Origin of the sequence: Mesorhizobium sp. L103C131B0, from assembly GCF_000502275.1 — a bacterium.
Lineage (GTDB): Bacteria > Pseudomonadota > Alphaproteobacteria > Rhizobiales > Rhizobiaceae > Mesorhizobium.
On sequence record NZ_AYXC01000021.1, the window covers coordinates 112,675 to 163,612 of the forward strand.

Genomic DNA, 50,938 nt, shown 5'->3' on the forward strand with positions numbered 1-50,938 from the left:
GCCTACGCTGCTCCATATCGTCATCGGCGCCGATTGCCACGGTTTCGAAATTGTCTTGTGGCCCCACGACATGTTCCACGGCATGGCGGAACTCGGCGGCCAGTTGACCGTGCGTTACAAGCACGAGTCCGATCATTCTATGGTGGCTCCCGTCATCGCCGCTTCACAGGCGCTTTTTATGCTCGCCGGCCATCCCAGGCGGCGGGAGCGCTATCTTGTCGACGCGCGGCGCGTTGACAAGCCCAAAATTGCGTCGGCCATGGCCAATTTGACGCATTGCAGCAAAAAACCGGCGGCGGATCATACGAAAGGCGCAATCGCCAGCCGCGCCATTACCGCCGGCAAAGCCGCAGTGACGTTGCGCTGAACGAGGTCGATGCGCGGCACCACACAGCCGGCAATGGTCGCGCTCGCCTCTTCCTGGAAACGCTCCACAGCGTTTGCGGCAACCAGCTGGATCGTAAGGTCGATGACCCCCACGGGTTCGAACAAAAGCGGCTTCGGACCAAGCCCGGGCACCTCTGCGAGGCCGGCAATGCTGGCGGGCGCATGGCAGACCAGCCGCCCGAAACGCGCCGCGACAAACAGCTGGTCGTCGCCGATCAGCCGCGCAAACAGCCCGAGCCGGCTGAAATGGTCGATGAGCGCCAGCGCCAGCGTTGTCTTGCCCGAGCCGGACGGCCCGGTGATCAGGACGCCCCGCTCGCCAATCAGGACTGCGGTGGCATGGATGTTCTCGGGTTCCGCGGTGGGATCGGGCATGCGCAGCCGCGATCAGCCTTCGGCCGGCAGCGTGACGACGAAGCGCGCGCCCTTGATGTCGCCGGGCTTGGTGCCGGGGATGTTCTCGGCGGTCAGCGTGCCGCCATGGGCTTCGACGATCTGCCTGGATATCGACAGGCCAAGCCCCGAATTCTGGCCGAACGCCTCGCCCGCCGGGCGGTCGGTGTAGAAGCGCTCGAAGATGCGGTCGATGGCGTCCGGGCGGATGCCGGGGCCGTTGTCGTCGACGGTGACGATGTTGACCTTGCCCGCGCGTGCCAGCGAAATGGCGATATGGCCGTGGTCCTCCGGCACGAAGGAGCGGGCATTCTCGATCAGATTGGTGATGACCTGGCCGATCCTCAGATCATGGCCGGTGACGAAATAACCTTTGACGCCTTGCGGCAGCTTGGCGGCCTTGAACTCGATCTCGACAGCCTTTTTGTTGCGCGTCGCCTCGCGCGACACGGCGACGAGGTCGGTGATGAATTTCTTCAAATCGACCGTGGCGGCATCCTCACGCGCCAGTTCGGCGTCGAGGCGCGAGGCATCGGAAATGTCGGTGATCAGCCGGTCGAGACGCCGGACATCGTGCTGGATGATCTCCATCAGCCTGCCGCGTGAATTGTCGTTCTTGGCAAGCGGCAAGGTCTCCACCGCGCTGCGCAGCGAGGTCAGCGGGTTCTTCAGCTCGTGCGAGACATCGGCGGCGAAGCTTTCGATCGCCTCGATGCGGGCATAGAGCGCATTGGTCATGTCGCGCACCGCGACCGACAAATTGCCGATCTCGTCCTGGCGGTCGGAAAAGTCGGGGATCTCCTCGCGGCTCTTGACGCCGCGCCGCACCCGCACTGCCGCCGCCGATAGCCGGCGCAGCGGATTGGCGATGGTGGATGCGAGCAGCATCGACAGGATTGCGGTGACCAGGGCGGCGATGCCGAACACGCGCAAAATAGCCTTGCGCTCGGCGGCGACGATCTTGTCGATGTCGCCGCCTTCCGTCGACAGCATCAGCACGCCGAGAACGGCGCGGAAGCGCTGGATCGGCACCGCCACCGAAACGATCTGCTCGCCCTGTTCGCTCACCCGCACGATCGTCGACGGACTGCCGGTCAGCGCCTTGACCACTTCCGGGAAGGCCGCACCGTTGCCGCCGGGCTGCTCATGGTAGACGGGCAGGTCCTTGTTGCGGAAGAAGTCGAAGACGAATTTCTGCACGCGCTCCAGCATATCCGGCTGCTCGTCCTCGACCGGAGGCAGGTCGTAGCGCAGGATCTGGCCGCGCGAGTAGAGATGGCGCGAATCGAGCAGCAGATTGGCGTCGCGGTCATAGATGCGGGCCCGGGTGCGCGTCGGCGAAATCAGCCGCCGCAGCACCGGCGCGACGCGCTCGGGGTTGATCGGGAAATCCAGATTGTCGAGCTGGTCTGAGCCCGGCCCGAGGCTTTCACCGGCCTGCAGTTCGAGCAGTTTTTCCGGATCGATGCTGATCGAATCGGTTTCGACCGTCGCCGACGCGGCAATGGCGCCGGCGATGATCTCGCCCTGCGTCATCAGGCTTTCGACGCGGGCATCGATCAGCCCGTCACGGAAGGTGTTAAGATAGAGGATGCCGGTGACCAGCACGGCGAGGCCGGCCAGGTTGAGGAACAGGATGCGCCGGGTCAGGCTGGAAAAGATGTGGTGGCCGAGGAAGCGGCGCATCGGCACCGTCAACCTCGACAGGAATGCGGGCAGAATCCGCGACCGCCTGACAGCGCTCGTTCGTCTGCTCCGCTGTACATCCACTGCCATCGAATAGCAGCTCCCGCCTAGTCTTTGGTTTTATGCATGTCGTCGTCCCAAAAACGCGACCACTTTTGGGCGACATGCATCAACTCAAGCTTCGCGGAACCGGTATCCGACTCCGTAAAGGGTTTCGATCATTTCGAAGTCGTCATCGACGGCCTTGAACTTCTTGCGCAGCCGCTTGATGTGGCTATCGATGGTGCGGTCGTCGACATAGACCTGCTCATCATAGGCGGAATCCATCAGCGCATCACGGCTTTTTACCACGCCGGGGCGCTGCGCCAACGAGTGCAGGATGAGAAATTCGGTGACCGTCAGCGTCACCGGCTCGCCCTTCCAGGTGCAGGTATGGCGTTCCTGGTCCATGACGAGCTGGCCGCGTTCCAGCGAACGGGCCTGCTGGCTGGGCGCCTTTGCCGCAGCTTCGCGGGCGCTGGCGCGGCGCAGCACGGCGCGCACCCGCTCGACCAGCAGGCGCTGCGAGAACGGTTTGCGGATGAAATCGTCGGCGCCCATCTTGAGGCCGAAAAGCTCATCGATCTCATCATCCTTCGAGGTCAGGAAGATCACCGGCAGGTCGGACTTCTGCCGCATCCGGCGCAACAGCTCCATGCCGTCCATGCGCGGCATCTTGATGTCGAGGATGGCGAGATTCGGCGGCCGCGCCGCCAGGCCTTCCAGCGCCGACGCACCATCCGTGTAGGTCTCGACGCGATACCCCTCGGACTCGAGGGCGATCGACACCGATGTCAGAATGTTGCGGTCGTCATCGACAAGCGCGATTGTTGCCATTTCAAGCGGCTCCCTCATGAGCTGTCCCTTCTGTCTTAAAGAAGGGGCTTTTGCAGGACAAATTAGGTACAAAATGTGGCACAGGCTCCACCCGCTGTCGCGGACGGCTTGCCGGCGGCCCCATCGGAACCTCTACACGGGTTGGACGAACACTGTGTGCCAATCCTTTGGGCAACCACCGTGATTTTTTGCACATATAAACGATTTAAACAACTTTCAAAATTTTTAAATCGATTAATGATTTGATATCATTCGAGTTTTCTGGTTCTCACCGTCTCAGCCCCTAACGCGGGCTCGCCGGAAACGCGCCGGCAAAGTGCGGCGAATCCAGAAGAAGGGACCCTTGATGTCGGAAGTCGGCAAACGCAATTCTGCTTGCGCGATCGATCGTATCGGCCTGAAAACCACCGGCACGGTGCATTATAATTTTGGTGCGGCCGCCCTTTATGAGGCAGCGATCCGTCGTGGCGAGGCCCGGTTGACCGCCGGCGGCGCGCTGCTTGCCGAGACCGGCCAGCACACTGGCCGCTCGCCCAAGGACAAGTTTGTCGTCCGCGATGGCGCCACCGAGCCCCATGTCTGGTGGGACAACAACAAGGCGATTTCGGCGGGCCAGTTCGAAATGCTGCTCGCCGATTTCCTTGTCTACGCCGCGAATAGCGATCTCTATGTGCAGGACCTCGTCGGCGGCGCCGATGCCGAGCTGAAGCTGCCGACGCGGGTCATCACCGAATTCGCCTGGCACTCGCTGTTCATCCGCAATCTTTTGATCCGCCCGCAGGCCGCCGAGCTTGAGGATTTCGTGCCGGAGATGACGATCATCGACCTGCCGTCCTTCCGCGCCGATCCGGCCCGCCACGGCAGCCGCACCGAAACGGTGATTGCGGTCGATCTCACCCGCAAGATCGTGCTCATCGGCGGCACTTCCTATGCCGGCGAGATGAAGAAATCGGTGTTCACCATGCTCAACTATCTGCTGCCGGAAAAGGGCGTCATGCCGATGCACTGCTCGGCCAATGAGGGCCCGGCCGGCGACGCGGCGATCTTCTTCGGGCTTTCCGGGACGGGCAAGACGACGCTGTCGGCCGATCCGTCACGTACGCTCATCGGCGACGACGAGCACGGCTGGGGACCGCACGGCATCTTCAACTTCGAAGGCGGCTGCTACGCCAAGACGATCCGGCTGTCGGCCGAGGCCGAGCCGGAGATTTTCGCCACCACGCAGCGCTTCGGCACGGTGCTGGAAAATGTCGTGCTCGACGCCGACCGCGTGCCGGACTTCAACGACGGCCGGCTCACCGAAAACACGCGCTGCGCCTATCCGCTGGATTTCATCCCCAATGCCTCGAAGAGCGGACGGGCCAGCCACCCGAAAAACATCATCATGCTGACCGCCGATGCCTTCGGCATCATGCCGCCGATCGCACGGCTGACCCCGGCGCAGGCGATGTATCACTTCCTCTCCGGCTACACCGCCAAGGTGGCCGGCACCGAGAAGGGCGTTACCGAGCCGGAAGCGACCTTCTCGACCTGCTTCGGCGCCCCGTTCATGCCGCGCCACCCCAAGGAATACGGCAATCTGCTGCGCGAGCTGATCGCCCGCCACGGCGCCGATTGCTGGCTGGTCAACACCGGCTGGACCGGCGGCGCCTACGGCACCGGCAAGCGCATGCCGATCAAGGCGACGCGCGCCTTGCTGGCCGCAGCGCTTGACGGTTCGCTGAAGGCGTCCGGTTTCCGCACTGACGCCAATTTCGGCTTCGAGGTGCCGGTTGCTGTGCCTGGCGTCGAGAGCGCCATTCTCGACCCGCGTTCGACCTGGGCCGACAAGGCAGCCTATGACCGGCAGGCAGCGCGATTGGTCGGCATGTTCGCCGTCAACTTCGAGAAATTCGAGAGCCATGTCGATGCCGTCGTGCTAGGCGCAGCACCCCGCCTGCAGGAAGCTGCGGAATAGTCCAGGCATCTTCACCGAAGCATCCTTGAAAGGCGCGGTCTCGATCGGGCCTTTTCTTTTTTGGTCCGCCGCGCCATGACTGCGGCATGCCTATCGACGACATCATCATATCAGACGAAGCCGTAATCCATCCGGGCGACCTGCACGAGGATTTCATCCGTTCGTCGGGTCCCGGCGGCCAGAACGTCAACAAGGTGGCGACCGCCGTCCAATTGCGCTTCGACGCCGCCAATGCGGCTGGCCTGTCCGAACGCGTGCGCGCGCGCACGATCAAGCTCGCCGGCCAGCGCGCCACCAAGGACGGCGTCATCGTCATCGAGGCCGGCCGCTTCCGCACCCAGGAGCAGAACCGGGCCGATGCCCGGGCAAGGCTGACGGCGCTGGTCGCCAAGGCCGCGGAACCGCCGCCGCCGCCGCGCAAGAAGACCAGGCCGTCGAAAGGCTCGGTGGAGCGGCGGCTGCAAAGCAAGGCAGGGCGCGGCACGATCAAAAAGCTGCGCGGCCGGGTAGAGAACGACTAAGGACCGCGCCGACTGCGTGCATAAAGCGGCTTCCCCTTCGGAGCCGCAGCCGCAAGGTTTCACCATTGCCACAGAAAGGGAGGCCAACAACCGTGGCTTTCGGGTCGCTGTTTCTGATTGGCGGTGGCATGGTTTCAGTATCAACCGGAGGCGAAGTCATGCTCGTTCTGCCCAAAGGCGTCCGCCACATGCCTGGTTATCTGTCCCGCGCGGCGCAGGAAGCGCTGGTCGAAGAGGTGAGGACCATTGTACAGCGGGCGCCGCTGTACGTGCCGGCGATGCCGCGGACCGGCAAGGAGATGAGCGTGCGCATGACCAATTGCGGCACGCTCGGCTGGGTCACTGACAAGGAGTTGGGTTATCGCTACCAGCCAACGCACCCACTCACCGGAGAGCCATGGCCGCCGATCCCGGACGCGCTGATGCAATTGTGGCGGGAGGTCGCCGCCTATCCGAATCCGCCAGAGGCCTGCCTGGTCAATTTCTATACGCAGGACGCCAAAATGGGCCTGCACCAGGATCGCGACGAAGCCGATTTTTCGGCGCCTGTGGTCTCGGTGTCACTTGGCGACGATTGCCTGTTCCGGGTCGGCCAAGTGACGGGCAGGGGGGCCACACGCGACGGCGGTACCAAATCGTTCCGCCTGAAAAGCGGCGACGTCGTCGTGCTCGGCGGCGAAGGCCGGCTCTGCTTCCACGGCGTCGACCGCATCTATCCGTCGACCTCGGCGCTGCTGAAAAATGGCGGCCGGATCAATCTGACGCTGCGGCGGGTCAACCGTACCCTGGAGCAGTAGAGGTATTCTTCGACTTACTGTTTGTTAAAGTATAGGTGCGACACAAAGGAATGTTCTCAAAAAGATTGGGGCCGTTCCTATGGCTTCCTCTGAAATCGTGCAAAGTCCTTCGCATGTGGACCGGTTTCCCGCATGGCTCGCGCGTGAGGGCCGCCGCAGTGCAATGATCTTCGCATTTGTCGTGTTGACCTTTCTCATCGCGACAATCAGGGGCGATTCGATCCTGCCCCATATTGTTGAATATACCGGTCGAATTGTGCGCTTTTTGCCTTTGCTGGGCTCTATCCTTGTTGCCGTGGTTGGTTCCTGCGCGCTCGTTCAGGGTCGCCATGGGTCACCAGTCAGCATCGCGGTCGCTTCCCTCGGAGGCATGTCGAATACCCTTGCGCGGGGTTTCTGCGCTAGCGTCGTGTTGGCTCTCTTCATGGCGGCATTCCTCTACAACAAAATGATGATTCCGATTGTCGCCCCCTTCCAGTGGGACGAAACTTTCTCCCACTGGGATGCAAATCTCCTGGGTGGGAATCAGGCGTGGCAAATCATTCAGCCGGTCGTCGGCATGCCTTGGGTAACTCGCCTGTTGGACATAGTGTACACTCTGTGGATGCTGCTGGTGTTCTTGTTCTGGGTGGGGTTGCTTGTCAGTCCGCGCGTGCCTGAGCGGATCCGCCTTCGCTACTGGCGGGCGACGGTCATTTCGTGGATCCTGATCGGCCTGGTCATAGCAACGTTGTTCTCCTCGGCAGGACCTTGTTACTTTGCGGAAATGGTGCCGGGCGCACCCTCGCCATATGCCGATCTGATGCGCTATCTCGACGAGGTTGCCTCGATCTATCCGCTGTCGTCATCCTTGACACAGGATTTTCTTTGGGAGGTCTATACTGGCCGTGTCGATTTGCCCGGTGGCATTTCGGCCATGCCCAGCATGCACAACGCGCAGGCGGCGCTGTTTGTGGCTGTCGCGTACTCAATTGATCGCAGGTTCGGTCACGCCATGCTGGCCTTTGGCGTCTTGTTGTTCTTCGGCTCGATTCACCTCGGGTGGCACTATGCCGTGGACGGAATTGTCGGCATTGCCGCGGCGCTCGCCATCTGGTGGGGCTGTGGCAAATTGGGGCTGGCGAATGACGACACTTTCTTGAGCGAGCGCGTCCTCGCACAGCACTAACCGATTCTACAGATTTTCCTTATAAAGTGCCCGGGCATTGCAACGTCGGCTCGGGACAATGACAAAGAGCAGTGTGGTTTTCCGTCAGTTGTGGGCAGTCATCAAACAAGCGATCCCGCTGATTCGCCGGGATTCAGGCGTTTATCTGTTCATCGTCGTCTACACATTGGCCGGACTGGTTTTTCTGTATGCAATAGGCGCGGCCGACCGCAGCGCGTATTCGATATATTTCGGGCGGTGGATATTGTTGAACGGCCTGATGCTGCCGACCTTCGCCATTATTGTTGACATAAGCCTGCTTATACATCGCACCGACATCAGGCGCCGTCTGGCGGCGAAATATGTGTTCTCGACATCGCGGCTGGCATATTCGCTCTCGGGTCTATGCCTCCTCATGGCGCTCATGATCTTTCAAGGCACATTCACCTCGGTGAAGAACGGACTGCCGGTCTGGCAGGACGGCTTTCCATTTGACGTGCTGCATGCCGACATCGATGCGTTCCTGCATTTCGGCGCCGATCCGTGGCGCTGGCTCTATCTGGTGGCCAAAAACGATTTCGTGCGGGCTGCCATCGAGTGGAATTACAACGTATTCTGGTTTGTCCTCAATTTTGGCGCCTTGTTCTTCGTCGCGACATCGCCCCGGACGGCGTCGGTTCGAACGCGCTATGTCATCTGCTTCATGGTGGTTTGGATCGTCGTCGGCAACATATTGGCTGGACTGTTCCTGTCGGCTGGTCCGGCGTTTTACGGGATGGTCACGGGCGACACGGCGCGGTTTGGCGAACAGCTCGCATTCCTGGCCCGCGGCGCCGAATCCTCCAATTCCGCTGTTTCCTACCAGCAATATTTGTGGAGGCTTCATGAGGCCAGGCAGACCGGTTTCGCGTCAGGCATTTCGGCCTTTCCCAGCGTGCATGTCGGCTTGGCGATGCTCAACGCACTTTTTGCATGGGAGTACAATCGCTGTCTCGGCGCTGTAGCGTTTGTCTATGTGGCCTTTGTTGCCGTCAGCTCGGTTTATCTGGCGTGGCACTATGCAATCGACGGCTATGCCGCAGCTGCTGTCTCGGTGATTGTCTATGTCGCGGCGCGCAAACTCGTCCCGGCCGACCGGCGCTATGTCCGGCGACCGGCGCAGGATACGCAATCGGCCGATATCGCGACCAGCCCGGAGGCGGCGGTCACAGTTTCCTGAGCGCCACTTCCTCGACCAGATGATTGGCGCCCTTGCGCAGGATGAGGTTGGCCCGCGCCCGTGTCGGCACGATGTTCTCGCGCAGGTTTTTCAGGTTGATGTTGGCCCACAAGCCTTCCGCAATGGCGCGCGCGGCGTCTTCCGAAAGCTGCGAATAGCGGTGGAAGAAGGAGTCCGGATTGCGGAAGGCCGTCTCGCGCAGGCGCATGAAGCGGGCGATGTACCATTGGTGGATCAGCTTCTCGTCGGCATCTATATAAATGGCGAAATCGAAGAAATCCGACAGGAACGGCACGATCTTGCCGTCCTTCGGCAATTTGCCGGGTTGCAGAACGTTGATGCCTTCGAAGATCAGAATGTCTGGCCGGTCGATGGTGACGAACTCGCCGGGAATGACGTCATAGGTCAAATGCGAATAGACGGGCGCGCGGACATTGCGCTGCGCCGACTTGATGCCCGAGAGGAAACGCAGCAGCGCACCGACATCGTAGCTGTCGGGAAAGCCCTTGCGCTCCATCAGATTGTCGCGTCGCAACACCTTGTTGGGTAAGAGAAAACCGTCGGTGGTGATGAGATCGACCTTGGGGCTCGACGGCCAGCGCGCCAGAAGCTCCTTCAGCACGCGCGCCGTGGTCGATTTGCCGACCGCAACCGAACCGGCAATGCCGATGATGAACGGTGTCTTGACCACATCCAGCGCGTTGAAGAAGGCCTGGCGCTGGCGAAACAGCAACTGGCTGGCCTCGACATGCGCCGAAAGCAGCCGCGAGAGCGACAGATAGATGCGCTTGACTTCTTCCAGGTCGACCGGATCGTTCAGTGAGCGCAGACGGTTGATCTCGTCTTCGCCCAGCGTCATCGGCGTGTCGGCGCGGAAGTTCGACCATTGCTCGGCCGAGAAGAAACGATAGGGGGAATATTTCTCGGTCGGAGCGAGCTGGTCCATCGAGTTTCCTGCCCTCTAGAGCATGAGGCCGAAAAGTGTGAAGCGGTTTTCGGGCGACATCATGCTCCCTCTATCAATTTAGAGACGGATTCAGATTTAAGGCCTCGGCCCGAAATCATCCGGCTCTAGCGGTCAGCCTTTCGGCCGGGATGCCTTTTCAGTGACGCCCGAACGGCCGGTGCGGCCCTCAAGCTCCTTCAGCACCTCGCCCAGCGAAACGCCGGCCATGCCAAGCACGACGAGCCAATGATATATGAGATCGGCACTTTCGGAAACGAGGGCTTTCTCGTCGCCCTTGACGGCGGCAATGACGGTCTCGACTGCCTCTTCACCAAGCTTCTGCGCCGCCTTGTCGATGCCTTTGGCGAACAGTTTTGCCGTCCACGAGTCCGGGTCGCCGGAACGGGCGCGTTCGCCAATGATCGTTTCCAGATCGGACAGCGAAAATTCAGCCATGGCGCAGCCTACAGCCTTTGTGGAGTGGATTGAACCGGATAGTCCAGCCGCATCGGCAGCCCGGCCTCGGCCATATGCGCCTTGGCTTCCGTAATCGTGTAAGTGCCGAAATGGAAGATCGAGGCGGCGAGCACGGCGCCGGCATGGCCGTCGCGAATGCCCTCGACCAGATGATCGAGCGTGCCGACGCCGCCCGACGCGATCACCGGCGCGCGCACCGCATCCGCTATCGCGCGGGTCAGCGCAATGTCGTAACCGGCCTTGGTGCCGTCACGGTCCATCGAGGTCAAAAGAATCTCGCCGGCGCCGCGATCGACCATTTTTCGCGCAAACTCGACCGCATCGATGCCGGTCTTTTCACGGCCGCCATGGGTGAAGATCTCCCAGCGGTCGGCTTCATTGGGTGCCGACACCTTCTTGGCGTCGATGGCGACGACAATGCACTGGTTGCCGAACTTGTCGGCGGCTTCCGCGACGAAATCGGGGTTCTTCACCGCCGCAGTGTTGATCGACACCTTGTCGGCGCCGGCCAGCAACAGTTTGCGAATATCGGCCACCTGGCGCACGCCGCCGCCGACGGTCAGCGGCATGAAGCATTGTTCGGCGGTGCGGGCGACGACGTCGAAGATGGTTTCACGGTTGTCGGACGACGCGGTGATATCGAGAAAGCAAAGCTCGTCTGCGCCGGCCGCGTCATAGGCTTTGGCCGCCTCGACCGGATCACCGGCATCGATGAGGTCGACGAAATTGACCCCCTTGACGACGCGGCCGTTCTTGACGTCGAGGCAAGGGATGACTCGGGCCTTCAGCATCAGCCCTTCTCCATCGTCGCCAGCAACTCGCTGAGCAGTTCGCCGACCAGCGGCGGAACCTCGGCCTGCGCATCGAACGCCGGATCGTAGGCGGAAATGGTGATGCCGGAAATCGGCAGCAGGCCGGCCATGCCGCAGACAGCCTGGCGCAGCTGTTTCGGCTCCGGGCCGCCGGGCGTGGTGTAGCGGTTGGCCTGCAGCGCCCCGGGGTCGTGCACGTCGAGATCGAGATGCAGGTGCACCCGCTTCGCGTCCGGCGCCTTCAGCCTGGTGCTCGCCGTCGCCCAGTCCGGGCATTCGGTGCGGATGACCGGCAAAGTCTTCAACAGCTCTGTTTCGGCCGGATCGAGATCGCGCGCGTTGACCAGCACGCAGCGCGCAGGATCGATCGGCTTGAAGCCGGGGATGGCCGAGGCCATCGGCTTCCAGCACAGGCCGAGAACCGTGGCCAGCGCCATGCCGTCGAGAAAGCCGAAGATGGACGTCTCCGGCGTGTTGAGATCGCCATGCTGGTCGGCCCAGATGATAGCATCGGCATCCTCGCCGGCAACCGCACCGGCCGATGTCAGACAATTGCCGGCCAGCACGATGGGAAGCCGGCCGCGGTCTATGGCGATGCGGACCTCGCCGGAGACGGCGCCGCACACGGCAAAGCCGGTGGCGATCTCGCGCTGCTGTTCGTCGCCAACCCTGCCGATATCGGTGACGACGACGTCATGCCCGGAGAGCGTCAGCGCGTCGACCAGCCCGCCGGCGACGAGTGCATCCGGGCCTCGGCCCATGCCGCCGTGATAGTGGCCGCTGTCATAGGAGGCCAGGATGATGGAGATCTTCAAGATCGGGCCTCCATCGCCTTGCCCTGCAGCACCGCAAGCGCCTCGGCCGGATCGATGCGCCCGTCATAGAGCGCGCGGCCGGAGATGGCGCCTTCGAGTTTCTTTGCGTCGGGCATGGTCATGCGCACGATGTCGGCGATCGAGGCCAGCCCGCCCGAGGCGATGACCGGGATCGACACCGCGTCGGCGAGATCGATCGTGGCATCCCAGTTGATGCCGGTCAGAACGCCGTCGCGGTCGATATCGGTGTAGATAATGGCGGCAACGCCGGCGCCTTCGAATTTCCGCGCCAGTTCGATGACGCCGAGGCTGGAGGCCTCGGCCCAGCCTTCGACCGCCACCTTGCCGTCCTTGGCGTCGATGCCCACGGCGATCTTTCCAGGAAATTCCTTGCAGGCTTCCCGGACCAGGTCGGGATCGCGCACCGCCACCGTGCCGAGGATGACGCGGGCCAGCCCGCGGTCGAGCCAGTCCTCGATCTGCGCCAGCGTGCGGATGCCGCCGCCGAGCTGCACCGGGTTTTTCGTCACCTTGAGGATGGCGCCGACCGCCGCGCTGTTGACGCTTTGGCCTTTGAAGGCGCCGTTGAGGTCGACGACATGCAGCCATTCAAACCCTTGCTCTTCGAAGGCCTTGGCCTGGGCCGCAGGGTCGTCATTGTAGATGGTCGCGGTCGCCATATCGCCGTGCTTCAGCCGCACGCACTTGCCGTCCTTGAGGTCGATGGCCGGAAACAGGATCACCGTTCAGACCCCTTCCACAATGGCGAAATGCGAGGTCGAATAAGCGCGCCGGAATTTCAGCGCTGCCTGGTATTCGGGGGAATGGAAGCAAGCCAGCGCGACCTCGTAGCTTTCGAACTCGACGATCACATGGCGATTGCCGGATGGCCCTTCCGGGCTTGACGACTGACCGCCTCGCGTCAGGAATTTCGCGCCGTATTTGTCGAACGCCGCTTTGTTGGCGGCGATGTATTTCGGATAGTTTTCCGGATCGGTCACATCGACCATCGCCATCCAGTAGCCCTTCTTGCTCATCTCAAGGCCTCCAGCGCAGGAAGTTGGTGATCAGTGCCAGGCCGAGCGCCTGGCTCTTTTCCGGATGGAATTGCATGCCGGCAAGGTTACCGCGCGCGACCGCCGCCGTTACCGGGCCGCCATAATCGGCGACGGCCAGCACTTCGTCCGGCCTTGTCGCGTCGAGATGGTAGGAATGAACGAAATAGGCGTGCAGACCCTTGGGCCCGGTCGCAATACCCGAAAACAGCGGGTGCTTGCGCTCCAGATCGATGGTGTTCCAGCCGATTTGCGGGATCTTCAGTGCCGGATCGGCGGGCGTGATCTCCTTGACGTCGCCGGCAATCCAGCCGAAGCCCTTGGTCACGGTCTTTTCCAGGCCGCGCTCCGACATCAGCTGCATGCCGACGCAGATGCCGAGGAACGGCCGCGCCTTGGCGATCGCTACCTCTTCCACCGCTTCCCACATGCCGGCGACGCCGCGCAGGCCCGCCGCGCAATCGGCATAGGCGCCGACGCCGGGCAAAACGATGCGGTCGGCGCTGCGCACCCGCTCGGCGTCGGCGGTCAGCTCGATGGCAGCGGCAATGCCGGCTTCATGCGCGGCGCGCTCGAAGGCCTTGGTGGCCGAGCGCAGATTGCCCGACCCGTAATCGATGATGGCAACCCGCATCTCAGGCTTTTCCCGGCGTATGGCTCAGGCCCAGCGTCAGCCCGGTCTGCGTCGGCCGGGCCAGGCTGGCGTCCGGCACGATGCGCGGCAGCGGCGCCGGCTCGTCGGCAAGCGCCTCGGCGTCCAGTGACTGGCGGATGTCGGCATCGTCAGGATTGTCGGCTTCGACGACGCCCCATTCATGCCAGCCGCCGCGGCGCAGCGCTGCGATCCGCAGCCCTTGGCCTTCCAGCCCGATATAGAGCGAGACCAGTAAAGACAGTGCGGAGCCGGCCCAATCCAGCCCCAGTCTTTCGCCAAGCAGCGAAAGCAGGCCCATGGCGACGAAAGCGAGCGCCGCCTCGATCCACAGCCTGTGCCAGGCGAGCCACAGCGGCGCCACCAGGAAAGCCAGCCAGGAAAAACCGTCGCGGACAAAAATGGGTGCGTCGGCCGCCTCGGTGCGGCCTGGCGGTTCCATCACGACATAGATGGCCATCAGCCTACCCTTTCAGAGATCCCTTGGTGGAGGGAACCGCTTCCGGCTGGCGCGGGTCGCGCTCCAGTGCGAAACGCAGCGCGCGCGCCACCGCCTTGAAGCAGGTCTCGGCAATATGGTGATTGTTGGCGCCATAATGGTTGGTGACATGCAGCGTGATACCGGCATTCTGCGCCAGCGCCTGGAAGAATTCACGCACCAGTTCGGTGTCGAACGTGCCGATCTTCGGGGACGAGAAGGCGACATTCCAGACCAGGAACGGACGGCCCGACACGTCGATCGCGGCCCGCGTCAGCGTCTCGTCCATGGCAAGGTCGACAGAGGCATAGCGCATGATGCCGCGCCGCTCGCCCAGCGCCTTGGCCAGCGCCTGGCCGATCGCAATGCCGGTGTCCTCGACCGTGTGGTGGTCGTCAATGTGCAGGTCGCCCTTGGCCTTCACCGTCATGTCGATCAGCGAGTGGCGCGACAGCTGGTCCAGCATATGGTCGAAGAAGCCGACGCCGCTCGACATGTCGGATTTTCCGGTGCCGTCGACATGGACCGAGACACTGATCTCGGTTTCCTTGGTCTTGCGGCTGACTTCGGCGGAACGGGACGCCATGACCTTGTCCTTGGCTGAGGGGTTCGAAACTCAAGACGGGGTTCCAAGCTGTCATTTGCTTGAAAACGAAAGCCTTCTAGCAGCATGATCCGGCGATTGCCAGTTGCGATGCGGACAGCCACCGGCCATGGCGGACGCCGTTTGCAATCACCCGCCCCATGCATACATATGGCCGATCGAAATCACTCGTACCGCGCGCCAATCGCCTTATCGGGATCGCGCGAATCGGAGCTAAAAATGTCGAATGAACTGAGTATGCACGCCACGACCATCGTGACGGTGCGCAAGGGCAACAAGGTGGTGATCGCCGGCGACGGCCAGGTCAGCCTTGGCCAGACCATCATGAAAGGCAACGCCAAAAAGGTGCGCCGCATCGGCAAAGGCGGCAATGTCATTGCGGGTTTCGCCGGCGCCACGGCGGATGCTTTCACCCTTCTGGAGCGGCTGGAAGCCAAGCTCGAACAATATCCCGACCAGTTGACGCGCGCCTGCGTCGAGCTCGCCAAGGACTGGCGCACCGACCGTTATCTGCGCCGGCTGGAAGCGATGATGCTGGTGGCCGACAAGTCGGTTTCGCTGGCGCTCACCGGCACCGGCGACGTGCTGGAGCCCGAATTCGGCGTCATGGCCATCGGTTCCGGCGGCAATTATGCGCTGGCCGCTGCCCGCGCGCTGATGGACAGCGACAAGGATGCCGAGGAGATCGCCCGCAAGGCGATGCAGATCGCCTCCGACATTTGCGTCTACACCAACAACAACTTTGTTGTCGAAACGCTCGATGCCGGCTAACCCGCCGGTGCTCTATGATTTTCGACCGGTTACCGAAAAAGACCTGCCGATGATCGCCGGCTGGCTGGCCGAGCCGCATGTCGCCGAATGGTGGGACGATCCGGAGACGGAAATCGCCGAAATCCGGGAGCACATTGACTCTATTTCTGTAGAGCCGCTGATCGTCGAGCTCGACGGCAGGCCGATCGCCTATCTGCAGAGCTACGATCCGCATCTGGATGACGGCCATCCCTATGCCGACCAGCCGTTTGGCACGCTCGGCATCGACCTGTCGATCGGCGTGCCGGACCTTGTCGGCAAAGGTCATGGCTCGGCGATCGTCAGGCAATTCGTCGAGCAACTGTTCGAGGAAGGCGCGCCGCGCATCATAATCGATCCGCATCCCGACAATGGCCGCGCCATCCGCGCCTATGAAAAGGCGGGCTTCAGGGCTATCGATCGCAGACACTCTAGATATGGGGACGTCGTGCTGATGGCCGTCGATGCCGAAGAGAGCGACGCGGAAGAAGGGGAATGAGTTGATGGCGACACCGGGCACTGCCAAAAATTACTCGGCCTATGAAGACAGCTGGCGGATGGGGCTTCTGCTCGTGCTCGCTCTGCTCATCTTCCAGGCCGGCGCGCTTTACGGCATGGGCCGCACGCCGATCTGCACCTGCGGTTACGTCAAACTCTGGCACGGTGTGGTGAACAGTTCGGAGAATTCCCAGCATATTTCCGACTGGTACACGTTCTCGCACATCATCCACGGCTTCCTGTTCTACGCCTTGGCCTGGGTCCTCTTCCCGCGCTCGCCAATCGGTCTGCGCCTGGCTTTCGCCGTCGTCATCGAGGGCGGCTGGGAACTCCTGGAAAACAGCCCGTTCATCATCGAGCGCTACCGCGCCGGCACCATTTCGCTGGATTACTATGGCGACTCGATCATCAATTCGGTGTCCGACACGCTGGCCATGGTGCTGGGGTTTGTGATGGCCAGAAAGCTACCTATATGGAGCATCGTCGGCCTCGCCCTCATCTTCGAACTGGGTGTCGGCTACCTCATCCGGGACAATCTGACGCTCAACGTGATCATGCTGCTGCATCCGTTCGAGTCCATCAAGCAGTGGCAAAGTGGAATTCAGTGATATGACCACCTTCTCTCCCCGTGAAATCGTTTCGGAACTCGACCGCTTCATCATCGGCCAGAAGGACGCCAAGCGCGCCGTGGCCATTGCCTTGCGCAACCGCTGGCGCCGCCAGCAGCTGGAAGGCCAGATGCGCGAAGAAGTGATGCCGAAGAACATCCTGATGATCGGCCCGACCGGCGTCGGCAAGACCGAGATCTCGCGCCGCCTGGCGCGACTCGCCGGTGCGCCTTTCGTCAAGGTCGAGGCCACCAAGTTCACCGAAGTCGGCTATGTCGGCCGCGATGTCGAGCAGATCATCCGCGATCTGGTCGAGATCGCCATCGGCTTGGTGCGCGAGAAGATGCGCGAGGACGTGAAGGCGCGCGCGCACCTCAATGCCGAGGAGCGCGTGCTGGAAGCCCTGGTCGGCAAGACGGCGAGCCCGGCGACCCGCGATTCCTTCCGCAAGAAGCTGCGCGACGGCGAGCTCGACGACAAGGAGATCGAGATCGAAGTTGCCGACACCGGCACCGGCGGCATGCCCGGCTTCGAGATCCCCGGCATGCCGGGCGCTAATATCGGCGTGCTCAACATCAACGACATGCTGTCGAAGGCGATGGGTGGCAAGAAGACCAAGGCGCGCAAGACGACGGTCAAGGAGTCCTACGCGCTGTTGGTCAACGACGAGTCCGACAAGCTGCTCGACCAGGACGAGGTGGTGCGCCGGGCGCTCGACGCGACCGAAAATGACGGCATCGTCTTCCTCGACGAGATCGACAAGATCGCCTCGCGCGAAGGCGGCATGGGCGCCGGCGTCTCGCGCGAAGGCGTGCAGCGCGACCTGCTGCCGCTGATCGAAGGCACGACGGTGGCGACCAAATACGGACCGTTGAAGACCGACCACATACTGTTCATCGCCTCGGGCGCCTTCCATGTCTCCAAGCCGTCCGACCTGTTGCCGGAATTGCAGGGCCGCCTGCCGATCCGTGTCGAGTTGCGGGCGCTGGAGAAGGACGATTTCATTCGCATCCTCACCGAGACCGAGGCCAGCCTCATCAAGCAGTATATCGCGCTGATGAAGACCGAAGGCGTCGACCTCACCTTCACCGACGATGCCATCGATTCGCTGGCCGGCATCGCTGTCGACCTCAACGCTAGCGTCGAAAACATCGGAGCGAGACGCCTGCAGACGGTGATGGAGCGCGTGCTGGACGAGATCTCCTACGACGCGCCCGACCGCAACGGCACCAGCGTCGCCATCGATGCCGCCTATGTGGAAAAGCATGTCGGCGACCTCTCGCGAAACACAGATTTGTCGCGATTCATCCTTTAAACGAGGGCGCCGGTTCATCCGGCGCCGGTATTAGAGCGCCGCGCGTCCTTTGGACGCGCAAAGGTCGCTCTAACAGTATTGAATCGACGCATCGGACTTTCCAAAAATCGGTTTCGATTTTTGGGCCGATGCTTAGGCAACAGTTTCCGGCAAACATCATCGTGTGTGGCCGGATGGTATCATGCGGCCATCTTTCGTCTTGCCGGCTGCAAGGGCGCTCTCGACTCGACCGGGAGCTTTACCTAGTTTGCGCGGCAATTCTCTAGGCGGCGGCGCATGAAAAAACTGATCCTGCTCATTCTCGGCTTGACGCTGGTGGCGACGCTGTTCGCGGCTGACGCGGCGACATTGGTGCCGGCGGGCAACCGCAATGTCGTGCAGCCTGACATACCGGGCGCCTCCAGCCGCCGCACCCAGGCCACCAACACCACCTTCCAGGCCAAATACCGCAAGGTCTACGCTCTGTTGCAGAACGACGCCGAATTGCGCGCCAAGATCAGGAAGGCGGCTGCCGGTTACGGCATCAACCCCTTGCACATCGTCGGCGCCATCGTCGGCGAGCACACCTACAATGTCGATGCCTACGACCGGCTGCAGACCTACTACGTCAAGGCGATCTCCTACCTCTCCAGCAAGCTGTCCTTCGCCTATGACGGCGAGGACATCACCGATTTCGTGCAGCGGCCGGAATTCAAGAAGTGCACAATGTCGGACAGCTACGACCTGTGGGAATGCCGCGAGCAGGTGTGGAACCGCTCCTTCCGCGGCAAGACCGTCGACGGCACCAGCTTTCCCAACGACCGCTTCGGCGCCACCTTCTTCCAGCCCTATTATGCCGGCCAGACCTTTGGCCTCGGCCAGCTCAACCCGCTGACCGCGCTGCAGATGAGCGATCTGGTGCACAAGGTGTCGGGGCTGCCCGAACTCGATGTCGGCGATCCCAATGGGGTCTACAAGACCATCATGGATCCGGATCTGACATTGCCCTACGTCGCAGCGACGATCAGGAAGTCGATCGACGCCTACAAAAACATTGCCGGCTTCGACATCTCAGGCAATCCGGGGCTGACCGCGACGCTCTACAATGTCGGCAATCCCGAGCAGCGCGCCTATGCGCTGAAAGCAGAGAACGACAAGCGCCGCGCGGCGGGTGAGACGGTCAAACTGCCGGAAGAGAATTATTACGGCTGGCTGGTCAACGACAAGCTGGACGAGCTGAAGGCGCTGTTTTAGCGGGCTTAGCTCAGCCGTCTACCTCCCCCTTTGTGGGGAGGTCGGACCGCAGGTCGGGGTGGGGGCCGGTGCCGCACCCCACTGCTTCGCAGCGACCCTCCCCACAAGGGGAGGGTAAGTCAGTCCTTCACGCTGCCAGCAACGACTTCAGCTTCACATCCGGCGACCCCAACGCCTCCGGCGCCGGCCTAGCCCGCTTGGCGATCAGCATCTCGGCCAGCCTGATGTCGCGCGCCACGGCATTGCCCGTACCGAGGCCGCTCGCCGCCACCAGCCTGCCATCCTCGGCCAGATGAAACAGAATAAAAGCACCGTCGCCGAGATCGCGGCGGACCGTGCTTTTGCCCTCGTCCGAAAGGCCGGCGATCTGCAGCGACAAACCATACTGATCCGACCAGAACCATGGCACCGCGGCATGCGCTTCGCGGGCGCCCAGCATGTTCTTCGCGGCCAGCGCACCCTGTTCCTGCGCATTGCGCCAGGCTTCCAGCCGCACCCGCCGGCCAGCATAGACAGCGAGCGGAAACGAGCAGCAATCGCCGGCGGCGAAGATGTCGGGATCGATTGTTTGGAGTTCGCCATTGACGGCGATGCCGTTATCGACGGTCAGGCCCGCTTCCGCGGCAAGCCCGGTCACCGGCACGGCGCCGATGCCGATGACGGCGAGATCGGCGACGATGTCCTGCCCATCGGCGAGCATGATGTGCACCTCAGCGCCGTCGTCGGCGATATCAGCGATGCCCTGACCGGTGAGCACGGTCACGCCTTCGGCCTCATGCGCCTGATGGATGATTTCAGCGATCTCCGCCGGCACCCCGCGCATGAGGATGCGCGGCTGCGCCTCAATGACCGTGACGCTGGCCCCGAGCTTGCGCGCCGAAGCGGCGAGCTCCAGGCCAATAAAGCCACCACCAATGATGGCGATGCGGTTTGCCGGGCTGAGGTGGGCGCGAATGGCCAGCGCGTCGGCAAAGGTGCGGAGGTAGACGCAGCGCGACCCCAATCCCGGCATCGGCAGCTTGCGCGGTGTCGAGCCGGTCGCCAGCAGCAGCTTGTCGTAGGGCAGGGCCGAACCGTCCGACAGCCGCACCATATGCGCCGGGCGGTCGATCGCCACCGCTTGAACGGAATGGATATGCCGGATCGATTTCTCGGCCAGAATTTCGTCGCTGGCGATCGTCTTGATCTCGGCCGCGTCGCTCGTCATTGCGTCCTTGGACAGGGGCGGCCGCTCATAGGGCAGATGGGGTTCGTCACCCACCAGCGTCACCGGCCCGTCATAGCCCAGCTCGCGCAGTGTCAGCGCTGCCCGCCCGCCGCACTCGCCGGCGCCAATGATGACCATTCCCGCCTGCATGGTCTATCCGATCTGGATCAGCACTTTGCCGGCCTCGACCTTTACCGGATAGGTGGCGAGATTGACGCAAACCGGCGCGCCCCGTGCCGCCCCCGTCTTGTAATTGAAGCGGCCATTGTGCTTGGGGCACTCGATGATGTCGTCCATCACCAGCCCGTCGGCCAGATGCACCTTTTCGTGCGTGCACAGGCCATCGGTGGCGAAATAATCGTCGTCAGGGCTGCGATAGATGGCGAAGGTGCGGCCGCCATGGTCGAAGCGCATCACATCTTCTTCGTCGATGTCGCCGGCGGCGCAGGCCTCGATCCAGTCGCTCATGTGCTCCTCCCAAAAGCAATTCCAGGAAAAGTGCGTTGCGGTTTTCCGTTCGGAGTTGCGTCAAAACAAAAGCTTAATCGCGCGATCATTCCGCCGCGGCGGCGACGGCGTCGTTGTGGAGTTCCTCGCGATAGGGCCGCGCCGTCGGCGGCAGTTCGCGCTTGAGGAAATAGTCCTCGTTGCGCAGCTGGCGCAAAAAGGCCGGGATCATCTCACGATAGCCCGCCAGGATCGACGGCGTCGGCGCCGGCAGATCGTGCTTGATCAGCGCATGCAGTTTAGGCAGCGCATGATAGGGCACCATCGGGAACATGTGGTGTTCGACGTGATAGTTCATGTTCCAGTAGATGAAGCGGCTGACCGGGTTCATGTAGACGGTGCGGCTGTTCAGCCGATGGTCGACGACATTTTCCGCCAGCCCGCCATGCTGCAGCAGGCCGACCATGACATGATGCCAGGCGCCGTAGAGCCGGGGCAGCCCGACCAGCATCAGCGGCAGCCATGAACCGAAATACAGTGCGATCGCGATGGTGACGGCATAGATCGCCGTCCAGATTCGGGCGATGCGAATGGCTTTAGGCTGCTCCTGTTCGGGGATAAAAGTCTTTTCCGCCGCGCTGATATTGCCGGCGGCGTTGCGCAGCATGTCCGACATCGCATGCCAGGCATCCAGCACGCCGATAAAGCCAAGCGCAACGCGGAACAGATCCGGCGGCCGCATCACCGAGATTTCCGGGTCGCGGCCGACGATGATGGTGTCGGTGTGGTGGCGGGTGTGGCTCCAGCGCCAGGTCACCGGATTGCGCATGATCATGAAGCAGGCGATCTGGTAAACCGCGTCGTTCATCCACTGGGTGCGGAAGGCGGTGCCGTGGCCGCATTCGTGCCAGCGTGAATCGGTGGAGGAGCCGTAGAGCACGCCATAGACGAAGAAGAACGGCACGCACCACCAGCTGCCCCAGAACCAGGCGCCGCCGGCGGCGCTCAGGATCAGCGCGGCCAGCCAGATCGTGGTGTCGCGGATCGCCGGCCCATCGGAGCGCTGCATCAGCTCCTTCATCTGCTTGCGCGGAATATCGGTGTGATACCACTCGGCCGCCGACAGGCCGGTCTCGACGGCGAGCTTGGCGTCGCGGCCGATCAGGCTGTAGTCGCGCCGGGACGGTGGTGTGGATAGTGTCGCTTCCATAGGGGCTGGCTCCGTCGGCCACAGCATCCGTCAGGACGGATATGTCCATTACAGGGCGCTTGTGTCCGAGCGCAAAATAGCGCCATGCGGTGATAGTCTCAATATCACAAAGATAGTTTCTATCATTTTCCATCAGAACGATGTAAGCAGTTGCAGGCACTCATGCGGGACAGTCATGGCAAAACGGCCAACCATCACCGATCTGGCGCGCATCTCCGGCGTTAGCGTCGCCACTGTCGACAGGGTGCTGAACAACCGGCTGCCGGTGCGCGAGGAAACCGCGCGCCGCGTCTATGAGGCGGCGACCGGCATCGGTTACCACGCCGCCGGGCTGATCAAGCGGCGCATGCGCCAGGAATTGCCGGAATACCGCCTCGGCTTTCTGCTGCTGCGGGGCAATGATGTTTTTTACGGCGATTTCGCGAGGGAGCTAGAAATGGCGGTCTCGCAATCGCAGCGCTTCCGCGGCGTCGCCACCATCGATTTCGCCAGCTCGCTAGCCGCCGACGAGATCGCCGCCCAGATGCGCAAGCTGGCAGCGAAATCCAGAGCAATCGCCGTTGTCGGTCCGGACCATCCGACGCTGACGGCGGTCGTGGAGTCGCTGAAAGCGAGGGGGCAACCTGTCTTCTCGCTGCTGTCCGACTTTGCCGCTGGCATCCGTGAGGGATATGTCGGCCTCGACAATCGCAAGGTCGGTCGTACCGCGGCCTGGATGATCGCCAGGGCGGCAAAGAACCCCGGCAAGGTCGCCCTTTTCGTCGGCAGTCATCGCTTCCACGGCCATGAACTGCGCGAGATCGGATTTCGCTCCTTCTTCCGCGAACATGCGCCGGACTTCACGGTGATGGAAACGCTGGTCAATCTGGAAGCCAACCAGGTCACCCACGATGCGATGATCGATCTCCTGGTGCGGTATCCGGATCTTGCCGGCTGCTATGTCGCCGGCGGCGGCATGGAAGGCGCGGTCTCGGCGCTGCGCGCAGCGAAGCCCGCAAACATGCCGGTGGTCGTCTGCAACGAGATCAACGCCGAATCGCGCGCGGCACTCGCCGACAACATCCTGACAATGGTGATCTCGACGCCGCTCGCCGCCTTGTGCCGCGAGCTTGTCGACCTGATGGCGCATTCCATCGAGGCCGGCGCCGCCAACGCGCCGGGCCAGACCTTTCTGCCCTTCGACATCTATCTGCCGGAAAATATCTAACGCGTTGCCGCGCTGACCCGTTCGGCGTGGGCTCTCCGGCGATGATAGAATCTATCAATTCTGCCTTCAGACTCGGCCTGGGCCGCTGTCGGCCTTGATTCGACGTGAAATTGCGGCGCGGCGACCGAAAATCCGCTTTCCGACTTAGGAATCGCTCTTGACGTCTCGCGAAAAAATGGAATAAATATTTCATCAGATTGGTATTTTGGTTCTTTCGTTCCGGAACATCTGTTTCAAACTGGGAGCCTGGCGTTCCATCCCTTGGACAAAACGCCATACGGAACAGGAAGGCATCAGGGAGAGATTCCTCGGGCTATCGGGGATTCCGGGTAGATCGGTGCAGCCGGACACCAATGTGGAGGAGAAACACAATGAAGAAACTGATTTTGGGCGTCGCCATTGCGGCGCTGATGAGTTCGTCCGCTTTTGCCGCCAAGGTCGGCGTGTCGATGGCCAAGTTCGACGACAACTTCCTCACCGTGCTGCGCAACGGCATGATCGAGCAGGCCAAGGGCATGAGCGGCGTGGAACTGCAGGTCGAGGACGCGCAGAACGACGTCGCCAAGCAGCTCGACCAGATCAAGAACTTCGCCGCCTCGGGCGTCGACGCCATCATCGTCAACCCGGTCGATACCTCGGCCACGCAGGCGATGTCGGACGCCGCCGCAGCCGCCAAGATCCCGTTGGTCTATGTCAACCGCCAGCCGGTCAATGTCGACACGCTGCCTGACAACCAGGCCTTCGTCGCGTCGAACGAGGCCGATTCCGGCACGCTCGAGACCAAGGAAGTCTGCCGCCTGTTCACCGAGGCCGGCAAGAAGGAAGCCAATGTCTATGTCATCATGGGCGAGCTTTCCAACCAGGCCGCCGTGCAGCGCACCAAGGACATCGAAGAGGTGATCGCCACGCCGGAGTGCAGCTTCATCAAGATCATCGACAAGCAGACTTCGAACTGGAACCGGGACGAAGCGCAGAACCTGATGACCAACTGGCTGTCGACCGGCAAGCCGTTCGACGGCGTCATCGCCAACAATGACGAAAGCGCCATCGGCGCCATCCAGGCGATGAAGGCCGCCAACATCGATATGAAGACGGTCGTCGTCGGCGGTGTCGACGCCACGCAGGACGCGCTTGCCGCCATGCAGGCCGGCGACCTCGATGCCACCGTGTTCCAGGATGCGGCCGGCCAGGGCGCCGGCGCTCTGGACGCAGCGCTGAAGCTCGCCAAGGGCGAGAAGGTCGAGCACAAGGTCTACGTGCCCTTCCAACTCGTGACGCCAGCCAACATCGACAAGTTCCTGAAGAAGAACTGAGCCGGCGACTCGTTCGACTAACGGAGCGGCGCATCAATCGCGCCGCTCCCGTTTCCCTCACCGCCCTTACGTGCGGGAGGGCAAATGCCGCCTCACGGAGGACAGACATGTCACAGACATCTCATGGCGTCGGCGGGGTCAGCTATGACGCGAAGAGGCGGACATGGCCGGCCGAATTCAACGTCTTCCTGGCGCTGGTCATTCTGGTCGTCATCTTCGAAATGATCGGCCGCATCTTTCTTGGCGACAGCTTCCTGTTCAACACGCGCGACAACGTCGCCGGGATCTTCAATGAGGCCCGCCTGCAGATCATCATCCTGCAGGTGTCGATCGTCGGCATCATCGCCATCGGCGTCACGCAGGTGATCATTTGCGGCGGCATCGACTTGTCCTCGGGCTCGATCGTCGGCGCCACCGCCATGATCGCCATGAGTTTTGCCCAGGTGGCGACGGTCAACGGTAACCCCAACCCCAAGGCGATGTTCCTGGCGCAAGGCTGGACCGACCTGCCGGTCATCGTGCCGGTACTAGTCGCCATCGGCTGCGGTCTGCTCGCCGGTCTCGTCAACGGCTCCTTGATTGCATACACGCGCATTCCGCCGTTCATCGCCACGCTCGGCATGATGGTGACCGCGCGCGGCATTGCCAAATGGTGGTCCAAGGGTCAGCCGATCTCGTTTCCGACCGAAAGTTTCGCTGGTATCGGCAAGGGCCTGATGCCGGTCATCATCTTCCTGTCGCTGGCGGTGCTGTTCCAGCTGATCATGACCTACACACGCTACGGCAAGCACTGCTACGCCATCGGCTCCAACGAGGATGCCGCGCGCATGTCGGGCATCAAGATCGCCAACCACAAGATCCTCGTCTATGTCATTGCCGGCATCCTCGCCGCGCTGGCCGCCGTCGTGCTCTCCTCCAAGAACCTGACAGCACAGTCCGGCATGGGCGTCATGTACGAGCTCGACGCCATCGCCATGGCGGTCATCGGCGGCGTCTCTTTGTCGGGCGGCCGCGGCTCGATCGTCGGCACCGTGATCGGCTCGCTGATCTTCGGCGTCATCATTTCCGGCTTCACCTTCCTGCGCCTCGACGCCTACTATCAGGAGATGGTCAAGGGCGTGATCATCGTCGGCGCGGTCGTTCTCGACCAATGGCGCCAGCGCATGCGGGCATTGAGGGCTTGACCATGCCAGATATCTCCACGACAGACATCGTCCTGAAGACCGAAAACCTGACCAAACGCTATGGCGGCGTCCATGCGCTGGAAGGCGCGAATTTCGAGCTGCGCAAGGGCGAGCATGTCGCCATCATGGGCGACAATGGCGCCGGCAAATCCACCTTCGTGCGCCAGATCACCGCCGTCGAGCAGCGCACCAGCGGCCAGATCTGGTTCGACGGCAGGGAAGTGAATTTTGCCGGGCCGATCGAAGCGCGCACGGCGGGCATCGAGACCGTGTTCCAGAATCTGGCGCTGGCCGACGATCTCGACGTGCCGTCGAACCTGTTCCTCGGCCGCGAAAAGGTGCTGTTCAATCTCGGGCCGTTCTCGATCCTCGACCGCAAATACATGCGCAAGGCGACCGAGGCGGCGCTGATCCGCACGGCAGTGAAAATCCCCAACCTCTCCAACACCATCCGCCACATGTCGGGCGGCCAGCGCCAGTGCGTTGCCATCGCCCGGACCGCGACCTTCGCCTCCAAGCTGATCATCATGGACGAGCCGACGGCAGCCCTTGGCGTGCAGGAGACGGCGCAGGTCGAGAACATCATCCGCACGCTGAAGGACAATGGCGAGCCGCTGATCCTGATCAGCCACAACATGCGCCAGGTGTTCGACCTGTGCGACCGCATCGTCGTCTTCCGGCGCGGCCGCATCGTCGCCAATCTGCGCAAGGAAAACACCGACGGCAACGACATCGTCTCCTACATCACCGGCGCCAAGACCGGGGAGGCGGAACTCGCGGCCTGAACAGGGTGGTCACCCTGTTTTCTGGTGCGCTCGAAAAGTACCCTTGCCCCTTTCCCTCACGGGAAGGTGCCGACACAACTCTCTCGAACCCATCCCCTAGAGGAAATACCCATGACTGTTCGTTTCGCTCTCCTCGGCGCCGGCCGCATCGGCAAGGTCCATGCCCGCGCCGTCGGCTCCAACCCGCAGGCCAGACTGGTGGCCGTTGCCGATGCCTTTGAGAAGGCGGCGACCGAACTGGCAACCGCCTATGGCGCCGAAGTGCGCACCATCGACGCGATCGAGAAGGCCAAGGACATCGACGCCGTGGTCATCTGCACGCCGACCGACACCCATGCCGATCTGATCGAGCGTTTCGCCAAGGCCGGCAAGGCGATCTTCTGCGAGAAGCCCATCGATCTCAACGTCAAGCGTGTCGAGAAATGCCTGGCCGTGGTCGACAAGGCCAAGGCGACGCTGATGGTCGGTTTCAACCGCCGCTTCGATCCGCACTTCGCCGCCGTACGCAAGGCGATCGACGACGGCGCCATCGGCAAGGTGGAGATGGTCACCATCACTTCGCGCGATCCAGGTGCGCCGCCGGTCGACTACATCAAGCGTTCGGGCGGCATCTTTCGCGACATGACCATCCACGATTTCGACATGGCGCGCTTCCTGCTCGGCGAAGAGGTGGTCGCGGTCAGCGCCCATGCCTCGGTTCTGGTCGACAAGAAGATCGGTGAGGCCGGCGATTTCGATTCGGTCAGCGTCATCCTCGAAACCGCATCCGGCAAGCAGGCCGTCATCTCCAATTCGCGCCGCGCCACCTATGGCTACGACCAACGCATAGAGGTGCATGGTTCCAAGGGCATGGTCGCCGCCGAAAACCAGCGGCCGGTGTCGATAGAGGTCGCCAACGAGAAGGGCTATACCCGCCCGCCGCTGCACGATTTCTTCATGACCCGCTATCTCGACGCCTACGCCATCGAGATTGCCGCCTTCATCACTGCTGCAACCTCGGGCAAGAAGGCATCGCCGAGCGGCGCCGACGGCCTCGTGGCGCTGCAGCTGGCCGATGCCGCGCTGAAGTCGGCGACATCGGGCAAGACCGTCCGTCTCGACAAGTAAGAACCGGAACCAAGGCACAGGAGCAGAGCGATGAGCACATCCGCCGATCGCAATTCGAACACGCGCGCTATCGTCACCGGCGGCGCGCAAGGCATCGGCTTTGCCGTCGCCGAAGCGCTGGCCGACGAGGGCTGCAAGGCGCTGGCGCTCATCGGCCGTTCGCAGGAGAAGGGCGACAAGGCTGTCGCCCACTTCAAGAAGGCAGGCGTCGATGCGATCTTCATCAGCGCCGACGTCTCGAAAGTGGCGGACTGCAAGCGCGCGGTGGCAACCGCGATCTCGCATTTCGGCACCGTCAACGCGCTGGTCAACGCCGCCGCCACCTCCGCGCGCGGGTCGCTGGTCGAAACCTCCGAGGAGACCTTCGACCAGATTTTCCAGACCAATGTGCGCGGCCCGTTCTTCCTGATGCAGGGCGTGGTGGCCCATCTCCTGGACAAGAAGGCGCCGGGCTCGATCGTCAACGTGCTGTCGATGTCGGCACATTGCGGCCAGTCGTTCCTTGCGCCCTATTCCTCGAGCAAGGGCGCGCTGGCGACGCTGACCAAGAACGTCGCCAACGCCTATCGTTTCAGCCGCGTCCGCTGCAACGCCGTGCTGCCGGGCTGGATGGACACGGAGGGCGAGGACATCGTGCAGAAGAAATGGCACGGCGCCTCCGACGACTGGCTGGCAAAGGCAGAGGCCGGCCAGCCGATGGGCCAACTGGTCAAGCCCGACCAACTGGCGCGGCTGATCAGCTACATGGCCAGCCCGCAATCCGGCGTCATGACCGGCTCGCTGGTCGACTATGACCAGAACGTCGCGGGGACCTCGCCGGAGTAGCTTCAAACCCTGTTGCAGCAACATCGCCATTCCCAGATAGTCATGATAGTCATGATAGTCACGAGGGATGCGATATAGTCACGAGGGATGCGATGCTAACGTCATCCAAAGGCACCAACTGGACGGTTGCCGGGGCAAAAGCCCGGCTCTCCGAGGTCATCGAGCGCGCGCAGTCCTCGCCGCAGACGATCACCAAGAACGGCAAACCAAGCGTGGTTGTCGTCTCGGCCGAGGAATGGCAGCGCAAGATCGCACGCAAGGGTACGCTTGCCGAGTTCCTGCTGGACTCGCCGCTGCGCGGCGCCGATCTCGACCTTGAACGTCAGCGCGACGAACCGCGTGACCTGCCGCGGTGAGACTGCTGCTCGACACGAATGTCCTGTCCGAGGTGACGAGGCCAGCGCCTGTCGCACGTGTCCTGGGCTGGCTGGACGAGCTAGATGAGGACCGCTCCTTCATCAGCGTAGTGTCGATCGCGAGATCCGGCGCGGCGTCTCTCTGATGGATGAGGGCCGCAAACGCGAGGCGCTGGCCGAATGGCTCGCCCAGGACCTGCCCCAGCGCTTCGAACAGCGGGTTTTGCCGGTGGACGATGCGGTTGCCTTGGCCTGGGGCGACCTGATGGGTTTTGGCAAGCGCCGCGGTCGTGGTCTATCGTCGATGGACGGCCTGATCGCAGCCACTGCGATTGCGCACGAGCTCACCTTGGCAAGGCGCAATACGAAACATTTCGAAGGCTTAGGGCTTGAACTCTTCGATCCCTGGACCGCATGAGCCGCTCCGCGTTATACGTGTTGGCGATTGGCGAACCGCCGGCACTTCGTCATCCACGGGCGGAGCAAGGAGCGTGGCGACGCAGCGCAGACCCGAGGATCCATGCCGCGACTTCAGAGCGCTGCTACGGTCCAGAATTCTGCTCCGCCGCACTCCACGGCCCAGGTCACGGAATGAATCCCAGGGTCTCCGCGACGGAGCTTCGCTCCTGCTCCGCCCTGGGATGACGAAATCGCGAGGATTCGGCCCATCCCGAATTGTCTCCGCATACCCCACGTGACAAGCGCCTCGGCATCGACTATATGAGCCTCATGATCAACCTGACCGCCTCGTATTGGTACTTTAGCAGCTCGCTGGCGGCGGGAGGATTGCGCTCGATCTGAAGATTGCAGCAACAAGTCCGAACAGCCGCCAGACCTGGCGGCTTTTTTGTATCAGCCGGCAGGTCTCCTAAAAACAGGAGCAGAAAGCCGTGTTGACCACCACAGACGATCTTCGGGTCAAGGAAATCCGAGAATTGAGTACGCCGGACGAGGTGATGCGGGAGATCCCGCGCACGCTGACGGCAACGCGCACCGTGAGCGCATCACGCAACGCCACCCATGCCATCTTGAACGGCACCGACGACCGGCTGCTTGTCATCGTCGGCCCGTGTTCGATCCACGACCCGGTCGCGGCCGTTGACTATGCCAGCCGGCTAGTGGCGCTGCGCGAGACCCTGTCCGACCGGTTGGAGATCGTCATGCGGGTCTATTTCGAAAAGCCGCGCACGACTGTCGGCTGGAAGGGCCTTATCAACGATCCCGATCTCGACGGCAGCTTCAACATCGACAAGGGGCTGCGGATGGCGCGCAACGTGCTGTCGGCGGTCAACAATCTCGGCCTGCCCTCGGCCACCGAATTTCTCGACATGACGACGCCGCAATACATTGCCGACCTCGTCGCCTGGGGCGCCATCGGCGCGCGCACCACCGAGAGCCAGATCCACCGCGAACTGGCTTCCGGCCTGTCCTGCCCGGTCGGCTTCAAGAACGGCACCGACGGCAATCTCAGGATCGCCGCCGAGGCGGTGAAATCCGCCGCCCAGCCGCATCATTTCATGGCGGTGACCAAGGGCGGACGCAGCGGCATTGCGACTACTACCGGCAATGAGGACTGCCACGTCATCCTGCGCGGCGGCGTTCAGCCGAATTACGATGCGGCGAGCGTCGAGGCGGCCTCGGTCGAACTTGCCCGCATCGGCGTCGCCCCCCGTCTGATGATCGATGTCAGCCACGCCAACTCGAGCAAGAAGCCGGAGAACCAGCCGAAGGTGGCGGCCGATGTCGCCGGCCAGGTGGCAGCAGGGGACGAGCGTATCATCGGCGTCATGATCGAGAGCAATCTCGTCGCCGGCCGGCAGGACGTGGTATCAGGCAAGCCGCTCGTCTATGGCCAGAGCATCACAGATGGCTGCATCGATTGGGCGACCACAGAGACGGTGCTGCACGGCCTCGCCGGCGCCGTAGAATGGCGCCGCTCAGCCCGCCGCGCCATGATGGAGAACCGGTCGGGCGCCGCCTGATACGAGGCGATGCGCGGGAAGGACGCTGCGGCTCCCCTTGCACCCCGGCAACCGGTCTGCTAAATACTGAACCATATGGTTCAGTATACCGACTTGGATTCCTCGTTCGCCGCGCTCTCGGACGCCACCCGGCGTGGCGTTCTGGAGCAGCTCGGACGCGCAGACGCTTCGATCACCGAGCTTGCCGGAAAGTTCCACATGACCCTCACGGGCATGAAGAAGCACGTCGGCGTCCTGGAGCAGGCGGGGCTCGTCACCACGCAGAAGGTTGGCCGCGTGAGGACCTGCAAGCTCGGCCTGCGCGGACTGGAGGAAGAGGCGGCCTGGATCGAGCGGCACCGCCTGCTCTGGGACGCACGCTTCAACGAGTTGGACAAGGTTGTCGAGGAATTGAAACGGAAGGAGAAAGCCGATGCGCCAAAGAACCGAGAGTGAGCCCACGAACAGCCGCACCACGGTCGAACGGAAGTCCGAACGCGAGCTGGTCGTCACGCGAACAGTCAACGGTCCGGCGCGCATCGTCTTCGAGGCGTGGACCAAGCCCGAGCTGTTCAAGCAGTGGTGGGTGCCGAAGTCGATGGGCATGTTCCTGCGTTCCTGCGAGATGGATGCTCGTACCGGAGGCACGTACCGCCTGGTGTTCGGCCACGACGCCTCCGACCTTCACGAATTCTTCGGCAGGTATATCGAAGTGACACCCCACTCACGCCTCGTCTGGACCAATGAGGAAGGTGGTGACGGTGGACCCGTCACCACGCTGACCTTCGAGGAAAAGGGTGGCAAGACGCTGCTGGTCATGCACGAACTCTATCCCTCGAAGGAGGCTCTCGACGCGGCCGGTACCGGGGCGGCGGATGCGATGGGCGAGACGTTCGAGCAATTGGACGAGCTTCTCGTCGTCTTGGGCGAGGGCGTGAGGCGGTCATGACGTCATCGGTCTCGCGGACGGGGTAGCTGCCGCCCTCGACGACGAAAAGACCGGGACAGTGATCCGCAAGCGCCGCGCCGAGGCGAAGAAACGCGGCGTCATCGCTTGATCGGGATCACGCTGCCCTCAACCCTTCCCATGCTGTAAACACCGAGACCGCAAACAGCAGCAGTCCGGCCGCCCGGCCCGCAAAAGCGGTCGCCCGCGGATTGGCCACCAGCAGATTGCGGCTGCGGCCGGCGGTGATGGCGAGCCCGCCATAGATGGCGGCCTGCGTCAGCATCGTCAGCAAGCCCATGACCGTCGCCTGCATCCAGATCGGGCCGTAATCCGGCTTCAGGAACTGCGGATAGACGGCAAATATGAAGAGATAGGCCTTCGGGTTGATCAGGCAGGTCACCAGTCCCTGGCGAAAGGCCTTCCAGGCCGTACGGCTGCCGGCGGGCCCGTCGTGGCCGACGGTGATGGAACTGCGCATCAGCGAGATGCCGATGAAGGCCATGTAGGCGGCGCCGGCTATCAGCAGCGGCTTGTACAGGATCGGTACGAAATGCATCAGCAGGCCGACGCCGATGGCGCCGTTCAGCGTGTGCACGATGCCGCCGACCATGATGCCGCCCGTGGCGGCGAGGCCCCGGTCGCGGCCGCCGGTGAGCGCATTGGCCAGCACGAACAGCATGTCCATGCCGGGCACGATGATGATGCCGGACAGCAGGATAAAGAACAGCCAGAGATTTTCCGCGTAGCTCATGTCAGTTGCTTGTCGCTTCCTGCTGGGGTGCCGTGGAGGAATTTGTTGATTTTCAACCCGATAGGCAGTCCAATAAATCATCCCAACTGACGGGGATGTGTCAGTAGCGTTCATCAGGGAGAGGAAATGCGCAAGGCGTCGCGGCTGTTCGAGATCATCCAGATCCTGCGGCTGGCGCGGCAGCCGGTGACGGCAGCCATGATCGCCGGGCAGCTGGAAGTCACGATGCGTTCGATCTATCGCGACATCGCCGCACTGCAGGCAATGCGCGTGCCGATCGAAGGCGGGCGCGGTATCGGCTACATATTGCGTCCCGGCTTCGACCTGCCGCCGCTGATGTTTTCGATCGAGGAGATGAAAGCGATCGTCCTGTCGCTCGCCCTGCTGGAGCGCACGGGAGACAGCGAACTCAAGCAGGCGGCCAAGCGCGTCAGCGCCAAGATCGCCGGCGCCGTGCCGCCGCCGTTGCGCCAGGCGTTCGACGCCAACGCACTGCATGTCTGGGGGTTCGCAGCACCGGCAATCGGCACCATCGATCTGGCGCTTGTGCGCCGCGCCATCCGCGACGAGGAAAAGCTCGACCTGTCCTATCGCGACGAAATCGGCCGCGCCTCCGAGCGGCTGATCCGTCCGATCGCGCTGATCTACTATTCAGAAACCGCCAACATCGTGGCCTGGTGTGAATTGCGCCAGGCGATCCGCAATTTCCGCAGCGACCGCATCGCCGATTGCCGAGCGACCGGGCTGCGCTTCAAAGGCGAAGGCGATCGCCTGCGCCAGGTCTGGGTCAGTGGCTGGGAGGCGAACGCTGTCGCTGGCGGCTGAAGCGAGCGGGTTTACCGCACATCCACCCAGCGCTTTTCCTCGAACGACCTCGCCATCGCGTGCACGGTGCGCTCGATCTCCAGCCCTTCGGCAAATTCGATGACCCGTGCCGGCTTGCCGGCAAGCCGCGTCAGCAATTCGTGGCACTCGATGATCTTGAGGTCGTTGAAACCGAGCCCATGGCCCGGCGCCGGGAGGAAGGCGTCGTAAGGCTTGTGGTGCGGCGCCACCAATATGGTGCGGTAGCCCTGTTCGGTCGGGCGATCGGCGGTGACGTAGAGCTGGATTTCGTTCATCCGCTCCTGGTCGAACAGGATCGATCCCTTGGAGCCGAAAATCTGGATGGCGATGCGGCCCTTGCGGCCCCAGGCCGAGCGGTTGACCAGCAGCGTGCCGGCAATGCCGTTTTCCAGATGCATCAGCACGCTGGCGATGTCGTAGGTCTCGACGGCGCGGCGGCCGCCGGCGGCCAGCTTGCGGTCGGCGTAGGGCTTGGCCATGTCACAGATGACTTTTGCGACGCGGCCGAACAGCGTCGAGACCAGCGACAGCGGATGTACGGCGAAATCGTCGAGCGCGCCATAGCCGGATGCGGCCTCATGCTTCCAGAAGAACAGCGCTTCGGGGTCGGCCATGAAGTCCTCGTCCATCTCGATGCGCAGATGGTTGACCTCGCCGATGATCTTTTCCTCGAGCAGCGCGCCGATGTGGCGGATGGCCGGGCTCTGTATGTAGTTGTAGCCAAGGGCTGCGACCTTGCCGGACTTCTTCGCCGCGGCCGCCATCGCCGCTGCTTCGGCAAAGCTCGGCGCCATCGGCTTCTCGCACCACAGATGCTTGCCGGCTTCGAGAATAGCGATGGCCATCTCCGGATGGAACTGATTGGGCGTGGTCAGCGAGACGATATCGACCTCGGGGTCGTTGACGACGGCACGCCAGTCGCCCGACGCCTTGGCGAAGCCGAACTCACCGGCCTTGCGCTTGGCCAGCTCCTCGTTGACCTCGCCGAGATGGACCAGCTTCGGCTTGGCGACATCGGGAAAGACGGCGCCGACGGCGCTCCACGCAATGGCGTGGCATTTGCCCATGAAACCCGTGCCGATAAGACCAACGCCGACCATTTCTTTCTCCCAATACCTGAAGCGATCGATGGATGAATTAGTCCATTTCTTCTCCGAATGGAATGTCTGCCTCATTTTTTATGGCCTTCTTGCGCAGGCTCGCTATGATGGGGCAGAGAGGACGTCACTTGAGTTAAAGAGAGCATGATGTCGTCCGAAAACCGCTGCACACTTTTCGGCATCATGCTCTAGATGAGCTTGGACGGGGCGACGATGGACGAACGGGTACCTCGCGACTTCGAGACGCTGCGCGCCACGATCCTCGATCGCCGTGAAACCTTGCCCAAGCGCATCGCCCAGATCGCCGCCTATGCGCTCGACAATCCCGATGACATCGCCTTCGGCACCGCCGCCAGCATCGCCGCTTCGGCGGGCGTGCAGCCGTCCACCTTGATCCGCTTTGCCCAGCAACTAGGCTTCGACGGCTTCACCAGCCTGCAGCAGGTGTTTCGCGAGCGGCTGCGCGAGCGCAATTCCTCTTATGACGAACGCCTGCAGGCGCTGCGCGCCAAGGCCGATGCGGGTGCTGGACACCGAGCCATCTTCGACGGCTTCGTCGCCGCCGCCAGCACTTCGCTCAACGATATTTCGCGCTCGCTGGACGAGGCGCATCTGGAAGACGCGATCTCGCTGCTGGCCAAGGCCGAGACCATCTATGTCCTGGCCAAGCGCCGCTCCTACCCGGTGGCGAGCTACATTGCCTATGCCTTGGGCAAGCTGAAGATCCGCAACCAGCTGATCGAATCCGCCGCCGGCCTCAATGCCGAGATGGTCGCCTTCGCCACCCCGGCGGACGCCGTCATTGCCATCAGTTTCTCGCCCTATGCGCCGGCCACCATCGAGGAGGCCCGCACCATTTCCGAACAGGGCGTGCCGATCATCGCCATCACCGACAGTTCGTTTTCGCCACTAGCGCAGTTCGCCAAGGTCTGGTTCGAGGTTGCCGAGGCCGATTTTGCCGGCTTCCGCTCGCTGTCGGCCACCATGGCGCTGGCCATGGCGCTCACCGTCGGCGTCGGCGAGAAGCGGCGCAGCACGGGCAAGAAGCGTAAGGCCTAGGCCGGCGCCGGGCGCTCGAATTCGCGGAGGAATGCTCATTCCATATTGACTATGGATTGGAATTATTATTTCATATTCCCGGCGCCACGCTGCCGCTCGCGCGTGTCCCCCAACTACGTTGCTCAAGACAACAAGACCGACGGGAGGTTCCAATGAGCGAAGCCGTGGACGCCAAACAGGCGACGCTCGATGTCATCACCATCGGTCGCGCTTCCGTCGACCTTTACGGCCAGCAGATCGGTTCGCGGCTGGAGGACATCACCTCCTTCGCCAAATCGGTCGGCGGCTGCCCGGCCAACATCTCGGTTGGCACGGCGAGACTAGGCCTGCGCTCGGCGCTGCTCACCCGCGTCGGCGACGAGCAGATGGGCCGCTTCATCCGCGAGCAGCTCAGGCGCGAAGGCGTCAATGTCGATGGGCTCAAGACCGACCAGGAACGGCTGACGGCCCTAGTGCTGCTTTCGGTCGAGAGCGAAGGCATCTCGCCAATGATCTTTTATCGCAGCGACTGCGCCGACATGGCGCTCGCCGAAGAAGATATCGATGAAGCCTTCATCGCCTCGGCCCGCTCGATCGTCGTCACCGGCACGCATTTTTCCCGACCCAACAGCGACGCCGCCCAGCGCAAGGCGATCCGCATCATCAAGGCCAGGGGCGGCAAGGTGGTGTTCGACATCGACTACCGCCCCAACCTCTGGGGACTCGCAGGCCATGCCGAGGGTTTTGAGCGCTATGTCAAATCCGACCGCGTCTCGGCCCAGCTGAAGACGGTGCTGCCCGATTGCGACCTCATCGTCGGCACCGAGGAAGAGATCATGATCGCCTCGGGCGCCGACGATTGCCTGAGCGCGCTGAAGACGATCCGCGCGCTGTCCAAGGCAACCATCGTACTGAAGCGCGGCGCCATGGGTTGCATCGTCTATGACGGGCCGATCAGCGACGATCTGGAAGACGGTATCGTCGGCAAGGGCTTTCCGATCGAGATCTATAATGTGCTGGGCGCCGGCGATGCCTTCATGTCCGGTTTCCTGCGCGGCTGGCTCGGTGGCGAAAACCTGGCAACGGCGGCGACCTGGGCCAATGCCTGCGGCGCCTTCGCCGTGTCGCGGCTGCTCTGCGCGCCGGAATATCCGACCTTCGAGGAATTGCAGTTCTTCCTCAAGAACGGCAGCAAGCACTTAGCGTTGCGCAAGGACGAGGCGATCAACCACATCCATTGGGCGACGACCCGCCGCCGCGATATCCCCTCGATGATGGCGCTCGCCTGCGACCACCGTGTGCAGCTTGAGGACGTCGCGGCAAAGACCGGCGCCGATCCGGCGCGCATCCGCGATTTCAAGGTGCTGGCGGTCAAGGCTGCGGCGAAAGTCGCCGCCGGCCGCGACGGCTATGGCATGCTGATCGACGAGAAGCATGGCCGCGAAGCGATGTTCGAATTCGCCCGCCACCCCTTTGCCTGGCTCGGCCGTCCCGTCGAACTGCCGGGCTCGCGGCCGCTACGCTTCGAGTTCTCGCAGGACATCGGCTCGCAACTGGTGGAATGGCCGGTCGACCACTGCATCAAATGCCTGTGCTTCTATCACCCCGACGATCCGGCAGCGCTCAAGGAAGAGCAGCAGCAGAAGCTGCGCTCGCTGTTCGAAGCCGCGCGGAAGGTCGGCCGGGAGCTTCTGGTCGAGATCATCGCCGGCAAGCACGGCAAGCTCGACGAAACGACCATCCCGCGCGCCCTGGAAGAACTCTATGCGCTTGGCATCAAGCCGGACTGGTGGAAGCTCGAGCCGCAGGCGTCGGCCGGCGCCTGGGCCAAGATCGAAGCGGTGATCCTGAAGCACGATCCCTGGTGTCGTGGCGTCGTGCTGCTGGGTCTCGAAGCGCCGCAGGACGAACTGGAAGCGGCCTTTGCCGCCACCGCCATGGCGCCGATCGTCAAGGGATTTGCCGTCGGCCGCACCATCTTCGTCCACGCCGCCGAACAATGGCTGGCAGGCAAGATGACGGATGACGAGGCTATCGCCGACATGGCCGCGCGCTTCGAACAGTTGACCGAAGCGTGGCTTGCCGCGCGTGGCCGTAAAGCAGCATAAAGGCGCGGCAAGAGGACTGCGGAGGAAAACACCATGAGCAAGACAATCCGCCTGACGATGGCGCAGGCGCTGACCCGCTTTCTGAGCAAGCAGATGANCCGAGATCGACGGCAGACGAGTGCCCATCTTCGGCGGTGTGTGGGCGATCTTCGGTCACGGCAATGTCGCCGGCATCGGCGAGGCGCTGTACCAGCTGCGCGACGAATTGCCGACCTTCCGCGCCCACAATGAGCAGGCGATGGCGCATGCGGCGATCGCCTATGGCAAGGCCAATTTCCGCCGCCGCTTCATGGCCGCGACCTCTTCGATCGGCCCCGGTGCGCTCAACATGGTGACGGCGGCGGCGCTCGCCCACGTAAACAGGTTGCCCGTCCTGTTTTTGCCGGGCGATGTCTTCGCCAACCGCATCCCCGATCCGGTGCTGCAGCAGGCCGAGGACTTTTCCGACGGCACCGCGACGGTCAATGACTGCTTCCGTCCGGTGTCGCGCTATTTCGACCGCATCACCCGTCCCGAGCAGATCATCCCGGCATTGGCGCGGACCATGCAGGTGCTGACCGATCCGGCGGAATGCGGCCCGGTGACGCTGTCGCTCTGCCAGGACGTGCAGGCCGAGGCCTATGACTATCCCGAGAGCTTTTTCGCCGAGCGCGTCTGGCACCAGCGCCGGCCGCGTCCGGACCGGCATGAATTGGCGGCGGCGGTCACCGCGCTGAAGGGTGCGAAAAAACCGCTGATCATCGCCGGCGGCGGCGTGCTGTATTCGCAGGCTTCGGATGAACTGGCGAAATTCGCCGAGAGCGCCGGCATTCCGGTCTGCGAGACGCAAGGCGGCAAATCCTCGCTGCCGGACACGCATCCGCTGAACATGGCGGCGGTCGGCGTCACCGGCACGTCGGCCGCCAACCGGCTGGCGGAAGAAGCCGATGTCGTGCTCGCCATCGGCACCCGCCTGCAGGATTTCACCACCGGCTCATGGGCGCTGTTCAAGAACTCCGGCAAGACCATCATCGGGCTCAACGTGCAGCCTTTCGACGCCGGCAAGCACCGCGCGCTGCCGCTGGTCGCCGATGCGGCCGAAGGGCTCGCCGAACTCGGTGCTGCGCTGGGGAACTGGAAAGCACCGGCGACATGGACCGACAATGCGACCCAAGGCAAGAAGGCCTGGCAGGCCGAAGCCTCCAAGGTGACGGCGTCGACCAACGCCGCCTTCCCGTCGGACGCGCAGGTGATCGGCGCCGTGCAGCGCGCCCTGGGCTCAGGCGTGACGCTGTTGAATGCTTCGGGCGGCTTGCCGGGCGAACTGCATAAACTCTGGCAGGCGGGCGCGCCCGGCTCGTACCATGGCGAATATGGCTTCTCGACCATGGGCTACGAGATTGCCGGCGGGCTCGGCGCCAAGATGGCCAAGCCCGACCAGGAGATAGTCGTCATGGTCGGGGACGGCTCTTACCTCATGATGAATTCCGAAATCGCCACGTCGGTAATGCTTGGCCTGAAGCTGACCATCGTGGTGCTCGACAACAGGGGTTATGGCTGCATCAACCGGCTGCAGATGGCCACCGGCGGCGCCAATTTCAACAACCTCTTGAAGGACGCGCGCCACGAGATCCTGCCCGACATCGACTTCGCCGCGCATGCGGCGAGCATGGGCGCTATTGCCGAGAAGGTGCCGTCGATCACTGGCCTGGAGACCGCGCTGCAAAAGTCGAAAACCAACGACCGCACCACCGTACTGGTCATCGACACCGACCCGCTGATTTCCACCGACGCGGGCGGCCATTGGTGGGATGTCGCGGTGCCGGAAGTCTCCGCACGGCCGCAGGTCAACGCAGCGCGCAAGGCCTATGACGAAAAGCGGCAGATGCAGACAATCGGCGATTGATGTACATGCACCCGCCCCCTACCTCCCCCTTGTGGGGAGGTCGGACCGCAGGTCCGGGTGGGGGTCTGGCGCCGCACCCCACCCCGCTGCTTCGCAGCGACCCTCCCCACAAGGGGGAGGGTGAACAAGAAACCGGAGCTAAAACTTGAAAGCCAAACTGGGCATGTCCCCCATTGCGTGGTGGAACGATGATCTTGCCGAACTCAGCGACGACGTCTCGCTGGAAGAGTGCCTGCGCCAGTCGCGCTCGGCCGGCTTCACCGGCATGGAAATGGGCCGCCGCTTTCCCAATGACCCCGAAATCATGCTGCCTATCCTGAAAAAGGCCGACGTGACGCTGTGCGGCGGCTGGTTCTCCGGCACGCTGGTCGATGAGGACATGGGCAAGAACAAGGATCGCATCCAGCCGATGATCGACCTGTTCAAGGCGGTGAATGCGCCTTGCATCGTCTATGGCGAGGTCGGCCGCTCGATCCAGGGTGATCGCTCCAGGCCTCTCGCCACGAAGCCGAAATTGTCCAACGACGAGATGAGGGCCTATGCCAGGCGCCTCACCGAATTCGGCGAATGGTGCGCCGAGCAAGGCATGCCGCTGTCCTATCACCATCACATGGCGGCGGTGGTCGAGACCGAGCCGGAGCTCGATGCCTTCATGCGCCATTCCGGCGAAGGCATTCCGTTGCTGCTCGATGCAGGGCATCTCGCCTTTGCCGGTGGCGACGTGCTGCGCGCCATCGACAACCACCACAAGCGCATCAGCCATGTCCATGTGAAGGATGTGCGCATGGGCGTGATCGACGGGCTCGACCGCACAAAGCAGTCCTTTCTCGACGCCGTGGCGCTCGGTGCCTTCACGGTGCCTGGCGACGGTTCGCTCGATTTCGGCGCCATCGTGCAGCGCTTCGCCGACCATGGCTATGAAGGCTGGTTCGTCGTCGAGGCCGAGCAGGACCCGAAAAAGAACCCGCCGCTGAAGATGGCCCACGTGGGTTACAAGGAGCTGATGCGGGTGATGACGGCGGCCGGCTACACGGTCGAGACGCAAGGCTTTCCCAATGCGTAAGCCGGTCCGATGAAGGATTACGAGCACCCGTTCTTCCGGCCGCTGTGGCGGCGCGTTGCCGTCGTCGCCGTCTGCGTGATCTGGGCCGGAATAGAATTCGCCTCCGGCACCCCATTCTGGGGCATCATTGCGCTCGGCTTTGCCGCCTACGCGGTGTGGCAGTTCTTCTATCTTTACAAGCCGGTGGAGGAGAGCAAGGCTGCGCCTGATCGACCGAAGACCGGCGAAGCGAAGGCGGACGCCGAACCGAAGGAATGAAGCGGCCGTGGCTCGGAAGGGCTTGCGGGTCGGACACTCGACACCTGGCGTATCGCCTACGTCGGTGATTGGCCGGAACGTCCCTCGCTTCGTCATCCTAGGGTCTTCGCGACGGAGCTTCGCTCTAGGATGACGAAGTTGAGAGGCCGACCTCGAAGACTTGCGATAGGAGAGACAAAACATGTCGAAACTGCTCGTCAAAGCCGACAAGGGCCATGGCCGCGTCGCCCATGTCACGCCCAAAAGCGCCGGATGGACCTATGTCGGCTTCGACCTGCACCGCCTGAAGCCGGGCGAGACCGCATCCGGCAAGACGCAGGATCGCGAAGTCTGCCTGGTGTTCGTCACCGGCAAGGGCACGGCAAGGGCCGGCGGCCAGGAACTCGGCCTGCTCGGCGAGCGCATGTCGCCCTTCGAGGGCAAGCCGTGGTCGGTCTATATTCCGGAGGGTTCGGACTGGTCGGTCACCGCCGACACCGATCTCGAACTCGCGGTCTGCTCGGCGCCGGGCCTGGGCGGCGGCTTGCCCGTTCGCGTCATCGCACCCGACGACCTCGGCCAGGAGACTCGGGGCAAAGGCACCAACACGCGCTACGTCACCAACATATTGCCCGAGGGCAAGCCCGCCGACTCGCTGCTGGTGGTCGAGGTCATCACGCCCGGTGGCCACACATCGAGCTACCCGCCGCACAAGCACGATCAGGACAATCTGCCGGCCGAATCCTATCTTGAGGAAACCTATTACCACCGCCTCAACCCGCCGCAGGGCTTTGCCTTCCAGCGCGTCTACACCGACGCCGACAAGTCGGGCGCCCGCGAACTGGACGAGGCGATGGCGATCGAGGACGGCGATGTCGTGCTGGTGCCCAAGGGCTATCATCCGTGCGCGGCCTGTCACGGCTACGACCTCTATTACCTTAACGTCATGGCCGGGCCGAAGCGGACGTGGAAGTTCCACAACGCGCCCGAGCACGAATGGCTCATGAAGGCCTGATCGGCCTTCGCTTGCGCCGGAAGAAAAATCGTCGGCTAACGATCCATGGGGTCGATTTGCCTTCGAAAACTCGCATAAGCTTCGTCAATCCGTCATGGAAATCACCTATGGCAGCGGGCTGACGAGGATTTTTTTCGATGCGCTACGCCATCTATTTCACCCCGAGGCAGGACGAGCCGTTGGCGCGGATCGCCGCCAACTGGCTGGGTCGCGACCCCTTTGGCGCCGCCACCAGGCCGGTCGAGGCGGTGGGCGAGCTGTCGGCGGCCGAAGTCGCCTTTCACACCGCATCGGCGCGGCGCTACGGTTTTCATGCGACGCTGAAAGCGCCCTTCCGGTTGGCCGCCAACGAAACCGAAAGCTCGTTGCGCGCGGCGCTGGACGCCTTTGCCAAAGCAACGCCGACGGTCACCATCCCGCGCCTGGTCGTCAGCCAGATCGATGGTTTCTTCGCTTTGGTGCCGGAAGGTCCGCTGCCGCCGCTCAACCGTTTCGCCGATGATGTCGTGCTTAGCTTCGACCGTTTTCGCGCGCCGCTCACCGAAGCGGAAATCGAACGGCGCAGCCCGGATTCGCTGAAACCGGCCGAGTTCCGCAATCTCTGTCAGTGGGGCTACCCCTACGTGTTCGAGACCTTTCGCTTCCACATGACGCTGTCCGGCCGGGCCGGGCCGCAGGAAAGCCAACGTCTGCGCGCGGCAATCGACAGCCTGTTCGCCGATGTGCTGCAGCAGCCGGTGCTGGTGGATGCGCTGACGCTGTTCGTCGAAACCGAACCGGGCGCTCCGTTCATGGTGCTTTCGCATCATGCGCTCGGCCGCCGCGCTGCCCGAAAAACCGCCTAACCGCAATTCGTCCGAGTAACCAGGGACCGCCTGAAATGACCGCCGAAACTGTTCTCCACAACGCCCGCATCGTGCTTGCCGACGAGATCGTCGAAGGGTCGCTCGTGCTGCGCGACGGTTTTATCTCCGGCGTCGACGCCGGCACCGGCCACACCGGCGGGGGCATGGGCGGCGAGGACATGGGCGGCGACTACATCATTCCCGGCCTGGTCGAGCTGCACACTGACCATCTCGAAGGCCACTATGCGCCGCGCCCGAAAGTGCGCTGGAACCCGATCGCCGCCGTCCTTGCCCATGACGCGCAGGTGGCCACCGCCGGCATCACCACCGTGCTCGACGCTTTGCGTGTCGGCATGGACGAGGACGCGGATATTACCTCCGACGACATCCGCAAGCTCGCCGGCGCGATCGAGGACAGCGTCGCGAAAGACCGGTTGCGGGCCGACCATTTCTTGCACCTGCGCTGCGAGGTCTCGGCGCCGGATTGCTTGCGGGCTTTCGCCAATTTCGATGGCGACGAGCGGGTCAAACTGGCCTCGCTGATGGACCATGCGCCGGGACAGCGCCAGTTCGTCAATCTCGAGACCTACGCCTATTACTACCAGCGCAAGCTGAAGCTGACCGATCGCGACTTCCAATTGTTCTGCGAAAAGCGGATGTCGGAATCAGCGAAGAATTCGGGACCGAACCGGGTGGCGATATCAGCCGCCTGCAACGAGCGGGGCATTGTGCTGGCGAGCCATGACGACGCCACATCGGGCCATGTCGACGAGGCGATCGAGCAGGGCGTGCGCGTCGCGGAATTCCCGACCACGCTGGAAGCCGCCAAGGCCTCGAAGGATGCCGGGCTCGGCGTGCTGATGGGCGCGCCCAACGTCATGCGCGGCTCCTCGCATTCGGGCAACGTCTCGGCCCGCACGCTGGCCGGCGACGGCCTGCTCGACATATTGTCGTCCGACTACATTCCCTTCAGCCTGATCCAGTCGGCCTTCTTCCTCGGCGACGTCGTCGAGGGCATTTCCCTGCCGCAGGCGGTTGCGATGGTGTCGAAGAATCCGGCCGAGGCGATCGGCCTAAACGACCGCGGCGTCATCGAACAGGGCCGCCGCGCCGACCTCGTGCGTGTGCGCGTCGACGACCATGTGCCGGTCGTGCGCACTGTCTGGCGCCAAGGGCGCCGGGTCGCCTGATGGTCTCGGCGTCGATCGAGCGCGAACTCAGCAGCGAGGCCTTTCCGCTCCGCAACGGCGTGTTTGTCGCCGTCGTCGGCCCGAGTGGCGCCGGCAAGGATACGGTAATCGGTTATGCCCGCACCTTGTTTGCCGACGAGACGAGGCTGGAGTTCGTCCGCCGGGTCATCACCAGGCCGAGCGATGCGGCAAGCGAGGATCACGACACGCTGGCCGACGCGGCCTTTGTCGAAGCCGAGGCCGACGGCGCCTTCGCCATTTCCTGGGAGGCGCACGGCCTGCGCTACGGCATTCCGGCCGATGTCGACTCGTCCATCGCCAACGGCTATGTCGCGGTCGCCAATGTCTCGCGCGCAGTCATCCCGGTGCTGCGGGAGCGCTATGCCAATCTGGCTGTCGTCGAGATCACCGCCTCGCCGGAAATCCTCGCCGAGCGTCTCGCCCAGCGCGGCCGCGAATCGCGCGGCGAAGTGCTGGCTCGGCTCGCCCGCAGCGCCAATATCGCTTTGTCCGGCTCCGGCGTCACCTCGATCGACAATGGCGGCCAGCGCGAAGCCGCCGGAGAACGCTTCGCCGAGGTGCTGCGCAAGGCGATGGCCTTCTCGGATATATCCGGCGTGATGTAGCGCTACTCCGCCGCGACAGTCTTCCGGCTGGCATCGAGCATCAGCCGCCTTGCGCGGAACACGCCCCATTGCTGGTCGACCAGCACGCCGATCAGGATCACGCCGCCCATCACCGCGAAGTTGAGCGAGGACGGGATGCCGAGCAGATTGACCAGGTTCTGCAACTCCTGCAGCAGCACGGTGCCCAGGATGACGCCGACCAGCGAGCCTTCGCCGCCGCGCAGCGAGAAGCCGCCGAGAACGGCGGCGGCAATGGCGTAGAGCTCGTAGAACTGGCCGTGGCTAGCCGGCGAGATCGAGCGCGTGTACATGGCGAAATAGATCGCCGACAGCGCCGTCAGCACGCCGCAGATGACATAGGCGGCCATGACGACACGGCCGGTGCGAATTCCCGAATATTTCGCCGCCTCTTCGTTCTTGCCGATGGCATAGAGGTAGCGTCCGAACACCGAGCGGTGCAGCACCACCCACATGACGATCGAAATGACGATCAGTGCGATGAAGCTGTTGGGCACGCCATAGCTGCGGCCCGCGGTGAGGAATTCGAGCTCGGGAAAATTCTGGCCGAAGGCGAAGCCGGCGGTGCCGTCGGCGGTATAGAAACGGGCGACCCCGCGATAGATCAAAAGGCCGCACAGCGTGACCACGAAGGGCTGCAATTTCAGCCTTGTGATCAGCCAGCCATGCGCCAGTCCGATGATGCCGCCCAGCACCAGGATCAGCGGCAGCGCCAGCGGCCATGGCATGTCGCGCACGGCGATGAAATCGATGAATAGCGTGCCGAGCAGCGCCACCAGCGATCCCACCGACAATTCGATGCCGCCGGTAATGATGACGAAGGCCTGGCCGATGGCGAGGATCCCGAACAGGCCGATCAGGTTCGAGGTGTTGGCGAGGTTGATCGGCAAAAGAAAGCGCGGGTTGATGGCGGTCACCACGGCGCCGACCACCAGGATCAGGATCAGCAGGCCGAGATCTTTTTTGCTCATCGTCTTCTCCCCAATGCGCCGGACCGGCAATCGCCTGAAGCCCGCTAGTTTGCCGGCTTGCCGACCGCCAGCAACAGCACGTTTTCCTGGCTGAATTGTTCTTTGTCGAGAATGCCCGAGATCTGGCCCTCATGCATGACGGCGATGCGGTCGGACACGCCGATCACCTCTTCCATGTCGCTGGAGATCATCAGCACGGCCACGCCGGCATCGGCCAAGGCTCGCATCAGCCCGTAAATCTCGGCCTTGGCGCCGATATCGATGCCGCGCGTAGGCTCATCGAGGATCATCACCTTCGGGTTCATCGCCAGCCATTTGCCCAGCACCACCTTCTGCTGGTTGCCGCCCGACAGCGTGCCGGTTCGCGTCTGCACCGACGGCGCCTTGATGCCGAGATTGCTCTTCTGCTTCTCGGCGGTGGCGGTCTCGGCGCTTGCCGACACCAGTCGACGCTTCGCATGCGCCGGCAGGTTGGGCAGCGAGATGTTCTGCGCGATCGACAGGTCAAGCAAAATGCCGGTCAGCTTGCGGTCTTCCGGAACCAGAAAAATGCCATGCGCGACCGCATCGGCCGCCGAACCCAGCACAAGCGGCTTGCCGTCGAGTTCGAGCCCACCGCCAAGCGTGCTGTCTATGCCGAAGAACACCCGCGCCAGTTCGGTGCGGCCGGAGCCGACAAGGCCGGCGAGGCCGAGGATTTCACCGCGCCTGATGTCGAGGTCGACCGGCCGGGCAGGGTAGGCGGGGGTGCGGATGGCTTTGGCCGAGAGCGCAGTGGCGCCCGGCGCCCGAGCCGCCTCGGAGGCCTTCTCGCGCTCCTTCAGCATGCGGCCGATCATCAGCTTGACCATCTGGTCGTGGTTGATGGCGCTCTTCGGCAAGGTGCCAGCCAGCATGCCGTCGCGCAGCACCACGACGCGGTCGGCGACGCGCTCGACCTCATGCAGCCGGTGCGAAATGAAGATGACGCTGATGCCATCGGCCTTCAGCGCCTTGATGACGTCGAGCAGCTTGTCGGTTTCGGCGAGCGGCAGGCTCGACGTCGGCTCGTCGAGGATCACCAGCCGCGCCTTGATCGACAGTGCCTTGGCGATCTCGACCATCTGCTGCTGCGCCAGCGACAGCGAGGCAACCGGCGTATCGGCGGAGAAATTGGCGCCGACGCGCTTCAGCAGTGGCGCCACCATTTCGCGCAGCTTGGCGCGGTCGACCAATCTCAGCGGCCCGCCGCGCAACGGCTCGCGGCCGAAGAAGATATTGGCGGCAACATCGAGGTTTTCGAAGAGATTGAGTTCCTGGTGGACGAAGGCGATGCCCGACCCCAGGCTGCCTTCGACGGTGAGCCCGTCATGCGCAACGCCGTCGACGGTGATGGCGCCGCTGTCCGGCCTGGTGACGCCGCCGAGGATCTTCATCAAGGTCGATTTGCCGGCGCCGTTTTCGCCGACCAGGCCGATCACCTCGCCCGGCCTGACCTCCATGGAAAAGCCGTCCAGCGCCACCACGCCCGGATAGGTCTTGCGCACGTTCTCGAGGCCGAGGAACGGGGTGGTTGCGACGATAGATGGGTCGGAATAATTCATCACGCCATATTTGATCAGGCTTGCCAGCAGCCGGTGGGCTACAGACTGACGGGCCTTGGCCGACCCGTCAACACGATCGCCGGCTCAAGGCGAACCCTGAGCCGGCGCAACTGCTCGTGGTCTCAGTTTCCGGACATCGCCTTCAGATTGGCGGCATAGGTGTCGACATCGTCCTTACCGATGATCTTGGTCGGGATGATGATCAGGCCGCCTTCCGGAATGCCTGATTTGTCGCCCTTGAGATAGGCGGCCATCAGCTTCATGCCCTGATAGGCCCACTCGAAGGGCTGCTGCACGACGGTCGCCGCCACGGTGCCTTCCTTGACGCCGCCCAGCGTGATCGGATCGTCATCGAAGCCGACGACGGTGATCGAGCCGAGCTTGCCGGCGTCGCGCAGCGCTTCATAGATGCGCGGCGTGTTGTAGGAATAGAAGCCGACCATGCAGGTGATGTCGGGGCTGGCGACCAGCGCGTCCTCGACATTCTTCTTGGCGCGCGCCTGGTCGATGTCGTCGCCGCGCACGTCCACCAGTTCGATCTTGCTGCCGGCGAGGCCGTCCTTCATGCCCTGGATGCGTTCCTTGGCATTGTCGGCGCCGAGCAGGCCGACGAAGCCGAGGCACTTGCCGCCGTCCGGCATCGCCTTCTTGGCGATCTCGGCCGCCTGCTTGCCGGCGTCGACATTGGACGAGCCGATATAGGCGACGCGCTTGGTCTGCGGGGCATCGGAGTCGGTGGTGAACAGCGCCGTTTCCGACGCGATCTTGTTCAGGCCGTCGGTCGAGGTCTTGGGGTCGACGGCCGAGACCATGATGCCCTTGACGCCGGCGGTCACCAGATCGTCCATCAGCCGCTGCTGGATGGCGACCGAGGACTGCTCGGGATATTTGAGTTCGAGATTGTAGTCGGGCAATTCGGCCTGCGCCTTCTTGACGCCGGCTTCGGCGGCCTTCCAGAAATCGGAAGCGCCGTTGACGACGAAGGCAAGCGTCGGCTTGTCGTCGGCGCGCGCAATGGCTGTCGCGGTCAGGCCAAGCAGCAGGGCTGCGGTGGCCACGGATGCATGTCGTATCAAGGATTTCATGTTCAACCTCCCGTTTTGGCTCAGTCGTCGGACTGAACCGATCTTGCATTCACTGACTTGCCGCTCGCGATTTGGACGCCCTCCTCCTCAGGGGTTCCCGGCGCTGAAGAATGGCGTCGTCGGTCGCGATCACGGACTTTAGAGACTCATCCCGTGCTCGTAAATAGTCTGATTTGTCTGACATATCACATGTCCGAGACCAAGCTTGCGGAGGCAAACCCCGCTCGCCATCGGGCCATTCACGTGCACTTCTCGCCGCACGGGTCCCACCTGACCGGACACGGCGGATTGACGTTACAGCGTCGTTTTGTATTAGTAAACACTATTAGCAGAGGTCTCGCGCGGACACTCGGCGGTGGCCCTAGGTCTAGTTTGCCCGAACAGGTGCAGCACGGCTTCGCGCAAGCAGATGCCTTGCAGTCCTTGAATTTCACGCAGCCCGCAGCGGCATGGCGGGGAACTTCAAAACTGCTAATAAAGATAATCGCCTTCGACTATTTCCATTGGTCGACGGCGCGACACCATCTTGTCGGTGTGGCAGGCTTGCGACTAGACAGGCTGGGGATTGGGACGCAATGCCATGAGCGAGACGAGGGATCCGGACGACACGGCGAAGCGGCGCAAGGCGCCGGCGAGAGCGGCCAAGGGCGGCCGCGTCACCATGACCGACATTGCCAGGGCAGCCGGTTGCTCGCAGGCGACCGTCTCTTTCGTGCTCAACGATTCGCCCGGCATCCGGCTGTCGCAGCAGACGCGCGAGCGGGTGATCGACGCCGCGCGCTCGCTCGGCTACGCAGCACCCGCCTTCTCGGCGCTGCGCAAACCTGTTCCCGCCTTCGATGGACTTGACGGTGTCATCGGTTTCGCTGTCGACCAGCTGGCGACAAGCCCGGAAGCCGTTGTCGCCATCGAGGGCGCGCGCCAGGCGTCGTGGAACGCCGGCAATGTGTTGCTCGTGGCGCAGACCATGGGCGACGCCGTCATGGAGCCGCGCGCCGTTGCGGCGCTCACCAGGCGCGGCATCTCGGCGCTGATCTACATGACCATCTTCACCCGCGAGATCACGGCGCCGGACTTCCTCTACGGCCTCGACATCCCGGTCATCCTGCTCAACTGCTACACGGCCGATTATGCCTTCCCGGCCGTGGTGCCGTCCGAGATCGCCGGCGGCCAGAACTCGACCCGGCATCTGATCGGCCACGGCCACCGCCGCATCGCCACCATCACCGGCGAGCCGTGGATGCAGGCCGCGCAGGACCGGCTGAAAGGCTACCGCAGGGCGCTCGCCACCGCCGACATCCCGTTCGATCCCGAACTGGTGGTCGAGGGCGACTGGTCGGCGAGCGCCGGCTATGCCGCGACCGTGGAGCTTTTGGAGCTGAAAGAGCGCCCGACCGCCATCTTCTGCCAGAACGACCGCACGGCCATCGGCTGCTACGAAGCGCTGAAGGAGGCGGGCCTGCACATCCCGCAGGACATCTCCGTCGTCGGCTATGACGACGAGGAGATCGCCCGCCATCTGTTCCCGCCGCTGACGACATCGATCCTGCCGCACATGGCGATGGGCCAATGGGCGATCGAACAGCTCGAAGTGCCGCCTGCCGGCCGCGGCCGCTATCCCATCACCAAGCTGGAATGCCCGCTGGTGCAGCGGGAGTCGGTGGCAGCTGTGGCTGGATAAAGTTGAACCAGCCCATCCCGATGCAAATCGGGATGGGTCTGTTTGGTGTTTGCGCCTCAGGGCAGGGTCTATCCGGGAACGTGCCGCGGTTAGAACCGCAAGACGACAAAGGAGCGCCTGCGATAGCAGCGCCGGCGCAACCGGCCATGCCGCCAGAACGTGCGGCAGTGCCGTCTCCAGACATGCCGCCTGTGGTGGCGACGACGGTGCCATCGCCGATGCGATATCTGCTCGACATCGCCCGGGCCTTCGTCGTCATCAAACGAATTGGCATCCTGCTTGTCGAGTTCATCGAGAATGCCGTTGCCGACATTGGGAACCCCGGCCACGGCCTCGAGAGGCCGAACCGCGGTAGCAAGCGCCGCGGCCCCCGCAACGCCGAACAATGCTGTCAAGAATGATCGCCGATCCATCAAAACCTCCATCAGCAAGACAAGGCTAACATGACGAGCCTAACACAAAGCAGCTAGAGCGGGTGATACAAAAGGCCAGAGGCGAATCTTCGAGCCGGCCCAAACGGGTGACCGGACGGACGGCAGAGGTCAGATTAAGGCCGCAACCGGGCGGCGCGCTTCCTTCGGCTCGGCGACCAAGCCATGCGGAATGCCGCCGATGAAAGCGCACAGCCTGAGCGGTTCCGCCTTTCCGCGAAACGCTGAACCGCTCGGCAAAGCTCTCTCCCTAAGAATGCCCGCCACCTTGCGGCATTGGGGCTGGCTGAGAGACTGACGCCCCACGGCAGATGCGATGTTGCGGTACTCAGCGCCGCGCCAATATCCGGCAGAGCTCCTTCAGGTCCCGGTCGTAGGTGCCCTTGCCGCTGAGCACGCTGGCGCAGCGTTTCTTCATCTTGGCGATCTGGCCGGCCGACATGGCGCTGATGGCAACCACCGCCGGTCGCGTCGGCACCGCCGGCGTGTTGGGATCCCGAGGGCTGGTGGGCGCGGTCGGTGCGCCAATGCCGACCCCGACCCCGGCCGTCACCCCATTGCCCACCCCGACACCGGCGCCGACCCCGACACCGCTGCCGACGGTTGCGCCGACCCCGACCCCGACGCCCGTGCCCACCGATGCGCCGAC

The 50,938-nt window shown here is 63.1% G+C and carries 52 protein-coding genes and 3 pseudogenes (1 of these 55 cut by a window edge); 33 read left to right on the plus strand and 22 right to left on the minus strand.

What is annotated here, in order from left to right; genetic code table 11:
• The 4 genes from X730_RS139440 to X730_RS139425 all read right to left on the minus strand — a co-directional run.
• Nucleotides 1–136 carry the beginning of a PTS sugar transporter subunit IIA gene (locus X730_RS139440; RefSeq protein ID WP_023672304.1) on the minus strand. Its footprint begins 266 nt before the window's first position, so 136 of the gene's 402 nt are visible here — the first part of the coding sequence; the start codon lies at nucleotides 134–136; its stop codon lies beyond the left edge, outside the window.
• A 164-nt stretch (nucleotides 137–300) separates the two neighbouring features.
• Nucleotides 301–762, minus strand: coding sequence for an HPr kinase (locus X730_RS139435; protein ID WP_023681402.1), 462 nt, complete (start codon nucleotides 760–762; stop codon nucleotides 301–303).
• Between the two features lie 12 nt (nucleotides 763–774).
• Nucleotides 775–2,556 (minus strand): sensor histidine kinase, encoded by a 1,782-nt coding sequence (locus tag X730_RS139430; RefSeq protein WP_023681403.1) that lies wholly within the window; start codon nucleotides 2,554–2,556, stop codon nucleotides 775–777.
• An 84-nt stretch (nucleotides 2,557–2,640) separates the two neighbouring features.
• Complete coding sequence (locus X730_RS139425; RefSeq protein WP_010912942.1) at nucleotides 2,641–3,342, minus strand: response regulator transcription factor; 702 nt, start codon at nucleotides 3,340–3,342, stop codon at nucleotides 2,641–2,643.
• 346 nt (nucleotides 3,343–3,688) lie between these two features.
• On the opposite strand from X730_RS139425, the gene X730_RS139420 reads away from it, so the two are divergent.
• The 5 genes from X730_RS139420 (at nucleotide 3,689) to X730_RS139400 (ending at nucleotide 8,983) form a co-directional block, all read left to right on the plus strand.
• On the plus strand, nucleotides 3,689–5,299 hold the full coding sequence (locus X730_RS139420; protein WP_023827363.1) for a phosphoenolpyruvate carboxykinase: 1,611 nt from the start codon (nucleotides 3,689–3,691) through the stop codon (nucleotides 5,297–5,299).
• 86 nt (nucleotides 5,300–5,385) lie between these two features.
• On the plus strand, nucleotides 5,386–5,820 hold the full coding sequence (gene arfB / locus X730_RS139415) for an alternative ribosome rescue aminoacyl-tRNA hydrolase ArfB (protein WP_023672309.1): 435 nt from the start codon (nucleotides 5,386–5,388) through the stop codon (nucleotides 5,818–5,820).
• Between the two features lie 158 nt (nucleotides 5,821–5,978).
• Complete coding sequence (locus X730_RS139410) at nucleotides 5,979–6,617, plus strand: alpha-ketoglutarate-dependent dioxygenase AlkB (RefSeq protein WP_023827364.1); 639 nt, start codon at nucleotides 5,979–5,981, stop codon at nucleotides 6,615–6,617.
• Between the two features lie 79 nt (nucleotides 6,618–6,696).
• Nucleotides 6,697–7,785 (plus strand): phosphatase PAP2 family protein, encoded by a 1,089-nt coding sequence (locus tag X730_RS139405; protein WP_081730953.1) that lies wholly within the window; start codon nucleotides 6,697–6,699, stop codon nucleotides 7,783–7,785.
• Between the two features lie 58 nt (nucleotides 7,786–7,843).
• Complete coding sequence (locus X730_RS139400) at nucleotides 7,844–8,983, plus strand: phosphatase PAP2 family protein (RefSeq protein ID WP_023827365.1); 1,140 nt, start codon at nucleotides 7,844–7,846, stop codon at nucleotides 8,981–8,983.
• Here X730_RS139400 and coaA read toward each other — a convergent pair.
• The 9 genes from coaA to hisB form a co-directional block, all read right to left on the minus strand.
• On the minus strand, nucleotides 8,970–9,929 hold the full coding sequence (gene coaA, locus X730_RS139395) for a type I pantothenate kinase (protein WP_023755482.1): 960 nt from the start codon (nucleotides 9,927–9,929) through the stop codon (nucleotides 8,970–8,972). The two genes, X730_RS139400 and coaA, sit on opposite strands and share 14 nt — an antisense overlap.
• A 132-nt stretch (nucleotides 9,930–10,061) precedes the next feature.
• A complete protein-coding gene (locus X730_RS139390) occupies nucleotides 10,062–10,385 on the minus strand; it encodes a phosphoribosyl-ATP diphosphatase (RefSeq protein WP_023681408.1) in 324 nt (107 codons plus the stop codon).
• Nucleotides 10,386–10,393: 8 nt separating this feature from the next.
• Nucleotides 10,394–11,200: an imidazole glycerol phosphate synthase subunit HisF gene (hisF, locus tag X730_RS139385; protein WP_023687423.1), complete on the minus strand. Its 807-nt coding sequence runs from the start codon at nucleotides 11,198–11,200 to the stop codon at nucleotides 10,394–10,396.
• The gene (locus X730_RS139380; protein ID WP_023741283.1) at nucleotides 11,197–12,033 is read right to left on the minus strand and encodes an arginase family protein; all 837 of its coding nucleotides are present in this window, start codon (nucleotides 12,031–12,033) and stop codon (nucleotides 11,197–11,199) included. The genes hisF and X730_RS139380 overlap by 4 nt, the downstream gene beginning before the upstream one ends.
• Nucleotides 12,030–12,776 carry a 1-(5-phosphoribosyl)-5-[(5-phosphoribosylamino)methylideneamino]imidazole-4-carboxamide isomerase gene (hisA, locus tag X730_RS139375; RefSeq protein WP_023827366.1) on the minus strand — a complete coding sequence of 249 codons (747 nt, stop codon included), beginning with the start codon at nucleotides 12,774–12,776 and terminating at the stop codon, nucleotides 12,030–12,032. The genes X730_RS139380 and hisA overlap by 4 nt, the downstream gene beginning before the upstream one ends.
• Nucleotides 12,777–12,779: 3 nt before the next feature.
• Nucleotides 12,780–13,070 (minus strand): DUF1330 domain-containing protein, encoded by a 291-nt coding sequence (locus tag X730_RS139370; RefSeq protein WP_023672318.1) that lies wholly within the window; start codon nucleotides 13,068–13,070, stop codon nucleotides 12,780–12,782.
• A gap of 1 nt (nucleotide 13,071) precedes the next feature.
• Entirely contained in the window at nucleotides 13,072–13,722 is a 651-nt protein-coding gene (gene hisH / locus X730_RS139365) for an imidazole glycerol phosphate synthase subunit HisH (protein WP_023695990.1), read from the minus strand.
• A gap of 1 nt (nucleotide 13,723) precedes the next feature.
• Nucleotides 13,724–14,200, minus strand: a complete 477-nt coding sequence (locus X730_RS139360; protein WP_023728852.1) for a DUF2628 domain-containing protein — start codon at nucleotides 14,198–14,200, stop codon at nucleotides 13,724–13,726.
• 4 nt (nucleotides 14,201–14,204) lie between these two features.
• Nucleotides 14,205–14,804: an imidazoleglycerol-phosphate dehydratase HisB gene (hisB, locus tag X730_RS139355; protein WP_023727853.1), complete on the minus strand. Its 600-nt coding sequence runs from the start codon at nucleotides 14,802–14,804 to the stop codon at nucleotides 14,205–14,207.
• Nucleotides 14,805–15,041: 237 nt separating this feature from the next.
• Here hisB and hslV point away from each other — a divergent pair, with 237 nt between their 5' ends.
• From hslV to X730_RS139330, 5 genes are all read left to right on the plus strand, one after another.
• The gene (hslV, locus tag X730_RS139350) at nucleotides 15,042–15,593 is read left to right on the plus strand and encodes an ATP-dependent protease subunit HslV (protein ID WP_023672322.1); all 552 of its coding nucleotides are present in this window, start codon (nucleotides 15,042–15,044) and stop codon (nucleotides 15,591–15,593) included.
• Nucleotides 15,583–16,110, plus strand: coding sequence for a GNAT family N-acetyltransferase (locus X730_RS139345; RefSeq protein WP_023728853.1), 528 nt, complete (start codon nucleotides 15,583–15,585; stop codon nucleotides 16,108–16,110). The genes hslV and X730_RS139345 overlap by 11 nt, the downstream gene beginning before the upstream one ends.
• Before the next feature lie 4 nt (nucleotides 16,111–16,114).
• Nucleotides 16,115–16,717 (plus strand): DUF2585 domain-containing protein, encoded by a 603-nt coding sequence (locus X730_RS139340; RefSeq protein WP_023728854.1) that lies wholly within the window; start codon nucleotides 16,115–16,117, stop codon nucleotides 16,715–16,717.
• A 1-nt stretch (nucleotide 16,718) separates the two neighbouring features.
• Nucleotides 16,719–18,032, plus strand: coding sequence for an ATP-dependent protease ATPase subunit HslU (hslU, locus tag X730_RS139335; protein ID WP_023672325.1), 1,314 nt, complete (start codon nucleotides 16,719–16,721; stop codon nucleotides 18,030–18,032).
• Between the two features lie 276 nt (nucleotides 18,033–18,308).
• Nucleotides 18,309–19,265: a DUF1402 family protein gene (locus X730_RS139330; RefSeq protein ID WP_023728855.1), complete on the plus strand. Its 957-nt coding sequence runs from the start codon at nucleotides 18,309–18,311 to the stop codon at nucleotides 19,263–19,265.
• Nucleotides 19,266–19,392: 127 nt separating this feature from the next.
• Here X730_RS139330 and X730_RS139325 read toward each other — a convergent pair whose 3' ends face one another.
• The 3 genes from X730_RS139325 to X730_RS139315 form a co-directional block, all read right to left on the minus strand.
• Nucleotides 19,393–20,622, minus strand: a complete 1,230-nt coding sequence (locus X730_RS139325) for an FAD-dependent oxidoreductase (RefSeq protein ID WP_031197325.1) — start codon at nucleotides 20,620–20,622, stop codon at nucleotides 19,393–19,395.
• A gap of 3 nt (nucleotides 20,623–20,625) precedes the next feature.
• Nucleotides 20,626–20,940 carry a MocE family 2Fe-2S type ferredoxin gene (locus X730_RS139320; RefSeq protein WP_023672328.1) on the minus strand — a complete coding sequence of 105 codons (315 nt, stop codon included), beginning with the start codon at nucleotides 20,938–20,940 and terminating at the stop codon, nucleotides 20,626–20,628.
• Between the two features lie 85 nt (nucleotides 20,941–21,025).
• On the minus strand, nucleotides 21,026–22,129 hold the full coding sequence (locus tag X730_RS139315) for a fatty acid desaturase family protein (protein ID WP_023827367.1): 1,104 nt from the start codon (nucleotides 22,127–22,129) through the stop codon (nucleotides 21,026–21,028).
• 175 nt (nucleotides 22,130–22,304) lie between these two features.
• On the opposite strand from X730_RS139315, the gene X730_RS139310 reads away from it, so the two are divergent.
• The 11 genes and pseudogenes from X730_RS139310 (at nucleotide 22,305) to X730_RS139265 (ending at nucleotide 31,816) form a co-directional block, all read left to right on the plus strand.
• Nucleotides 22,305–23,336 carry a LacI family DNA-binding transcriptional regulator gene (locus tag X730_RS139310; RefSeq protein WP_023684066.1) on the plus strand — a complete coding sequence of 344 codons (1,032 nt, stop codon included), beginning with the start codon at nucleotides 22,305–22,307 and terminating at the stop codon, nucleotides 23,334–23,336.
• A 371-nt stretch (nucleotides 23,337–23,707) separates the two neighbouring features.
• Nucleotides 23,708–24,649: a sugar ABC transporter substrate-binding protein gene (locus X730_RS139305; protein ID WP_023827368.1), complete on the plus strand. Its 942-nt coding sequence runs from the start codon at nucleotides 23,708–23,710 to the stop codon at nucleotides 24,647–24,649.
• A 107-nt stretch (nucleotides 24,650–24,756) separates the two neighbouring features.
• Complete coding sequence (locus tag X730_RS139300; protein ID WP_023687413.1) at nucleotides 24,757–25,833, plus strand: ABC transporter permease; 1,077 nt, start codon at nucleotides 24,757–24,759, stop codon at nucleotides 25,831–25,833.
• 2 nt (nucleotides 25,834–25,835) lie between these two features.
• A complete protein-coding gene (locus X730_RS139295; protein ID WP_027049093.1) occupies nucleotides 25,836–26,618 on the plus strand; it encodes an ATP-binding cassette domain-containing protein in 783 nt (260 codons plus the stop codon).
• A 111-nt stretch (nucleotides 26,619–26,729) separates the two neighbouring features.
• Complete coding sequence (iolG, locus tag X730_RS139290; protein ID WP_023827369.1) at nucleotides 26,730–27,725, plus strand: inositol 2-dehydrogenase; 996 nt, start codon at nucleotides 26,730–26,732, stop codon at nucleotides 27,723–27,725.
• A 30-nt stretch (nucleotides 27,726–27,755) separates the two neighbouring features.
• A complete protein-coding gene (locus tag X730_RS139285; protein ID WP_023827370.1) occupies nucleotides 27,756–28,550 on the plus strand; it encodes an SDR family oxidoreductase in 795 nt (264 codons plus the stop codon).
• Nucleotides 28,551–28,642: 92 nt separating this feature from the next.
• Entirely contained in the window at nucleotides 28,643–28,906 is a 264-nt protein-coding gene (locus X730_RS139280) for a type II toxin-antitoxin system Phd/YefM family antitoxin (protein WP_023702090.1), read from the plus strand.
• A pseudogene (locus X730_RS01000000164805) lies at nucleotides 28,903–29,324 on the plus strand (type II toxin-antitoxin system VapC family toxin). The gene X730_RS139280 and the pseudogene X730_RS01000000164805 overlap by 4 nt, the downstream one beginning before the upstream one ends.
• Before the next feature lie 472 nt (nucleotides 29,325–29,796).
• Nucleotides 29,797–30,888, plus strand: a complete 1,092-nt coding sequence (locus tag X730_RS139275; protein WP_023728858.1) for a 3-deoxy-7-phosphoheptulonate synthase — start codon at nucleotides 29,797–29,799, stop codon at nucleotides 30,886–30,888.
• Nucleotides 30,889–30,963: 75 nt separating this feature from the next.
• Complete coding sequence (locus X730_RS139270) at nucleotides 30,964–31,323, plus strand: helix-turn-helix domain-containing protein (RefSeq protein WP_023672338.1); 360 nt, start codon at nucleotides 30,964–30,966, stop codon at nucleotides 31,321–31,323.
• On the plus strand, nucleotides 31,301–31,816 hold the full coding sequence (locus tag X730_RS139265) for an SRPBCC domain-containing protein (protein ID WP_023672339.1): 516 nt from the start codon (nucleotides 31,301–31,303) through the stop codon (nucleotides 31,814–31,816). The genes X730_RS139270 and X730_RS139265 overlap by 23 nt, the downstream gene beginning before the upstream one ends.
• Before the next feature lie 115 nt (nucleotides 31,817–31,931).
• On the opposite strand, the gene X730_RS139260 is transcribed toward X730_RS139265, so the two are convergent.
• Nucleotides 31,932–32,567, minus strand: coding sequence for a LysE family translocator (locus X730_RS139260; RefSeq protein WP_023672340.1), 636 nt, complete (start codon nucleotides 32,565–32,567; stop codon nucleotides 31,932–31,934).
• A gap of 126 nt (nucleotides 32,568–32,693) precedes the next feature.
• On the opposite strand from X730_RS139260, the gene X730_RS139255 reads away from it, so the two are divergent.
• Entirely contained in the window at nucleotides 32,694–33,392 is a 699-nt protein-coding gene (locus X730_RS139255; RefSeq protein ID WP_023827371.1) for a YafY family protein, read from the plus strand.
• 11 nt (nucleotides 33,393–33,403) lie between these two features.
• Here X730_RS139255 and X730_RS139250 read toward each other — a convergent pair whose 3' ends face one another.
• Complete coding sequence (locus tag X730_RS139250) at nucleotides 33,404–34,513, minus strand: Gfo/Idh/MocA family oxidoreductase (RefSeq protein ID WP_023827372.1); 1,110 nt, start codon at nucleotides 34,511–34,513, stop codon at nucleotides 33,404–33,406.
• A gap of 213 nt (nucleotides 34,514–34,726) precedes the next feature.
• Between X730_RS139250 and X730_RS139245 the strand changes: the two genes are divergently transcribed.
• The 9 genes and pseudogenes from X730_RS139245 (at nucleotide 34,727) to phnN (ending at nucleotide 44,520) form a co-directional block, all read left to right on the plus strand.
• The gene (locus tag X730_RS139245; RefSeq protein ID WP_023703746.1) at nucleotides 34,727–35,572 is read left to right on the plus strand and encodes a MurR/RpiR family transcriptional regulator; all 846 of its coding nucleotides are present in this window, start codon (nucleotides 34,727–34,729) and stop codon (nucleotides 35,570–35,572) included.
• Between the two features lie 152 nt (nucleotides 35,573–35,724).
• A complete protein-coding gene (gene iolC, locus X730_RS139240) occupies nucleotides 35,725–37,659 on the plus strand; it encodes a 5-dehydro-2-deoxygluconokinase (protein WP_023827373.1) in 1,935 nt (644 codons plus the stop codon).
• Between the two features lie 33 nt (nucleotides 37,660–37,692).
• Nucleotides 37,693–39,544: pseudogene (gene iolD, locus X730_RS01000000164810) on the plus strand (3D-(3,5/4)-trihydroxycyclohexane-1,2-dione acylhydrolase (decyclizing)).
• A gap of 145 nt (nucleotides 39,545–39,689) precedes the next feature.
• A complete protein-coding gene (gene iolE / locus X730_RS139235; protein WP_023814495.1) occupies nucleotides 39,690–40,607 on the plus strand; it encodes a myo-inosose-2 dehydratase in 918 nt (305 codons plus the stop codon).
• A 9-nt stretch (nucleotides 40,608–40,616) separates the two neighbouring features.
• Entirely contained in the window at nucleotides 40,617–40,865 is a 249-nt protein-coding gene (locus X730_RS139230; RefSeq protein WP_023672345.1) for a hypothetical protein, read from the plus strand.
• A 181-nt stretch (nucleotides 40,866–41,046) separates the two neighbouring features.
• Entirely contained in the window at nucleotides 41,047–41,859 is an 813-nt protein-coding gene (iolB, locus tag X730_RS139225; protein WP_023672346.1) for a 5-deoxy-glucuronate isomerase, read from the plus strand.
• Nucleotides 41,860–41,996: 137 nt separating this feature from the next.
• A complete protein-coding gene (locus X730_RS139220) occupies nucleotides 41,997–42,704 on the plus strand; it encodes a DUF1045 domain-containing protein (RefSeq protein WP_023739734.1) in 708 nt (235 codons plus the stop codon).
• Nucleotides 42,705–42,739: 35 nt separating this feature from the next.
• On the plus strand, nucleotides 42,740–43,894 hold the full coding sequence (locus tag X730_RS139215; protein WP_023814494.1) for an alpha-D-ribose 1-methylphosphonate 5-triphosphate diphosphatase: 1,155 nt from the start codon (nucleotides 42,740–42,742) through the stop codon (nucleotides 43,892–43,894).
• On the plus strand, nucleotides 43,891–44,520 hold the full coding sequence (gene phnN / locus X730_RS139210; RefSeq protein ID WP_023827374.1) for a phosphonate metabolism protein/1,5-bisphosphokinase (PRPP-forming) PhnN: 630 nt from the start codon (nucleotides 43,891–43,893) through the stop codon (nucleotides 44,518–44,520). The genes X730_RS139215 and phnN overlap by 4 nt, the downstream gene beginning before the upstream one ends.
• A 2-nt stretch (nucleotides 44,521–44,522) precedes the next feature.
• On the opposite strand, the gene X730_RS139205 is transcribed toward phnN, so the two are convergent.
• The 3 genes from X730_RS139205 to X730_RS139195 form a co-directional block, all read right to left on the minus strand.
• Complete coding sequence (locus tag X730_RS139205) at nucleotides 44,523–45,509, minus strand: ABC transporter permease (RefSeq protein ID WP_023672350.1); 987 nt, start codon at nucleotides 45,507–45,509, stop codon at nucleotides 44,523–44,525.
• 44 nt (nucleotides 45,510–45,553) lie between these two features.
• Nucleotides 45,554–47,092, minus strand: a complete 1,539-nt coding sequence (locus X730_RS139200; protein WP_023672351.1) for a sugar ABC transporter ATP-binding protein — start codon at nucleotides 47,090–47,092, stop codon at nucleotides 45,554–45,556.
• A gap of 122 nt (nucleotides 47,093–47,214) precedes the next feature.
• The gene (locus X730_RS139195; protein ID WP_023672352.1) at nucleotides 47,215–48,177 is read right to left on the minus strand and encodes a sugar-binding protein; all 963 of its coding nucleotides are present in this window, start codon (nucleotides 48,175–48,177) and stop codon (nucleotides 47,215–47,217) included.
• A gap of 580 nt (nucleotides 48,178–48,757) precedes the next feature.
• Here X730_RS139195 and X730_RS139190 point away from each other — a divergent pair.
• On the plus strand, nucleotides 48,758–49,858 hold the full coding sequence (locus X730_RS139190) for a LacI family DNA-binding transcriptional regulator (RefSeq protein ID WP_027049100.1): 1,101 nt from the start codon (nucleotides 48,758–48,760) through the stop codon (nucleotides 49,856–49,858).
• Between the two features lie 218 nt (nucleotides 49,859–50,076).
• On the plus strand, nucleotides 50,077–50,259 hold the full coding sequence (locus X730_RS1000000168305) for a hypothetical protein (RefSeq protein ID WP_031205052.1): 183 nt from the start codon (nucleotides 50,077–50,079) through the stop codon (nucleotides 50,257–50,259).
• Between the two features lie 358 nt (nucleotides 50,260–50,617).
• On the opposite strand, the pseudogene X730_RS1000000168310 reads toward X730_RS1000000168305, so the two are convergent.
• A pseudogene (locus X730_RS1000000168310) lies at nucleotides 50,618–50,938 on the minus strand (hypothetical protein); the annotation flags it as partial.

Excerpts from the sequence above, each read along its gene's own strand:
- X730_RS139435 (WP_023681402.1), bottom strand. The coding sequence starts at position 762 with ATGCCCGATCCCACCGCGGAACCCGAGAACATCCATGCCACCGCAGTC.
- X730_RS139430 (WP_023681403.1), bottom strand. The coding sequence starts at position 2,556 with ATGGCAGTGGATGTACAGCGGAGCAGACGAACGAGCGCTGTCAGGCGG.
- X730_RS139425 (WP_010912942.1), bottom strand. The coding sequence starts at position 3,342 with ATGGCAACAATCGCGCTTGTCGATGACGACCGCAACATTCTGACATCG.
- X730_RS139420 (WP_023827363.1), top strand. The coding sequence starts at position 3,689 with ATGTCGGAAGTCGGCAAACGCAATTCTGCTTGCGCGATCGATCGTATC.
- arfB (WP_023672309.1), top strand. The coding sequence starts at position 5,386 with ATGCCTATCGACGACATCATCATATCAGACGAAGCCGTAATCCATCCG.
- X730_RS139410 (WP_023827364.1), top strand. The coding sequence starts at position 5,979 with ATGCTCGTTCTGCCCAAAGGCGTCCGCCACATGCCTGGTTATCTGTCC.
- X730_RS139405 (WP_081730953.1), top strand. The coding sequence starts at position 6,697 with ATGGCTTCCTCTGAAATCGTGCAAAGTCCTTCGCATGTGGACCGGTTT.
- X730_RS139400 (WP_023827365.1), top strand. The coding sequence starts at position 7,844 with ATGACAAAGAGCAGTGTGGTTTTCCGTCAGTTGTGGGCAGTCATCAAA.
- coaA (WP_023755482.1), bottom strand. The coding sequence starts at position 9,929 with ATGGACCAGCTCGCTCCGACCGAGAAATATTCCCCCTATCGTTTCTTC.
- X730_RS139390 (WP_023681408.1), bottom strand. The coding sequence starts at position 10,385 with ATGGCTGAATTTTCGCTGTCCGATCTGGAAACGATCATTGGCGAACGC.
- X730_RS139370 (WP_023672318.1), bottom strand. The coding sequence starts at position 13,070 with ATGAGCAAGAAGGGCTACTGGATGGCGATGGTCGATGTGACCGATCCG.
- hisH (WP_023695990.1), bottom strand. The coding sequence starts at position 13,722 with ATGCGGGTTGCCATCATCGATTACGGGTCGGGCAATCTGCGCTCGGCC.
- X730_RS139360 (WP_023728852.1), bottom strand. The coding sequence starts at position 14,200 with ATGGCCATCTATGTCGTGATGGAACCGCCAGGCCGCACCGAGGCGGCC.
- hisB (WP_023727853.1), bottom strand. The coding sequence starts at position 14,804 with ATGGCGTCCCGTTCCGCCGAAGTCAGCCGCAAGACCAAGGAAACCGAG.
- hslV (WP_023672322.1), top strand. The coding sequence starts at position 15,042 with ATGTCGAATGAACTGAGTATGCACGCCACGACCATCGTGACGGTGCGC.
- X730_RS139345 (WP_023728853.1), top strand. The coding sequence starts at position 15,583 with ATGCCGGCTAACCCGCCGGTGCTCTATGATTTTCGACCGGTTACCGAA.
- X730_RS139340 (WP_023728854.1), top strand. The coding sequence starts at position 16,115 with ATGGCGACACCGGGCACTGCCAAAAATTACTCGGCCTATGAAGACAGC.
- hslU (WP_023672325.1), top strand. The coding sequence starts at position 16,719 with ATGACCACCTTCTCTCCCCGTGAAATCGTTTCGGAACTCGACCGCTTC.
- X730_RS139330 (WP_023728855.1), top strand. The coding sequence starts at position 18,309 with ATGAAAAAACTGATCCTGCTCATTCTCGGCTTGACGCTGGTGGCGACG.
- X730_RS139325 (WP_031197325.1), bottom strand. The coding sequence starts at position 20,622 with ATGCAGGCGGGAATGGTCATCATTGGCGCCGGCGAGTGCGGCGGGCGG.
- X730_RS139320 (WP_023672328.1), bottom strand. The coding sequence starts at position 20,940 with ATGAGCGACTGGATCGAGGCCTGCGCCGCCGGCGACATCGACGAAGAA.
- X730_RS139315 (WP_023827367.1), bottom strand. The coding sequence starts at position 22,129 with ATGGAAGCGACACTATCCACACCACCGTCCCGGCGCGACTACAGCCTG.
- X730_RS139310 (WP_023684066.1), top strand. The coding sequence starts at position 22,305 with ATGGCAAAACGGCCAACCATCACCGATCTGGCGCGCATCTCCGGCGTT.
- X730_RS139305 (WP_023827368.1), top strand. The coding sequence starts at position 23,708 with ATGAAGAAACTGATTTTGGGCGTCGCCATTGCGGCGCTGATGAGTTCG.
- X730_RS139300 (WP_023687413.1), top strand. The coding sequence starts at position 24,757 with ATGTCACAGACATCTCATGGCGTCGGCGGGGTCAGCTATGACGCGAAG.
- X730_RS139295 (WP_027049093.1), top strand. The coding sequence starts at position 25,836 with ATGCCAGATATCTCCACGACAGACATCGTCCTGAAGACCGAAAACCTG.
- iolG (WP_023827369.1), top strand. The coding sequence starts at position 26,730 with ATGACTGTTCGTTTCGCTCTCCTCGGCGCCGGCCGCATCGGCAAGGTC.
- X730_RS139285 (WP_023827370.1), top strand. The coding sequence starts at position 27,756 with ATGAGCACATCCGCCGATCGCAATTCGAACACGCGCGCTATCGTCACC.
- X730_RS139280 (WP_023702090.1), top strand. The coding sequence starts at position 28,643 with ATGCTAACGTCATCCAAAGGCACCAACTGGACGGTTGCCGGGGCAAAA.
- X730_RS139270 (WP_023672338.1), top strand. The coding sequence starts at position 30,964 with ATGGTTCAGTATACCGACTTGGATTCCTCGTTCGCCGCGCTCTCGGAC.
- X730_RS139265 (WP_023672339.1), top strand. The coding sequence starts at position 31,301 with ATGCGCCAAAGAACCGAGAGTGAGCCCACGAACAGCCGCACCACGGTC.
- X730_RS139260 (WP_023672340.1), bottom strand. The coding sequence starts at position 32,567 with ATGAGCTACGCGGAAAATCTCTGGCTGTTCTTTATCCTGCTGTCCGGC.
- X730_RS139255 (WP_023827371.1), top strand. The coding sequence starts at position 32,694 with ATGCGCAAGGCGTCGCGGCTGTTCGAGATCATCCAGATCCTGCGGCTG.
- X730_RS139250 (WP_023827372.1), bottom strand. The coding sequence starts at position 34,513 with ATGGTCGGCGTTGGTCTTATCGGCACGGGTTTCATGGGCAAATGCCAC.
- X730_RS139245 (WP_023703746.1), top strand. The coding sequence starts at position 34,727 with ATGGACGAACGGGTACCTCGCGACTTCGAGACGCTGCGCGCCACGATC.
- iolC (WP_023827373.1), top strand. The coding sequence starts at position 35,725 with ATGAGCGAAGCCGTGGACGCCAAACAGGCGACGCTCGATGTCATCACC.
- X730_RS139230 (WP_023672345.1), top strand. The coding sequence starts at position 40,617 with ATGAAGGATTACGAGCACCCGTTCTTCCGGCCGCTGTGGCGGCGCGTT.
- iolB (WP_023672346.1), top strand. The coding sequence starts at position 41,047 with ATGTCGAAACTGCTCGTCAAAGCCGACAAGGGCCATGGCCGCGTCGCC.
- X730_RS139220 (WP_023739734.1), top strand. The coding sequence starts at position 41,997 with ATGCGCTACGCCATCTATTTCACCCCGAGGCAGGACGAGCCGTTGGCG.
- X730_RS139215 (WP_023814494.1), top strand. The coding sequence starts at position 42,740 with ATGACCGCCGAAACTGTTCTCCACAACGCCCGCATCGTGCTTGCCGAC.
- X730_RS139205 (WP_023672350.1), bottom strand. The coding sequence starts at position 45,509 with ATGAGCAAAAAAGATCTCGGCCTGCTGATCCTGATCCTGGTGGTCGGC.
- X730_RS139200 (WP_023672351.1), bottom strand. The coding sequence starts at position 47,092 with ATGAATTATTCCGACCCATCTATCGTCGCAACCACCCCGTTCCTCGGC.
- X730_RS139195 (WP_023672352.1), bottom strand. The coding sequence starts at position 48,177 with ATGAAATCCTTGATACGACATGCATCCGTGGCCACCGCAGCCCTGCTG.
- X730_RS139190 (WP_027049100.1), top strand. The coding sequence starts at position 48,758 with ATGAGCGAGACGAGGGATCCGGACGACACGGCGAAGCGGCGCAAGGCG.
- X730_RS1000000168305 (WP_031205052.1), top strand. The coding sequence starts at position 50,077 with ATGCGATATCTGCTCGACATCGCCCGGGCCTTCGTCGTCATCAAACGA.